Source organism: Campylobacter concisus ATCC 51562 (assembly GCF_000466745.1).
GTDB classification, from domain to species: Bacteria; Campylobacterota; Campylobacteria; order Campylobacterales; family Campylobacteraceae; genus Campylobacter_A; species Campylobacter_A concisus_B.
In genome coordinates this window covers 1-57,671 of the sequence record NZ_ANNI01000010.1, presented here as the reverse complement: position 1 = coordinate 57,671, position 57,671 = coordinate 1, and the positions used below count along the sequence as shown (strand labels likewise).

Annotated in this window: 56 protein-coding genes, 1 tRNA gene and 2 pseudogenes; 46 read left to right on the top strand and 13 right to left on the bottom strand. The window is 39.8% G+C overall.

The annotated features are described in order from the left end of the window. Positions 1-305: 305 nt before the first annotated feature. The 22 genes from ATCC51562_RS09100 to ATCC51562_RS09000 all read left to right on the top strand — a co-directional run bounded on the left by ATCC51562_RS09100 (position 306) and on the right by ATCC51562_RS09000 (position 18,574). Positions 306-620 carry a hypothetical protein gene (locus tag ATCC51562_RS09100; RefSeq protein WP_002952520.1) on the top strand — a complete coding sequence of 105 codons (315 nt, stop codon included), beginning with the start codon at positions 306-308 and terminating at the stop codon, positions 618-620. 13 nt (positions 621-633) lie between these two features. Beyond that, on the top strand, positions 634-876 hold the full coding sequence (locus ATCC51562_RS09095; RefSeq protein ID WP_002952523.1) for a hypothetical protein: 243 nt from the start codon (positions 634-636) through the stop codon (positions 874-876). A gap of 8 nt (positions 877-884) precedes the next feature. Beyond that, positions 885-3,389, top strand: coding sequence for a type IV secretion system DNA-binding domain-containing protein (locus tag ATCC51562_RS09090; protein ID WP_021091909.1), 2,505 nt, complete (start codon positions 885-887; stop codon positions 3,387-3,389). Between the two features lie 2 nt (positions 3,390-3,391). After that, positions 3,392-3,520, top strand: coding sequence for a hypothetical protein (locus ATCC51562_RS09925; RefSeq protein ID WP_009495754.1), 129 nt, complete (start codon positions 3,392-3,394; stop codon positions 3,518-3,520). Then, on the top strand, positions 3,521-4,171 hold the full coding sequence (locus ATCC51562_RS09085; protein WP_009495756.1) for a type IV secretion system protein: 651 nt from the start codon (positions 3,521-3,523) through the stop codon (positions 4,169-4,171). After that, positions 4,168-5,439 (top strand): TrbG/VirB9 family P-type conjugative transfer protein, encoded by a 1,272-nt coding sequence (locus ATCC51562_RS09080; RefSeq protein ID WP_021091927.1) that lies wholly within the window; start codon positions 4,168-4,170, stop codon positions 5,437-5,439. The genes ATCC51562_RS09085 and ATCC51562_RS09080 overlap by 4 nt, the downstream gene beginning before the upstream one ends. Before the next feature lies 1 nt (position 5,440). Next, positions 5,441-6,637: a DNA type IV secretion system protein ComB10 gene (locus ATCC51562_RS09075; RefSeq protein WP_021091934.1), complete on the top strand. Its 1,197-nt coding sequence runs from the start codon at positions 5,441-5,443 to the stop codon at positions 6,635-6,637. Positions 6,638-6,648: 11 nt separating this feature from the next. Continuing rightward, complete coding sequence (locus ATCC51562_RS09070) at positions 6,649-6,861, top strand: hypothetical protein (RefSeq protein ID WP_002952528.1); 213 nt, start codon at positions 6,649-6,651, stop codon at positions 6,859-6,861. A gap of 1 nt (position 6,862) precedes the next feature. Beyond that, positions 6,863-7,810 carry an ATPase, T2SS/T4P/T4SS family gene (locus ATCC51562_RS09065; RefSeq protein ID WP_002952532.1) on the top strand — a complete coding sequence of 316 codons (948 nt, stop codon included), beginning with the start codon at positions 6,863-6,865 and terminating at the stop codon, positions 7,808-7,810. Continuing rightward, positions 7,807-8,217 carry a plasmid mobilization relaxosome protein MobC gene (locus ATCC51562_RS09060; RefSeq protein WP_035167680.1) on the top strand — a complete coding sequence of 137 codons (411 nt, stop codon included), beginning with the start codon at positions 7,807-7,809 and terminating at the stop codon, positions 8,215-8,217. The genes ATCC51562_RS09065 and ATCC51562_RS09060 overlap by 4 nt, the downstream gene beginning before the upstream one ends. After that, a complete protein-coding gene (locus tag ATCC51562_RS09055; protein ID WP_021091933.1) occupies positions 8,210-10,132 on the top strand; it encodes a type IV secretory system conjugative DNA transfer family protein in 1,923 nt (640 codons plus the stop codon). Before ATCC51562_RS09060 ends, ATCC51562_RS09055 begins: the two co-directional genes overlap by 8 nt. A 190-nt stretch (positions 10,133-10,322) precedes the next feature. After that, positions 10,323-10,517 carry a hypothetical protein gene (locus ATCC51562_RS09050; protein ID WP_002952535.1) on the top strand — a complete coding sequence of 65 codons (195 nt, stop codon included), beginning with the start codon at positions 10,323-10,325 and terminating at the stop codon, positions 10,515-10,517. 40 nt (positions 10,518-10,557) lie between these two features. Next, positions 10,558-11,409, top strand: coding sequence for an ArdC-like ssDNA-binding domain-containing protein (locus ATCC51562_RS09045; RefSeq protein ID WP_021091913.1), 852 nt, complete (start codon positions 10,558-10,560; stop codon positions 11,407-11,409). A 55-nt stretch (positions 11,410-11,464) separates the two neighbouring features. Beyond that, positions 11,465-11,740, top strand: coding sequence for a hypothetical protein (locus tag ATCC51562_RS09040; protein WP_035167677.1), 276 nt, complete (start codon positions 11,465-11,467; stop codon positions 11,738-11,740). Position 11,741: 1 nt separating this feature from the next. Next, complete coding sequence (locus ATCC51562_RS09035; RefSeq protein ID WP_035167675.1) at positions 11,742-12,953, top strand: type IV secretion system protein; 1,212 nt, start codon at positions 11,742-11,744, stop codon at positions 12,951-12,953. A gap of 37 nt (positions 12,954-12,990) precedes the next feature. Then, complete coding sequence (gene ssb, locus ATCC51562_RS09030; RefSeq protein WP_021091920.1) at positions 12,991-13,413, top strand: single-stranded DNA-binding protein; 423 nt, start codon at positions 12,991-12,993, stop codon at positions 13,411-13,413. 19 nt (positions 13,414-13,432) lie between these two features. Continuing rightward, positions 13,433-15,385 (top strand): type IA DNA topoisomerase, encoded by a 1,953-nt coding sequence (locus tag ATCC51562_RS09025; RefSeq protein ID WP_021091905.1) that lies wholly within the window; start codon positions 13,433-13,435, stop codon positions 15,383-15,385. A gap of 1 nt (position 15,386) precedes the next feature. Then, a complete protein-coding gene (locus ATCC51562_RS09020) occupies positions 15,387-15,761 on the top strand; it encodes a hypothetical protein (RefSeq protein WP_021091890.1) in 375 nt (124 codons plus the stop codon). Next, the gene (locus tag ATCC51562_RS09015; protein ID WP_021091914.1) at positions 15,758-16,762 is read left to right on the top strand and encodes an adenine-specific methyltransferase EcoRI family protein; all 1,005 of its coding nucleotides are present in this window, start codon (positions 15,758-15,760) and stop codon (positions 16,760-16,762) included. Before ATCC51562_RS09020 ends, ATCC51562_RS09015 begins: the two co-directional genes overlap by 4 nt. 71 nt (positions 16,763-16,833) lie before the next feature. Then, positions 16,834-17,037 (top strand): hypothetical protein, encoded by a 204-nt coding sequence (locus ATCC51562_RS09010; RefSeq protein ID WP_021091930.1) that lies wholly within the window; start codon positions 16,834-16,836, stop codon positions 17,035-17,037. 162 nt (positions 17,038-17,199) lie between these two features. Further along, entirely contained in the window at positions 17,200-17,853 is a 654-nt protein-coding gene (locus ATCC51562_RS09005; protein WP_002950345.1) for an AAA family ATPase, read from the top strand. A 154-nt stretch (positions 17,854-18,007) separates the two neighbouring features. Next, positions 18,008-18,574 carry a hypothetical protein gene (locus tag ATCC51562_RS09000; protein ID WP_021091900.1) on the top strand — a complete coding sequence of 189 codons (567 nt, stop codon included), beginning with the start codon at positions 18,008-18,010 and terminating at the stop codon, positions 18,572-18,574. Between the two features lie 133 nt (positions 18,575-18,707). Here the strand turns inward: ATCC51562_RS09000 and ATCC51562_RS08995 are convergent, their stop codons facing one another. Further along, positions 18,708-19,526 (bottom strand): replication initiation protein, encoded by an 819-nt coding sequence (locus ATCC51562_RS08995; RefSeq protein WP_002950347.1) that lies wholly within the window; start codon positions 19,524-19,526, stop codon positions 18,708-18,710. 155 nt (positions 19,527-19,681) lie between these two features. On the opposite strand from ATCC51562_RS08995, the gene purB reads away from it, so the two are divergent. From purB to ATCC51562_RS08915, 16 genes and pseudogenes are all read left to right on the top strand, one after another. Then, a complete protein-coding gene (purB, locus tag ATCC51562_RS08990) occupies positions 19,682-21,013 on the top strand; it encodes an adenylosuccinate lyase (protein ID WP_021091911.1) in 1,332 nt (443 codons plus the stop codon). 217 nt (positions 21,014-21,230) lie between these two features. Then, positions 21,231-23,606 (top strand): ribonucleoside-diphosphate reductase subunit alpha, encoded by a 2,376-nt coding sequence (locus ATCC51562_RS08985; protein ID WP_021091904.1) that lies wholly within the window; start codon positions 21,231-21,233, stop codon positions 23,604-23,606. A 56-nt stretch (positions 23,607-23,662) separates the two neighbouring features. Then, positions 23,663-24,778, top strand: a complete 1,116-nt coding sequence (locus ATCC51562_RS08980) for a hypothetical protein (RefSeq protein WP_035167672.1) — start codon at positions 23,663-23,665, stop codon at positions 24,776-24,778. A 251-nt stretch (positions 24,779-25,029) separates the two neighbouring features. Then, a pseudogene (locus ATCC51562_RS08975) lies at positions 25,030-27,312 on the top strand (ribonucleoside triphosphate reductase). Between the two features lie 84 nt (positions 27,313-27,396). Further along, a complete protein-coding gene (locus tag ATCC51562_RS08965) occupies positions 27,397-28,071 on the top strand; it encodes an anaerobic ribonucleoside-triphosphate reductase activating protein (protein ID WP_021091916.1) in 675 nt (224 codons plus the stop codon). Positions 28,072-28,145: 74 nt separating this feature from the next. After that, positions 28,146-29,292: pseudogene (locus tag ATCC51562_RS08960) on the top strand (iron-containing alcohol dehydrogenase). A 29-nt stretch (positions 29,293-29,321) separates the two neighbouring features. Next, a complete protein-coding gene (locus ATCC51562_RS08955) occupies positions 29,322-29,963 on the top strand; it encodes an NAD(P)H-binding protein (RefSeq protein WP_021091896.1) in 642 nt (213 codons plus the stop codon). Next, complete coding sequence (locus ATCC51562_RS08950; protein WP_021091926.1) at positions 29,960-30,730, top strand: SDR family NAD(P)-dependent oxidoreductase; 771 nt, start codon at positions 29,960-29,962, stop codon at positions 30,728-30,730. The genes ATCC51562_RS08955 and ATCC51562_RS08950 overlap by 4 nt, the downstream gene beginning before the upstream one ends. A 70-nt stretch (positions 30,731-30,800) precedes the next feature. Further along, a complete protein-coding gene (locus ATCC51562_RS08945; RefSeq protein WP_021091923.1) occupies positions 30,801-32,237 on the top strand; it encodes a subtype B tannase in 1,437 nt (478 codons plus the stop codon). A gap of 15 nt (positions 32,238-32,252) precedes the next feature. After that, complete coding sequence (locus ATCC51562_RS08940) at positions 32,253-32,933, top strand: putative quinol monooxygenase (RefSeq protein WP_021091912.1); 681 nt, start codon at positions 32,253-32,255, stop codon at positions 32,931-32,933. A gap of 8 nt (positions 32,934-32,941) precedes the next feature. Then, positions 32,942-33,241 carry a hypothetical protein gene (locus ATCC51562_RS09870; RefSeq protein ID WP_235044204.1) on the top strand — a complete coding sequence of 100 codons (300 nt, stop codon included), beginning with the start codon at positions 32,942-32,944 and terminating at the stop codon, positions 33,239-33,241. 12 nt (positions 33,242-33,253) lie between these two features. Then, positions 33,254-34,513, top strand: a complete 1,260-nt coding sequence (locus ATCC51562_RS08935) for a tannase/feruloyl esterase family alpha/beta hydrolase (RefSeq protein WP_235044203.1) — start codon at positions 33,254-33,256, stop codon at positions 34,511-34,513. 29 nt (positions 34,514-34,542) lie between these two features. Then, entirely contained in the window at positions 34,543-35,103 is a 561-nt protein-coding gene (locus tag ATCC51562_RS08930) for an NAD(P)H-dependent oxidoreductase (protein WP_021091899.1), read from the top strand. Then, positions 35,100-35,324, top strand: a complete 225-nt coding sequence (locus tag ATCC51562_RS08925; protein WP_021091925.1) for a DUF2798 domain-containing protein — start codon at positions 35,100-35,102, stop codon at positions 35,322-35,324. The genes ATCC51562_RS08930 and ATCC51562_RS08925 overlap by 4 nt, the downstream gene beginning before the upstream one ends. A 93-nt stretch (positions 35,325-35,417) precedes the next feature. Continuing rightward, positions 35,418-36,062 (top strand): ferritin family protein, encoded by a 645-nt coding sequence (locus tag ATCC51562_RS08920; protein WP_021091887.1) that lies wholly within the window; start codon positions 35,418-35,420, stop codon positions 36,060-36,062. Between the two features lie 101 nt (positions 36,063-36,163). Beyond that, positions 36,164-36,454: a DUF5339 domain-containing protein gene (locus ATCC51562_RS08915; protein WP_021091917.1), complete on the top strand. Its 291-nt coding sequence runs from the start codon at positions 36,164-36,166 to the stop codon at positions 36,452-36,454. 29 nt (positions 36,455-36,483) lie between these two features. On the opposite strand, the gene rmuC is transcribed toward ATCC51562_RS08915, so the two are convergent. Together rmuC and ilvD are read right to left on the bottom strand one after the other, a co-directional pair. Further along, positions 36,484-38,052 (bottom strand): DNA recombination protein RmuC, encoded by a 1,569-nt coding sequence (gene rmuC, locus ATCC51562_RS08910; protein ID WP_021091889.1) that lies wholly within the window; start codon positions 38,050-38,052, stop codon positions 36,484-36,486. An 81-nt stretch (positions 38,053-38,133) separates the two neighbouring features. Beyond that, positions 38,134-39,807: a dihydroxy-acid dehydratase gene (gene ilvD / locus ATCC51562_RS08905; protein ID WP_021091910.1), complete on the bottom strand. Its 1,674-nt coding sequence runs from the start codon at positions 39,805-39,807 to the stop codon at positions 38,134-38,136. Positions 39,808-40,125: 318 nt separating this feature from the next. Between ilvD and ATCC51562_RS09920 the strand changes: the two genes are divergently transcribed. Both ATCC51562_RS09920 and ATCC51562_RS08900 read left to right on the top strand, forming a co-directional pair. Beyond that, entirely contained in the window at positions 40,126-40,254 is a 129-nt protein-coding gene (locus ATCC51562_RS09920; protein WP_021091897.1) for a hypothetical protein, read from the top strand. A 74-nt stretch (positions 40,255-40,328) separates the two neighbouring features. Next, on the top strand, positions 40,329-40,679 hold the full coding sequence (locus ATCC51562_RS08900; RefSeq protein ID WP_021091918.1) for a hypothetical protein: 351 nt from the start codon (positions 40,329-40,331) through the stop codon (positions 40,677-40,679). Between the two features lie 35 nt (positions 40,680-40,714). Here ATCC51562_RS08900 and ATCC51562_RS08895 read toward each other — a convergent pair whose 3' ends face one another. From ATCC51562_RS08895 to ATCC51562_RS08880, 4 genes are all read right to left on the bottom strand, one after another. Beyond that, on the bottom strand, positions 40,715-42,484 hold the full coding sequence (locus ATCC51562_RS08895; protein WP_021091893.1) for an aryl-sulfate sulfotransferase: 1,770 nt from the start codon (positions 42,482-42,484) through the stop codon (positions 40,715-40,717). Between the two features lie 265 nt (positions 42,485-42,749). Further along, entirely contained in the window at positions 42,750-43,874 is a 1,125-nt protein-coding gene (locus ATCC51562_RS08890) for a cytochrome d ubiquinol oxidase subunit II (RefSeq protein WP_021091895.1), read from the bottom strand. Beyond that, the gene (locus tag ATCC51562_RS08885; RefSeq protein WP_021091906.1) at positions 43,867-45,402 is read right to left on the bottom strand and encodes a cytochrome ubiquinol oxidase subunit I; all 1,536 of its coding nucleotides are present in this window, start codon (positions 45,400-45,402) and stop codon (positions 43,867-43,869) included. Before ATCC51562_RS08885 ends, ATCC51562_RS08890 begins: the two co-directional genes overlap by 8 nt. Before the next feature lies 1 nt (position 45,403). After that, entirely contained in the window at positions 45,404-45,619 is a 216-nt protein-coding gene (locus tag ATCC51562_RS08880) for a DUF4492 domain-containing protein (RefSeq protein ID WP_021091886.1), read from the bottom strand. Positions 45,620-45,744: 125 nt separating this feature from the next. On the opposite strand from ATCC51562_RS08880, the gene ATCC51562_RS08875 reads away from it, so the two are divergent. From ATCC51562_RS08875 to ATCC51562_RS08855, 6 genes are all read left to right on the top strand, one after another. After that, entirely contained in the window at positions 45,745-47,379 is a 1,635-nt protein-coding gene (locus ATCC51562_RS08875; RefSeq protein WP_021091928.1) for a CTP synthase, read from the top strand. Positions 47,380-47,485: 106 nt separating this feature from the next. Beyond that, on the top strand, positions 47,486-48,037 hold the full coding sequence (locus tag ATCC51562_RS08870) for an NAD(P)H-dependent oxidoreductase (protein ID WP_021091932.1): 552 nt from the start codon (positions 47,486-47,488) through the stop codon (positions 48,035-48,037). Between the two features lie 240 nt (positions 48,038-48,277). Continuing rightward, the gene (locus ATCC51562_RS09915) at positions 48,278-48,400 is read left to right on the top strand and encodes a hypothetical protein (protein ID WP_021091888.1); all 123 of its coding nucleotides are present in this window, start codon (positions 48,278-48,280) and stop codon (positions 48,398-48,400) included. Then, positions 48,390-49,964 (top strand): single-stranded-DNA-specific exonuclease RecJ, encoded by a 1,575-nt coding sequence (gene recJ / locus ATCC51562_RS08865; RefSeq protein ID WP_021091924.1) that lies wholly within the window; start codon positions 48,390-48,392, stop codon positions 49,962-49,964. Before ATCC51562_RS09915 ends, recJ begins: the two co-directional genes overlap by 11 nt. 226 nt (positions 49,965-50,190) lie before the next feature. After that, positions 50,191-52,188, top strand: coding sequence for a TonB-dependent receptor domain-containing protein (locus ATCC51562_RS08860; protein WP_021091894.1), 1,998 nt, complete (start codon positions 50,191-50,193; stop codon positions 52,186-52,188). Between the two features lie 222 nt (positions 52,189-52,410). After that, entirely contained in the window at positions 52,411-52,995 is a 585-nt protein-coding gene (locus ATCC51562_RS08855; protein WP_021091931.1) for an outer membrane protein, read from the top strand. A 37-nt stretch (positions 52,996-53,032) separates the two neighbouring features. Here the strand turns inward: ATCC51562_RS08855 and ATCC51562_RS08850 are convergent, their stop codons facing one another. The 6 genes from ATCC51562_RS08850 to ATCC51562_RS08825 form a co-directional block, all read right to left on the bottom strand. Further along, on the bottom strand, positions 53,033-53,665 hold the full coding sequence (locus ATCC51562_RS08850) for a protein-L-isoaspartate(D-aspartate) O-methyltransferase (protein WP_021091902.1): 633 nt from the start codon (positions 53,663-53,665) through the stop codon (positions 53,033-53,035). 60 nt (positions 53,666-53,725) lie between these two features. Continuing rightward, positions 53,726-54,493, bottom strand: coding sequence for a carbon-nitrogen hydrolase family protein (locus ATCC51562_RS08845; protein ID WP_021091929.1), 768 nt, complete (start codon positions 54,491-54,493; stop codon positions 53,726-53,728). After that, on the bottom strand, positions 54,494-54,985 hold the full coding sequence (locus tag ATCC51562_RS08840) for a hypothetical protein (protein ID WP_200862434.1): 492 nt from the start codon (positions 54,983-54,985) through the stop codon (positions 54,494-54,496). It lies immediately after the preceding gene. After that, positions 54,972-55,994, bottom strand: a complete 1,023-nt coding sequence (locus tag ATCC51562_RS08835; RefSeq protein ID WP_009494790.1) for a ribonucleotide-diphosphate reductase subunit beta — start codon at positions 55,992-55,994, stop codon at positions 54,972-54,974. Before ATCC51562_RS08835 ends, ATCC51562_RS08840 begins: the two co-directional genes overlap by 14 nt. Before the next feature lie 71 nt (positions 55,995-56,065). Next, entirely contained in the window at positions 56,066-57,190 is a 1,125-nt protein-coding gene (locus tag ATCC51562_RS08830; RefSeq protein WP_021091907.1) for a PepSY-associated TM helix domain-containing protein, read from the bottom strand. 230 nt (positions 57,191-57,420) lie between these two features. Then, a tRNA-Ala gene (locus ATCC51562_RS08825) sits at positions 57,421-57,496 on the bottom strand. Between the last annotated feature and the right edge of the window lie 175 nt (positions 57,497-57,671).

The following is a 57,671-nucleotide window of genomic DNA, read 5'->3' as shown; positions in this document are numbered from 1 at the left end:
ATCTAGCAAAAGTATTCAGAGATAAGCAAAACGAAACGGAAGAGAAAATTTTTAAAAGAATTTGTAAAATTTTTGAAAAGCGTAATTTTGTAAAAAGACTTTTTTAAAAAAATAATCGCAAAAAGCCTATAAAATAATCAATATGAAAAAGTAAAAAAGTAAATAAATACTTATAAAATCTTTAAAAGAATTGCTTGTATATCCTTTAAATCGCTATTCACAAAATCACTTTTACAAAATCTCGCTTTTCGAAAAATAGTATAGTGCTAGAAATCGAAAATATTCTAATCAAAAAGGAGCAAACAATGAGAGAAGTCTCAAAAAAGGCGAAAAGTATTTTTTACTTTTTAATGTTCTTGCCGTTTCATTTATTCGGAGCGGGCGGCCAAAACGTTTTAAAAACTTTGGAAACAAAGGCAAACGAACAAATCACTGAAGCCGGCAGTAGTGCCGCAAGCGTTATCAATACGGTAATCACCGTATTCGGTATTATTTGGGTCGTAGTATTCTTAACGATAATGTTCGTAAATATCGAGGCTTTAAAAAATAATATAAAATTGCTACTTGGTATCGCGATTATTCTTGGTATTGCATACGGCTTATCTGCCGCAGCAATGTAAAAGGTAAAAGCGAATGATAGTGACCGACTGCTATATGGACTTAACCAAAAGAACGAAAATCATAGGTCTAACAACCACGAGTCTATTCACGATTATAATCGCTGGATTTATCTCGTGGTTTATCTTGATTTTATATTCGCTAGCAGTCGTTGCTATTTTATACTGCTTCTTCTTTATTTTAGAATTTTTTGATGAAGACATATACGATATCATCGGTTCTAAAATGAAAATATCGCAAAACAAATTTTATGCATAGGTTAGAAAATGGCTCGCGGAATAATAGGCGTAATCAAAGAGTGGAATCAAAACAAAAAGAAAGAAAAACTAAAAAGAGAGCTTGGCATTGACGTAAGCCAAGAAAAACCAAGCATTAAAAATAAAACGGAAAACGACGTTTTATCAAAAATCAATAAGATCAATAAAAAAGCGGATGAAATTTTAATGATAGCAGAACCGCAGATTTATACACTGGCAAAGGAAAACAACATCGCCTGCAAATACGGCGAGAATATAATAATCACCAAAGACGGCAACGCAAGTATAGCAGTAGAGCTAAAAGGGGTAAGCTACGCCGGAATCAGCCTAGACGACGAGACGGACTACCTTTTAAACCGCGTTATGTTTTTTACGACTTTGAAAGATGACGTAGAAATAAATTTAATCATCAAAAAAACAAAGCAAGACGACAAAGAATATACAGACAAAAATATAAATCCGTATGCGAATGAGATCATAAAAAAATGGGAAACCGATCAAGATATATACGCTATAAGATACTTTTTAATAATTTCTACGATGACGAAAAATATCACAGGACTACTGGAAAGCTTTAAAACCAAAATGACTAGCGAAGAGGGTGACGAAAGCAACGAAAGCGCAAAATTAAAGCAGAAAATCGAGCTTTTAAGCGATACGTTCTCGAACATCAAAAACTACTTCTCGATTTATCAGCCAAGACAACTAAGCGGCGATGAGATCATAAATTTTTATGCCACGTATTCAAACGCGAAAGAGACGAACCTTGCATATACGAATGAGCTGATCACAGATAGTTACATAAGCTCATACGTCGAATTTAAAAAAGACTACATAGAGTTTTACCGCAACGACGGCACGACCAAATATGCTAGATTTATCAGTGTAAAAGCCTACGAAACTGAGCAAATCAAGTCGATCATCACCTCAAATTTAATCAAAAGCAATAACGAATTTATGGCTATGATTTATCTAAAAGCCTACGAAAAGCGCAAGGCGATCAAGAAGATAAAGGACACCAAAGCGTTTGCGGTAGAGCTAGTCCGCCAAGAGCTAGATCAGTTAATGGAGCTAATCCAAGCCGACAGAGAAAATTTAGTGGAAACGAGCTTTTCGGTATATTGCCTAGCCGATAGCCTCAAAGAGCTGGAAAACCGCTCGAATGAGCTAAAAAATATCCTAGAAAATCAAGGATTAAATGTTGTCCGAGAAACGCTAAATCAAAAAGCCCTTTATTTTAGTTTCTTTCCTAGTCGCGGAAATTTAAACGCTAGAAAGAAAACGCTAAATATCAGCAACTTAGCCACGATCGCAAATTTTGAAAACGAAGTAACCGGATTTAACCAAAACGACTGGGGTGGCGAAGCGATAACGACATTTAAGCACCTAAACGGCACGCCGTATTTATTCAATTTTCACTGGCAGCCAGACGGCGATCGCCCAGCCGGGCATACGATGATAGTGGGCGGAACCGGAAGCGGAAAGACGACGCTGGCGCAATTTTTAATGACAAATTTATTTAAATACCCGATAGATATATTTGCAATGGATAAGCTACGCGGTATGTATAACTTCACGAACTACGTAGACGGCGAATACCACGATAGTGAGAGCGATGGCTTTAAATTAAATCCGTTCAGTCTAGCCGACACGAACGAAAATAGAGACTTTTTAAAATCATGGCTACGCTTTATGGCCGAAGTTAAAAACGACGAGCATGAAGCCATAAACGATATTAACAATACGATAGACCGTATATACGACATGAAGCAAGATGGTCAAACGCTAACGCTAAGCGATTTTATTATATCGCTTCCAAGCGACAATAACGAGAAATCAAGACTAAAAATCAGATTTGATAATTATAAGGGTTCGATATTCGACAACAAAGAAGACGCCCTAAATTTTACCAAGCAGCTATCAGTGTTAAATATGGATGGCATACTGCAAAACAAAAAAACCGCCGGACTTACGGCTATATATATTTTTCATAAACTAAAAAATAAAGCCAAAAATAGCGCGGATAAGCGCGGCTTCTTTTGCTTTATAGACGAGTTAAAGGATTATTTGCAGGATGAGACGATGCAAGAAAAAATCCTAGAAGCAATCCTGGAAGTTAGAAAAATCGGCGGAGTAATGTGTATGGGCTTTCAAAATATGAGCTTATTTAACAACATTGAGCGCGGCTCGTCTTTTTTGGACAATATCGCAAATTTTGTCATATTTCCGACCAATAGCGAAGAGACGCTGGCGGAGTTAAACGCGATGATAGGATTAACGCCGACGGAAGCCAAATTTTTAAAAGAGACAAACTCGAATGCGAGGCAAATATTGCTAAATATGAAATTAAGAAACGAGAGCGCAAAGCTGGATATAGATTTATCGAGGCTCGGAAGCTACTTGCGAGTATTCTCGTCAAGCTCGGACAACGTAATGCTTTTAAAGCAGCTTAAAAACGATAGCCCGATTCACTGGCGAAAACATTACATAGAATTTAAAGGGAAGAGGAGTTAAAGATGAAAAAGATTGCAATCATCATGGCGGCGTCGATACTAGCGGCGCTTTTAAGCGGATGCGCGGATAAACCTAGCAAAATAGAAAGAATAAGCCCCTGCGCTTGTTACGATTTTATAAAGGTGGGTTAAATGGCGTTTGAAGAGAGAAAGATCGACCCAAATTTTATTTTTAGAGCCGAAAGAAACATTAAAGCGTATATGTTTTATACGATCATAGCCCTCGCGGTCGTAAGCGTAAGTCTGGCGGTAGCAATAGCGCTTTTAACGCCGTTAAAGGAAACAAAGCCGGTTTTACTTAAATTTTCAGACGGCGACTCCCGCTTCGTGACTATAGACGATACGAGCCTAAATGTCCGCAGCAACGAAGAGCTGCTAAAAAGCATTTTAGCTGGATACGTTAAAAACAGAGAGATGATAAATCGCATAGACGATGTCGAGCGCTACAACGAGATACGCACGCAAAGCAGCAGGCAGGTATGGGAAGCGTTTCAAAGTTTAGTAAGCGATCCCAACTCGATTTATACGACTAAAAATTACTTCCGCAACATTCAAATTTTAAACGTAGCCGTTTTAAGTCAAAACGTAGCGACGGTCGACTTCCAGGCCGAGATCACGAATCCTACGCGCACCGAAGTAAGCTATAAAAAATACAGAAGCGCGATAGAGTACGACTTTCGCAACCAAAGCGGCACATACGCCGATACGATGAAAAATCCTACCGGTTTTATCGTAAGTAAATATCAAATAACGCAAATTTTGGACGAAAAGGGCTCAAAATGAGAAATTTAATAAAACTTTCGATCGTCTCGGCACTTGCTTTAAATTTAAGCGCGGCCGAGCCTCAAGAGGGACTAAGCGAAGAACAGATGAATCAAATCCGCGCCATTATGCGCCAAACTCAAGAGCTGGTAAACGAGCAGCAGCAAAACGGCTCTATGGGCGAAGATATATTTAACGATAAAAACAAAGACGTAAACAACAATATACAATCGAATTTTAAAATAAATCCGCTCGGACTATACAAACAAAGGCAGCAGCCGCAAGGGGCAAAATTTAACGACCCTAACGGCGGGCAAATTCCCGAACAAGACGTAATAGACTTCGGCGGTGAGCCCGATGGTTCGGATAGGCAGATAGGCAAAGACGAGCTGGAGCTTATGAAAAACGCCATCCGCAATCAAGATTTAAAGGCATTGCAGCAAAAATTTCACTCAAAGAAATACAGTGGATACGAAAATACGCAAGTAGTCAAATATCAGCCCGATAAAACCATCAAAATTCGCACGCGCCACGCAATGGCCACTACGCTGATATTTGATAGCGAGATAGATAATTTCGTGCTAGGCGACCAGACCGGCTTTAAAATAGAGCAAATCCCAAGCCAACCTAATGCTATCGCAATAATCCCGCAACTAATCGGCATCGATACTAGCCTAACGATTTTTACGGGTGATGGAAAAATCCATACCTTTTATATTTTTTCGACGGATTATAAAAATTCAAGCGACCCAAGCTTCATAGTTCGTATAAAAGACGGCGAAACGCAAAAAGCTAAGCTTGCTAAGCTTGAAGAGGATGGCAAGGAGTATTTAACAATAAAAGACGGCATAGCCGAGCTGAAAGTCAAAAAGAGCGATATTTACAGCGGATATACGCAAAAAGCCAAAAAAGAAAACGAGTGGCTGCTATCGGCTGAAATTTTTAGCGATAAGAAATTTACGTATTTTAAGTATTCCAAAGACGAAATGCCGCAAATCCCTACTATTTACGCAGTCATTGATAAACAAGATAGCCCGGTAGAAACGAGGGTAATAGGCGATTACATAATCGCAGAGACTATAAATCCGAAATTTACGATTAAAAGCGGCGATAGCTACGTATGCGTAGAACGCAAAGAAACGCAGGCCGAAAAACTAAGAAAAGAGATAAGAAAAAATTTAAACACAGATGAAGAGGCCGTAAAACAAAGACAAAAAGAGAATAGCAAAACAATAACGAAAAACCAAGAAAAATATAACGAATCCACAAAGAAAGCAAGAGGATTTTAGAATGAAAAAGGGGAAGAAAACGCTGCTTTTAAGCCTTGCGACGCTTAGTATAATTTCCTCTCCCCTTTTGGCGGAGGAAATTTTTAACGAGGCGGCCGGGCAAGAGCAGCAAGACGAGCAAATAAGAAATTTACAAAACCAAAAGAATCTGAATCATCTTTTTGAAAATTCAAAATTTCCGGTCGACGATTACATTTATAAAGCCGGAAAGAAAATGCCGAGCGAGGACGGGCAAAATTTAGGCGAAATTTTAAAGAAATTAGAAGAACTCGAAGCTAATAAAAAGCAATCCGGGCAGATCGCGCCAGGAGTGCCGGCCGCTACGCCCGAAGATATGACGAAAGAGCAAGAGCAGATGGCGCAGCGCGCTAGAGATAAACAAGAAGAGCTAAAAGCCAAGCAAGAGAGTCTAAAACAAGAAATAAGAAGAGACAACCAGGCCGCCTACGAAAACAAAATGCGCGAGCTAATAAGAGCTCAAATTTTAGCCAATCGCAACAACGAGATAAAAAACGTAAATCAAAACTCATTAAAATACGGCGCCGATGGCTTCTCAAATCAAAAAAGCCTAGATGTCAGCACGAATGAACACAGACTATACCGCACTATTAGAGCCGGGCGGCTGATCCCGGCAATTCTAACGAGCGCGATAAGTTCGGATTTGAGCGGAATAGTAACGGCTCAAATAGAGCAAGACATATATGCTGCTATGGGGCGAGCGGTGCTGATCCCTCGCGGAAGTAAAGTGATAGGCTTTTACACCAACGACACCAAAATCGGGCATGAAAGGCTGGAAATCAGGTGGCGCGAGATAATCACGCCGCAAGGCATTAATATAATGCTAACAGATGCAATGGCCGCCGATAATATGGGAATGAATGGAGTCGTAGGAGCGATAAATAATAAATATTGGGAACGCTACGGCATAGCCTACTCAATTTCAACGATTACGAACGCTTTGCTTTTAGGTATAGCCTCAAAAATGGGAAATTCAAACAACTCTTACGCCACCGAAATTTACTCAAATGCTAGAAGCGACGTAAGCAGTGTAGTGCAAGACATAATCCAGCAGCAAAGCCAAATCAAGCCAACCATAGAAATCAAAAGCGGAAGCCGTATATTTTTAGTGCCTACAAATCATATGTGGTTTGCAAAACCAAAAAACGGCGAAGTGATGATGCAATATTTTAACGATTAAAGGGAAAGCCGATGCAATACGAGCAAATCAAAAGCCAAGTTAAGACTGAGCTACAAAATAAAAAAGCAAACGATAGACTACTAAAACGCATAGCAAATCAGCTAAAAATTACCGAAAAGGCTGAGGCAAACGCTGCAAAAGAAAGGCAGAAGCTAGAAAAGCTAGTGCAAGAAAAAAACGATTTGGTAAGCACGAGCACAACAGAAGCAAGCCAAGAAGAGTAAAATGAGTGAAAGCATAATTTTAAATAATATTTTAGGCGTTTTAAAGCCGTATTTGACCCTGCGGGCAAACGAACTAATATTTAATCGGCCGTGCGAAATAAACATAGACTACGGCGACCACTGGGAAATAGTGCAAGACCCAAAGCTAGATATAAAATTTCTAAATAATTTTTTGATCGAGCTGGCCACTAGAAGAAATCAGCGCTTCGATGAAACGCATTGCCACCTTTCATGCGAACTGCCCGATCCGTTTTTACGTTACCGAGTCCAAGCGCAGCATAAATCAAGTCTGTTTAATAGCGATATCGCAATTTGTATAAGGATACCCAGCAAAGAGGCCTTTAAATTAGAAAGTTTTACCTTAAGTCAAAACGTGATAAACGAGGGCTGGACTTATGAAAAAATCAAAGAGCTGATCCGGGATAAGAAAAACGTACTTTTAAGCGGCGGAACGGGAAGCGGGAAGACCAGCTTTTTAAACTCGTTAATGGGAGAAATAGACCCGGGCGAGCGAGTAGTCACCATAGAGGACAGCCAAGAGCTTAGGGTAGAAAACGTAAATAAAACGCAGCTGGCCGTACCCAAAATCGCCACCGAAATTTACAGCTATCAGGTAGCGATCGATAATGCGATGCGCTTACGACCCGATAGGCTATTTTTAGGCGAGATAGACATCCGCAATACCTTTTCGTTTTTAAGGGTAAACAATACCGGGCATGCCGGAAATTTAAGTACCTTGCACGCAAATAATCCCAAAGACGCCATAAAGGCCATTAAAACCAATATTATTTTAGGAGGTGGCCTATCAAGCGTGGATGATCGCATGCTAGATAGCCTTATCGTTACGGCGATCGATTACATTATCCAAATAGCCAGGGTTAAAAATCAAAGAGTCGTGACGGATATCTTAAATTTAAAAGAACTGGATATTGCAAAGATCGTAGCATGAGAAAAGTAGCCGCACATTTTATATATTTTACCGAAGCCGACGCAAGGGTACTAAAACGCATATCTCAAAGACGCAATGAAAGTAAATCGGCAGTAGTTCGAAAGTTGATACATGTAGAAAAATACGCTGATGTGCTAGAACAGATAGAAACGAACAACGAAATAATAAGCGAATTCTTACGAGAATTCGGTCGCTTGGGTGTAAATTTAAATCAGATTGCCTATCATCTAAATGCAAACATTACCGGCCCAGAAGAAGCCAAAAACGACCTAGAAAAAAATATGCGGGGCTTCGCAATAGTCATAAAAGAATTAAGCGCAAAAATGGAAGATTTAAAAATAAAAATAGATGTCAAACATACTAAAACGCCGAGCAATGAGGAGGCAAAAGGGGAGGAAAATGGATAGTTCAAAAGAATTTACCGCTAAAAGATGGGCTTGGGCTTTCTTCGTTTCGCTCATAATGGGCGTAGTGCTATATTTGGCGGTAGTCAAGGTTATTTTTAATCCGGATTTGATAAAAGTACCCGCAGTGGCGTATAAAATTTTAATAAATATAGGCGCGCCGACGCTAAAATTAAAGGCTTACGTTGCATTATTTACGCTGATCGCCCCGTTTTTGGTAGTCTTTACGTGGTGGCTATTGCCGTATTTTAGAGACGGCGAAGATTATGGCTCAGCAAGGTTTGCGACGCCCGAAGACTTCCCTAAAATGAATATAAACTATAAAAACGGCTTGGTGCTAGGATGTCACAATATAGATAGCGATAATCCGCAGTTTTTAAGGGCTACGCAGCCGCTCTCAACGCTAGTGGTAGCGCCTCCTGGAAGCGGTAAAACGGCGGGTATGATCATTCCAAATTTACTAAGCGTACCGGCTTCTTGCGTAACGCTAGATATCAAAGGCGAACTATATAAAAAAACAGCCGGGTATAGGCAAAAATATTTTAACAACGAAATTCAGCTATTCTCCCCTTTTAGCTGGGATAATACGCTATTTTTTAACCCGTTCGATCGTTCAATCGTTAAAGACATGGAGTATATACATATCAAAAAATTGGCCGAGCAGATAGCTTCTACCATTTTCGTAGGCGAAAAAGGCAGTGAAAACGATCACTGGATAAAATCGGCAAGAACGATGTTTGTATTTTTCGCCGAATACTTTATGCAAAAAGACAAACACGCTACGTTAGCCCAACTTGCACAAGCTCCAAAAGCCGATTATTTCGAGTATTTGGACGAAAAATTCGGCGAAGAGGCAATGAAAGAGATAGACGAGGACGACCCGGACAAAGAAAGAGAGAGAGACTATGACGTAGATACTTTTAAAATTTGGCTAAAACAGACAAGCTTTGACGAAGGTATCGACGAAAGCACGAGAAATCAGGCTAGAGCGTATGCAAGAGCCGCAGATAATGAATTTGCAAGCATAAAATCGACATACGATACGTTTATGACGGTTTTTAGCAATCCGCAAGTAGCCAACGCAACCAGCAAGATGAGCTTTACGTTTGAGGATTTAAGAGCGAAAAGAATATCAATGTACGTAGTCGTTCAAACCGAAGATATCGAAATTTTAGCTCCTTTAATTCGTATTTTTATAGAAACATTATTTAAGAAATTAATGAGCGGAGAAGAGTGCAGCGATCCCGAGAGATTTATATACTTTTTCGGGGATGAGTTCGTGCGCTTCGGCAAGATGCCGTTTTTATTAGAAGCCCCCGCACTTTGCAGAAGCTATGGACTTTTACCGGTTTTCGTTACGCAAAGCTACGAGCAGATCAAAAAATACTACGGTGAAGACGATATGAATATCGTAAAAAATAACAGCGGATATCACGTAATTTTTAACATGAATAGCGACAAAGACGCAGAGGATACGAGCAAGTTAATCGGCGACTACACAAATATCAAAATCAGCAAATCGCAAGGTAATATGGAGCTGTTTAAAAGCAATATCTCAAAGAGCAAAGAAGCCAAAAAGCTAGTAACTGCCCAAGATTTGAAAAACCAAGATAGTAGCGATATTTTAATTCTCGTTAAAGGCTTTTACAAGATGCCCATCAAGGCAAAAGTGCCTTATTGGTTCAAGATGGCACAGTGGAAAGGGGCGGATAAGCTAGAAGTTGAGGCAAAGGACGACCAAAGCGAAGCTGCCGTCAAGCAAGACGCCTATACGGCCAAAAAAGGGAGCGAAAAAGAGGCAAAAGGCGAAGTAAATACGGCACAAAACGACTCAAGCGAGATCAAGCCTGCGGATGATAAAAGACAACAAAGAGACGAGCTGCTAAAAGCTCTAAAAATTAAAGTGGATAGGGAGTAAAATTTTATAAATTTTTATAATAAATTTAGCAAAAAATTTAAAAATATAATATTTTTATTTTTGCTAAATTTAAATTATATGTAATTTTATTTTTAGATGTTTTATTATTTTTTAAGAGCTCTAATCTAAATTTTTATCAAAGATTTAAATTAGAGCTCAAAGCTCTAAAATCTACCCTAAGGAGTAAGCAATGACCTATGCAGAAAAGCAAGAGCAAGAAAAAGCATACAAAGAGTATGAGAAAAATCTTGCCGAGCGATTTGCGACAAGCGAAGACGGTGAGTTTGAAATCAGCGATGGCGAGAGCAAGGAATGGGAATATTTAAATAAGTCCCACCAAAGCATGGAGGTCGCCGATCAAGACGAGCCCAATACCGACTCATAGCCCAAAAGCTATGAGTAAACGACAGACGTAAGGATAAAAAATGGCAACGGAACAAGAGAAAAAGAGTTGGGAGCAGATGAGTAATGCCGAGAAAAAAGAGAGCTTCGATAAATATATGAAGTATAAACTTTTTGAAGCTCATAAGACCGCAAAAGCGGATTGGCAAAGGGATATGAGCAAGGAAGAGGTGGATAACACCATGCCTTACAACGCCTTAACCGGCAAAACGTATTCAAGAGAGACCAGCATGCTTTTAAGGGCGGAGATGGCCATAAAAGGCTACGACAAGGCTCAATTCGTAACGATGGAGCAAGGCAACGCGATGGGCGGGGTGCTAAAGCTCAAACACGACGAGCAAACCGGCGAAATTTTAAAAACCAAAAACGGCCTACAAGCGAGAGTGGATGGCGTTAAAATGCTTTATATCGCAGATCACGAGCTAAGGCCAAAACTGGACAAAGACGGCAAAGAGGTTATAGCAGCAGTCAAAGACAAAGACGGCAACGTTAGACTCGATGAAAATACCGGCAAGGCGATCACGTACGTAGTCAAGGAAAAAATCCCGATAAAGCCGCGATTGGAGACGAAAACGCTCTATCACGTAAGTCAATTCGACGGGCTAAACGAAGAAAAAATCAAGGAGCGGGATCTAACTGCCATCCAAAACTACCGAGAGGCGGCCAAGAACCAAGCATACGAAGTCAGAATAGACTACAGTAAGACATTGGGGATAGGCGGAAATTTAGCAAAGCAGCTAGACAACCTAACTATGGCTCAAATCAAAGGCGTAGACTACTATAACCCGGCACAAAGGCTTGATATGTCCAAAGAAGCTGAGAAAGCTAAAAAGCTGACTAGGCAAAAAGATAAGGGCATGGAACAAGGCAGGTAAGCTAAACCAAGCTTAGGGTAGACGGGGCGAAAGCCCCGAATTTAAAGGAATTAAAATGTTATTTGAATTTTTGAATTTTTTAGGAGTCGGCGACGGAATGACCGCCAAAAAGCAACCGATAAGCGCGGATGATGTAAGTATAAAAGAGGGAGCTGAAGAGTTTATCATCGAGATGCAAAGCCCGTATTTTCAAGAGGAGATCACGACAGAGACGATAATGAAAGACGGCAAAAAAATAGAAATCAAAAAGATAAAAGTCTCAGAGCCGCTAGATAACAATAAAGCACTAATATCGATAAAAACCTATAAAAAAGATATAACGAGAGCATAAAATGGCACAGCAGCAAGTAGCAAAAACGCTTTTAACAGATAGCAATTGGATAAACAAGACTCAAGCAGTTATGCAAGAAAACGTGATGAGTTTATTTGAAAAATTTTATCAAGGAGCTCACGATTTAGTTTATTCGACCGCCACGACGACGATCGTAATCTTAATAGTCGTATTTTGGCTGTTGGATAAGCTAAAAAACGGCTATCCGACGCGAGAGGAGACGTTTAACGCTATAAAATATATAATCAAGCTTTGCTTTATTTTTGCCGTTCTTAGCTCATTTGGCGCATATACCGGCGCCCTATACATCCTAACCATACCTGAAAATATGATAACCGCGACTGTAAGCTCGATTTTTCAGAGTCAAGATTTCGGAACAATCGTGACGGAATCGGCCAATAGAGTGGATAATTTAAGGGCTTTAATGTGGGAATATGGAACCAAGACCTATTTAAAATCGCAAGAATGGTCTATGTTGGGATTAAGTTTTAATGGCCCGACGGATTACATAATGGCAAGCGTCGTAACGGCATTTTTAATGATCCCGTTTTGGATATTTTACTTAGTATTTTTCATTCTATTAATCGGCATTACGATCGTTATATTTTTTAGTAAATTCGTAGCGTTTTTGATATTAAGCACGCTGCCATTGGTGCTGCCGTTTTTGATTACGCCGCGCTTTTTGCCGTATTTATGGAGCTGGTACAAGCTATACCTATCATACGCCATCATCGCTCCTTTGGCATTTATAGCCCTAAATTTAGCAATGAATCCGATCATAGAGCTTGAGAAATATCAAAACGTCATAGGCGAATTATTTATAAAGCAGTTTGAATATTTGATTACTGGAGCAATTACTTGCATAACTGCGCTTTTCATAATCAGAAAAATACCAAATTGGATAAATGCGGTACTAGGAACACAGATGGAAAGCGGAGCAGGCGGAGTAGTGGCAGGCGCAGTAGCAGGCGGCATAGCCGGAAAGACTTTGCTGGGTGGACTAGCTAGAAAAGCGACAGGCGGCAGCTTTATCGGCGGAGCGTTGCAAAGCTTCGGCAAGGCTACCGGCGGAAATGCGGTAGGACAAATCACGAAAGCCGGAATAGACGCGAGCGTAAATCTTGGAAAAGATATAGGCAAAGGCACGAAAATGCTAGGAAAAGGCGTATATGATGCTTATAAAGTATTTCGCGGCGGATACGCGGTGCCGTAAGGCTAAAATTTAGAAAATTCTTTTAAAAGGGGTAAAAATGTTCGCACAAGCTACAATCATAGGAAATTTAACCAAAGATATAGAGCTCAGATACACGGCAAGTGGTATGGCCATAGGCAATACCGCAATAGCCTCGACATACAAATTTAATGCAGCAAACGGCGAGAAGCGGGAAGAGACGTGCTTTATAGACGTAACTTTTATGGGTAAAAGCGCGGAAATAGCCAATCAGTACCTGGCTAAGGGTTCAAGGATATTTATCGAGGGACGGTTGAAATTTGACCGATGGACGGATAATAACGGACAAAACAGAAGCAAGCATAGCGTAGTCGTCGATAAGATGATAATGCTCGATACCAAAGATAGGCAAGAAATCGGGCAAAACGAGCAAACCCATTCTGCGTCGCAGATAGACAATGAATATATCGATAACGCGCAAGATGCGCCGTTTGAGCAATAAATTTAACTAAGGAGCGAAAATGAGCAATGCCGTAATCATCATTGAAAGCCCAAACAAGTGCGATAAGATAGAGCATATAACCGGCGCAAAGGTTTATGCTACCAAAGGACATTTTAAAGAGCTTGCAAAGGAGATAGTGGCCGATTATACCAGCTATGAGCCGATATTTGAGATGAAAGAGCAAAGCAAGCATAGAATGAACGAAATTTTTAACTATTGCAAAGACAAGGACGTCATCATAGCTACCGACCCGGACAGGGAGGGATACGGCATAGGCTACATGGTTTACGAGACGATTAAAAATATCGCTAAAAGCGTAAAGCGCGCCGAGTTTCACGAAATAACCGAAAGCGGCATCAAAAAAGGGCTAGATAAAGCCGTGCCGTTTGCAAGTTCAAATTTAAAGGAATTCGATAGCTTTAAGGCGCGAGCGGTAGGCGATAAGCTGGTGGGCTTTATCATGTCGCCAGCTTACATCAACAAGCTCAACGATAAAAATTTATCCGTCGGCAGGGTTCAAACGCCTGCGCTCGCCCTGATCGTAAAAAGAGAGCTTGAAATAAAAGAGTTTTTAGCGAGCCCGGCATCAAAACAGATCGACTACAAAATCAAAGCAAAGCTAAAAACGAGGAGCGGCGTAGAATTTACGGCCGTAAACGATAATATTTTTAGCTCAAAGGACGAAGCGAACGCAAAAATCGCCGAACTTGGCGGTAGCAGGGCGAAAGTATATCAAATAGATACGAAACAAAGCCAAATAAAGCCGCAAGCTCCGTTTAGAACCAGCCAAATGCAAGAGGCGGCAAATAGAAGACTAGGCTTTAGCTCTGATAAGACAATGAGCCTAGCTCAAAAGCTATTCGAAAAAGGCCTCATTACGTATCATAGAACCGACAGCAACACTATATCGGACGAGTTTATAAACGAAGTAGAAGCTAAATTTAAAGGGGAGGAGTGGTACGAGAAAAAAATATATAAAGCCGGCAGCCAAAGTCAAGCCGAAGCCCACGAAGCGATCCGCATAAGCCACGTACATGGTTACGGCGAGATAGATGAGATTGCCGGGCGCGAAAGCCTAAGCGACGACGAAAAATCGCTTTATGAGCTCATTTTTCTAAATTCAGTCCTAAGCCAAGCCAAAAATGCCGTAAACGAGAACAAAACATACGACATAGACGTCAAGGCTCTAAGCTTTAAGTCCAAGACCGGCAAATGCATTTATAAAGGCTTTAAGGGGGCTTTAAAAGAGCAAGCGGACGATGAAGACGAGCAAGATAAAGACGTAGCCCAAATAGAGCTAAATTTAAATCAAGGCGACGAAGTCGAGGTGCTAGGTTTCGAGCTACAAGAAGTTAAAAAGCAAGCTCCGCAGCACTACAAGGAAAGCAATTTTATCTCCCTTTTAGAAAAAGAGGGCATCGGTAGGCCAAGCACGTATGCTACGTTTCTGCCTACGCTTTTAAAGCGGGAATTCGTAGTTATCGAAACCAAAGGCAAAAATCAAAACATAGTGGCCACCGGTAAAGGGATAAGTTTCATCGAAAGTGTTAAGGCAGATGACGAGTGGATCACGCAAAGCGAATTTACAAAGCAAATGGAAGGCGTGCTAGACGAGATAAGCGACGGCAAAGTAAATTATCTCGATTTTATAAAGCCGCTGCACGAGAAAATGGGCTTTAAAGAGCTAAATAGCGGTGAGACCAAACCTCCGAGCGAAGCCCAGCTAAATTTTGCGAAAAGTATAGCTTCGGATTTAAAAATAGCATTGCCGAACGGCATAGAAGCAGACTGGAAAATTTGCTCGGATTTTATAAATAAAAATAAAGATAAAGCCATCCGCCCGCCGAGCGACAAACAAATCAAACTAGCGCAAGATCTAGCAAAAGACAAAAAGCTGGAGCTACCCAAAGGTTACGACACCGATCTGAAAATTTGTAAGGCGTTTATAGAAAAGGCATTGAAGAGGAAATAACATGGTTGTGGACAACACCGAAATCTTTTTTCGTGTTTGCCGTAAAACGACAATCGATAAAGAGCAAGATATAGCCGGGATTTATTTCGGTAAAAAATATAAGGATACGTTAAACCCTGTATTTTTTGACATTTTTAAAAAATACAAGAAAAACTTAGAAAGTCGTTATGAGTGTATTATCGGCAAAGATGATTTTATATGCTTTGCAACGCAAAATAAGAAAAAATTTATTAAAGAGTTTGGCAGCGTACGTTCAGAACTCATTTCATTTTTAGAGCCTTATTTAAATGATCCAGAAGCTGATTGTTTTGAAATTTGCTTTTTAAAATCGTATTTCGATACAAAAAGCAAAACGGAACAAAAAGGGAAAGAATGAGCCAAATTTCAACCCAAAACGAGCTGGTCGGGCAAGGCTGGATGGCGGATAAAGAAAAGAGAGCCAATGTATATTTTATGAAAGCCAAATACGAGATCGACGACGAGTTTTATACTAGCTTTGACGAGATCAGAGAAGAGCTGCAAGATTACAAAGCGCACTTTAAAGACAAAATCGTGGTCTGCCCGTGCAATGACGGCAAAAATAGCAACTTTTATAGGTATTTCGCCTTAAATTTTAAAACTTTGGAGCTAAAAAAGCTGATTACGACGACGTTTAACATCAACGAGCTAAACTCGAAAGGCACGAAAATAGAGATCACGAGTGACGGCATGAGCGAAACACAGTTGCGCGGTCGGGGCGACTTTCGCAGCGACGAAGTAAAGGAGATAATCGCGCAGGCCGACATCGTCGTAACCAATCCGCCCTTCTCCCTTTTTAGAGAGCTTATAGATATAGCCCAAAGCGGTCAAAAGAAATTTTTAATCGTAGGCGGAACGTATTCGATTACCTATAAAAAGATATTTGAGCTATACAAAAATAACCAAATTTGGCTAGGAAATCACCAAGTAAATATTTTTACTCGCCCGGACGGCAGCAAAAAGCGATTTAGCAACGTATCGTGGTTTACGAATTTAAAAAGCACAAAGCATCAAACCGGCGTAAGACTGATGAAAAAATACAAAGGCAATGAGCACGAATACCCGGAATACGATAACTACAAAATCATAGAAGTGACCAATTATAAAAACATACCGATCGACTATGATGGCGTAATCGGCGTACCCCTTACGTTCTTTTTACGGCACAACCCTGCGCAGTTTCATATATTGGGCTGCGATTTTGAGATCAAGGAAAAATACCCCGAGCTAGTAAAACAAGACTATGCTCAAAGCAACACGAAATCGGCCGTCCTAAACGGACAAGAACTATTTACCAGGATAATAATTCAGCGAATCAACGGCCTTAAACCGAGAACTAGGCTAATAAATCAAATTTAGGGAGCAAATTTATTAAAATCATGAAGAAGTCAAAGAAAACAGAACTATTTAACAGCCCCGCCAAGCGATTTATGTGGGTATTTTTAGCCATAAATTTGCTAGGCTTTGGCACGAATGCAGTTTTATATTTTTTAAAGCTACCTAATAAGGTGGAAACAATCCTAAATGCGGACGCGTTCTTTATAACGCTGGCCGCGATCTGCTATATCGCATTTAACGCAATGCTTTATTTTATCATAAAAATGCACTTCTTACTATCAACTAGAAAAGAGTAGAAATTTATAAAATCTTATTGCTATTTTTATGTAATTTTATTTAAAATATACTTTTTATTTTTGATTTTATTTTATAAAATAGTATTTTAACAATATATATTTTATTATTTATTAAGTTTAAGGCGATATAATCATTTTAAATTTTTATGCAAAGGAGAGATGATGATAGTATCGATCTGCAACGAAAAAGGCGGTAGCGGAAAAAGTACGCTTGCCACGAACATAGCCATAAATCAAGGCATGGTAAAAGGCGAGTCGCTTTTGCTGCTGGATACCGACCCGCAAAAGTCGATCGCCACGTTTTTAAATATACGAAACGAAGAGGGGCATCCAAAGGCATTTGATTTTGCTTACAAATACGGCGAAAATTTAAAGGAATTTCTGCAAAACGTAGATCGCGGCAAAGACATAGTCGTAGACACGGGCGGCCGAGATAGCAGAGAGATGCGAATAGCCATCGCTCTAAGCGACATCGTGATAATCCCGACCATTCCAAGCCAGTTTGACGTAAGCGTCCTAGACAAAATGGTCAATATCGTAAAAATGGCCAAAGAGCAAAACGAAAAGCTGCAAGCCTATATTGTAATAAACCGAGCCTCGACCAACCCGTTTTTATACAAGAAAATAGACAGCCTGAAAGCATTTATCGAGGAGCTTCAAGAGGATTACATAAGGCTAGCGGGCACGATCATATTTGAGCGCGAGCGCTACAAAATAGCCACACAACTAGGCTACGGCGTAGTCGAGATGAATGATGGCAACAAGGCGGAGCAAGAAATCAAAAACTTATGCGAAGAGATATTTTTAAAAGGGTAAAAAATAAGCATTTTATCGTTTTTTTAGTATAAATTTAGGAAATTTATTATTTTTAGTTTTGCGAAAAATTAAAAATAATGCTATCTTAATTTTTAATATTTTATTTTTTATTAAGATTAAGAGATTAGAATTTTAAAAAATAAAAGGGAAGAAAATGGACTTTAAAAGAGCAAGCAACTCTACGGACAAGCTAGAGGAATTTATAGCTGGGGCGGACACACAAAAAGAAGCGCCGGCAAAAAAGAGCAAAGTGGCGATAGGGACGAAATTCTCAAAGGAACTGGCCGTAAAAATACGAAAAAAATATCCGACGTATACGCTGGCCAAATTTATAGAGCTTGCCCTAACGACGCCGATACCGCATATAAAAGACGATGTGCTGATAACAATTTATGATCAGGCCAAATGGTTCAACACCAGCATGAGCGAGTTTGTGCGGTTTAAAATGGGGCTTATCGAGGTGCCGCAGCCAAACGATCCAAAGGACGTGCAGCATATAAAAAATTATATCGTATTCGTAAGTGATTCCAAGAAAGAGAAAATAAGGCAGATCGCAGAGAGTCTAGAAGTAAGCATCCTGACGTATTCAGACGTTAAAATTTTAGCCACATACGAGCTAAAGGATATTTTTACCTTTGACGAACTGATGCAGTTTAAAGCCGAAGCGAACAACTACGACCTAGATACGGACGAATACATCGCTATGAGAATAAGAGGATAGCGCAGAACCCGGCAATTTATTTGTACCGGGAATGCATTGTTTTAAAATAATTTTAAGTCCCTAGAAGCCCTGTAAGCGACGATAAGGATCAAAGCAATAGGGTTATGCGCCTAAAGCGACAAGAGGCGCAGTTTTAAGCCCCTATTCTTTCTGATTTTTCATTCAAAATAAATTTGAACGAGTAGCCGACCACCGCTTTTTTATTGCCGTCAGCTATTCTTTTCTCAAAAAGAAGTTTTTTGAAATAGCTTTCATTTAATTCGTTTATAGACGGATTAATTACAAAGCGATCCAAATCGGAAGCGTTATATTTAGCCGGTGCACTCATAAATCTTTCAAAGTCGTCTCTATTAAAATTTACACACTTAAAGCCGTCTTTATCGGCTTTTACGTTTTCGTATTGATGCAGGAGTCGATATAAAGTCTTGGCAAATTTGCCCTTAATCGCAACAAAGTCGTTTAAATCTATTTTCATAAATTTAAGGGTACTGAATAAAATCTCAAGAGCAACCGGGTTTAATCTAAAACTTAATGATTGCTTATTTCTAAAAATCCGAATATCCGTAAAAAATACGCCTACGGTAGTTATTTCATCATCTTCGGTAATTTCGACACTCCTATAGATGGCAGCGCCGTCTTGCCCTAGAACTTTGGCTCTAAAATTCTTTACTTCATCGTTAAATCTGGTTTTATTCAGGCCGGACGGCATAAATCTACAAATTTCAGAGTAAGGCATTTCAATAAATTTGGCATTTTCAACATAGCCCATCTGCTTTGCATACCAGCAGATCGTAAAGAAAATATCATAATCCCTAGCCGTGAAATTAACCGGGAATAACACAGAGTTCATTTTGTTTCGAAAGACAAGCGTGCCGCTCTTTTCGGCTTTAACAACTCTACTGGCTTTTAACACGAAATCACCTTCCTCAAAATAGAAAGAAATTTCACTCATGTCTATACCTCGCAGTTTAAAGATTTAACTGCTATAATAGAGTAAATTTAATGTGTTGCGACTTAAATTTTATAAAATTATACTATGTGATTTTTAGCTTTCAAGGCTAAAATTTACTTTTATGATAAGAAAAACTAATACAAAAAGGTTCAACAATGGTCGAAAGATACTCGCGTAAAGAGATGGCTGAAAAGTGGAGTATACAAGCAAAGTATGACGCTTGGCTCAAGGTAGAAAAAGCTGCCGTTAAAGCTTGGAATAAGCTTGGCTTCATAAGCGACAGCGACTGCGAGAAAATTTGCAAAAACGCTAATTTTGAAGTGGCTCGCATCGACGAGATAGAAAAGACAACAAAACACGACGTGATCGCATTTTTAACAAGCGTCAGCGAGAGCCTTGGCGATGAGAGTAGATTCGTGCATTATGGCATGACCTCAAGCGACTGCATTGACACAGCCGTCGCACTTCAGATGAAAGAGAGCCTAGAGCTCATCATCAGCGACGTAGAGGAATTTATGCAGGCGGTCAAAAACAGAGCGATCGAGCACAAGCACACGCTTATGGTCGGTAGAAGTCACGGCATCCACGGCGAGCCGATAACTTTTGGCCTTGTGCTTGCTATCTGGTACGACGAGATTGCAAGGGCGCTAAAGCTCATCAAAGATGCAAAAGATACAATCAGCTACGGTAAGCTCTCAGGTGCTATGGGAAATTTAGCCCACGCTCCGATGGAATTTGAAGAGCTAACATGCGAGGAGCTAGGTCTTAAAGCTGCCCCAGCATCAAACCAAGTGATCCAGCGCGACCGCTACGCCCATGTGGTAAGCGCCATCGCAGTTCTAGCCTCTACTTGTGAGAAGATCGCAGTTGCCATTAGGCACTACCAAAGGACTGAGGTTTATGAGGCAGAGGAGTATTTTAGCCCAGGACAAAAGGGCTCAAGTGCGATGCCACACAAACGCAATCCAGTCCTTAGCGAAAACATCACTGGTCTTTGCAGAGTACTTCGCTCATACGTCACGCCTGCACTTGAAAACGTCGCCCTTTGGCACGAGCGTGACATCAGCCACAGCTCGGTTGAGAGATTTATCCTGCCAGATATGTTTATCACGGCTGATTTTATGCTGGTTCGCATCAAAAATTTGATAGCAAATTTAGTCGTCTATCCAGAAAATATGATGAAAAATTTAAATTTAACAGGCGGACTAGTCTTTTCACAGCGCGTACTTTTGCAGCTACCGCAACGTGGAATTTCTAGAGAGGACGCCTACAAGATCGTTCAGCGCAATGCTATGAAGGTCTGGGCAGACTTGCAAGAGGGTAAAAAAGCGATCGACGAGCAAGGTCACAGCCTATTTTTACAAAATTTACTAAACGACGAGGATCTAACCAAGAGCCTTAGCAAAGATGAGATCAAAGAGTGCTTTGACTACAACTACTACACTAAAAATGTAGATAGAATTTTTGCCAGAGTTTTTGGTAAGTAATTTAAATGCAAGAAGCAAATTTATGCTTCTTGCTTCAAGACATCGCTTCAAAAATTTTTACAATCATTTTAAAATAAGATCAAATTTTTTAATTTTTTAAAAATAAAATATTATTTCTTGAGTTAAATTTTATATTTAAAAGCACTTTTTAACAAAGAGAGTTTTTATCTCCTTTTGGATAAAATCCCAAATTAAAATTTAGCATGGAGAGATATTTTTGAAAGTTATAAAACGTAATGGCAGAACAGAAGAGCTTGATATAAGTAAGATCAAAAAATATACAAATGAAGCAGTTCTTGGACTGAGCAATGTAAGCCTTAGCGAGCTTGAGGTAGATGCGAAAATCCAGTTTAGGGACATGATCACGACTGAGGAAATTCAGCAGACTCTTATAAAAACAGCAGTTGATAAGATCGATATCGACCGCCCAAACTGGACATTTGTCGCTGCGAGACTATTTTTATACGACCTTTATCACAAAGTATCTGGCTTCAACGGCTACAATCACCTAAAAGACTATCTAGTAAAAGGCGAAAAGGTAGGCCGCATCATCCCTGGACTAAAAGAGAAGTACGATCTTGAGGATCTAAACGCTTACATTAGGCCTGAGCGCGACCTTCAGTTTGCATACCTTGGTATCAAAACGCTTTATGACCGCTATCTCATCAAAGACAAAAATGGCATGCCAATCGAGCTGCCACAGCATATGTTTATGGCGATCGCGATGTTTCTAGCGCAAAACGAGCTAGACAGTCAAGGCTGGGCTAAGAAATTTTACGACCTTATCTCTAAATTTGAAGTGATGCTAGCCACTCCGACGCTCTCAAATGCCCGTACGACGCGTCACCAGCTAAGCAGCTGTTACGTAGGCAGTACGCCTGATAATATCGAGGGAATTTTTGATAGCTACAAAGAGATGGCGCTACTTTCAAAATTTGGCGGCGGTATCGGCTGGGACTGGAGCAAGGTGCGTGCGATGGGCGGCAGTATCGACGGACACAAAAACGCAGCTGGCGGTATCATCCCATTTTTAAAAGTGACAAACGACATCGCAGTAGCGGTCGATCAGCTAGGCACTAGAAAGGGTGCGATCGCTGTTTATATCGAGCCTTGGCACATGGACGTGAGTGATTTTCTTGATCTTCGTAAAAATTCAGGCGAAGAGAGACGCCGTGCACATGAGCTTTTCCCTGCGCTTTGGATAAACGATCTATTTATGAAGCGTGTTAAAGAAAATGGCCGATGGAGCCTCTTTGACCCAGCTCAAGTAAGCGACCTTTGCGACCTTTATGGCGAGGAATTTGAGAAGAGATATTTAGAGTATGAAAACGACGAAAATATCCAGAAAAACACCATCCTTGCAAAAGAGCTTTGGAAGAAAATTTTAACTAGCTATTTTGAAACTGGCATGCCATTTTTGTGCTTTAAAGACAATGCTAACAAAACAAATCCAAACGACCATGAAGGTATCATAAGAAGCTCAAATTTATGCACTGAAATTTTCCAAAACACAGCACCAAACTACTATAAGATCAAGATCACTTATGAAGACGGTAGCGAGGAGCTATTTGACGAAGAAGAAGACGTCACTGTCGATAGCGGCATAACTAAAAAAGCCAAAAAGCTTAGCGCGCTTGATAGCCTAAAAGGCAAGCAAATTTTTATCGTAGAAAAAGAGAGCATCGAGGGCAAAACGGCAGTTTGCAACCTTGCAAGTATAAATTTGAGTAAGATAAACAGTAAAGAGGACATCGAGCGTGTCGTGCCGATAGCTATCAGGATGCTTGATAACGTGATAGATCTAAATTTCTACCCACACAAAAAGGTAAAACACACAAACTTAGCTTCTCGCTCGATCGGCCTTGGCGTCATGGGTGAGGCGCAAATGCTAGCCGAGAAAAACGTAAAATGGGGCAGCTACGAGCACTTGGCGCTGATTGATAGCATAATGGAAAACATAAGCTACAACGCGATCTACGCTAGCTCAAATTTAGCCGTAGAAAAGGGTGTCTATCCAAAATTTGAGGGCTCAAAATGGAGTAAAGGCATCATGCCGATAGACACCGCAAACGAGAACGCAAAAGCGCTTTTAAACGACAAAGGTGGGCTATTTGACGAAAATGTCTGCGACTGGGATAAGCTAAGAGAAAAAGTTAAGCGTGACGGCATGAGAAACGGCTACCTAATGGCGATCGCTCCAACTAGCTCGATCTCGATCCTCGTTGGCACTACTCAGACCATCGAGCCGGTCTATAAACGCAAGTGGTTTGAGCACAACCTAAGTGGCATGATCCCAAATGTCGTGCCAAATTTAAGCCCTGATACTTGGCAGTTTTACACGCCAGCTTACGAGCTTGATCAAAGAATTCTTATAAAAGCAGGCGCTATCCGCCAAAAATGGATCGATCAAGGTCAAAGTCTAAATATTTTCATGAGCTTAGACAAAGCAAGCGGCGGATATCTAAGTGAAATTTACACGCTTGCATGGGAGCTCGGACTAAAATCAACCTACTATCTACGCTCAGAGTCACCAGACAGCGAAAAACTAAACGACGTGGCTGACCGCTCGATCGAATGCGAAGGGTGTCAGTAAAGAACTTTTTACAATAAGATGTTTGATTTGTTTTCTTATTTTGGAGTAATAAGGCTATGAAAGTATGGTTGTTGTATTTTATAAAATATGTTTATAGAATTTTAAAAAATAAAGATACTTATTCTATTCTTGGCAATATTGCAACTATTATTGTTGCAATAACTGCCATATACGGATATATTTATACAATCAAACCAACATTCGAAATTAAAATGCTAGAAAAACAAGTAGCTATATTAAACGAAAAAGAACAAAATATTACCATCGAAAATCAAAAAATTAGCAAAGAATTATTAAAGAAATCAAATGAACTTAATACGACTAATATTAGAATAGCTGAACTTAATAAGAAAGAAAACGATCTTAAAAACACCAATAATGCCTTAATTAAACAAATGGAAGAATATGAAAAAAATATACAAGATTTAAGAAGTAAAGAAGTGGTTTATAAACAAAATTTAATAGACTTAAAAAAATTATATACCAACACAACAATTGAATATATCTCCTATAAAAGCATGTTAACCGATTTATTTGATGATAGAAATGTATCTAATATTTTTAAAATAAAAAATATTAACAATATTGATCAAGATTTAAAAAAATCTCTGATATTGCCTATTGATAGAATAAAACAACAACTTAATAAATTATATGAATATTTAGGCAATGCTAAAAGTAGCTCAGAAAAAGATATTTATGAGGATATAATCAAAAGATATTTATCTAATATGAAAAAATATCAAGAAATCTTGTTTATTCAAGAACCTGATTATAAACTATGGAAAGATAGTTTTTTAAAAGCAGTAGAGACAAAGCAAAAATTTGTAAATATATGTAAAAAAGATTATGAAAAAGAATTTATAGAAATTAACATAAAAAATAGTAATTGGAATGGTAATGATTTAAAATATATGCGAGAAAGTGGTGAGATAACAAAAGCAGTAGAAAAACATAGCGATTGTGAAAGGAATATTAACTTTCATATAGAATATTTATTTTTTGAAAAATGGTTAGAAAATCAAAATATTATTTCAGACATAGGATTTGATATGTTGAATCTTGTATATGGAAAAATAGATATAAAACAGTTAAAATCTCGCGAATTATTATCTCCACCAAGCGAAGCAGATATAGAAAAGTATATTCTGGATATCTATAAAATTAAATAGCCATAATGCTATATAATCTAATTAATATACTAATTTAAAAACTTAAATTAAAATAATTATTTAAGTAAAATAATCAAAATTTAACTTAAAATACTTATATAACGTAAATTTATGCTTTAAGAAAACTTCATAAAATTTTATATTTTTTGATAAATATTATTAAACAAAATAAAATAGTTGTCTATTGTTTAAGCTATCTTGTCCTATACTTTAAAACTCCATATTAAAAAAACAATCGGAAAGAGTGAGTGATGCGTGAGATTTTAAAACGAGACGGCACAAGACAAGAATTTGTAGCATACAAGATAGTAGATGCGATAAAAAAAGCATTTGCTAGCGAAAATTTAGCTTATGATGAGAAAGTTTTTACAAATGTTGTCCAAGATATCTTTCAAAAATCAAGCGCGATAACAGTCGAAGACATCCAAGATGCGATCGAAAAAGAGCTATTTAATAGTGGATATTTCGACGTTTTAAAGAGCTTTATGCTCTACCGCCACACGCATAAGCTTCAGCGTGAGCAAATTTTAGGCCTAAATGACGATACAACTTACATAAATTCAACTCAAACGATAAATGAGTATATAAACGGCACCGACTGGAGAATTTCTGCAAACTCAAATACAAGCTACTCAAACGCAGGTCTCATCAACAACACCGCTGGCAAAGTCATAGCAAACTACTGGCTAGACGCTGTTTATAGCAAAGAAGAAGGTCTTGCTCACAGAAATGGCGACTACCACATCCACGACCTTGACTGCCTTACAGGATATTGTGCTGGCTGGAGCTTGCGAGCTTTGTTAAACGAGGGCTTTAACGGCGTTCGTGGCAGAGTTGAGAGTAAAGCGCCAAAGCACTTTAGAGAAGCGCTTTATCAAATGGCAAATTTCTTAGGAATTTTGCAAAGCGAGTGGGCGGGTGCTCAGGCGTTTTCTAGCTTTGACACTTACCTTGCGCCTTATGTTTTTAAAGATGATCTAAGTGACGCTGAGATCAAAAAGGCTATCACTAGCTTTATTTTTAACTTAAATGTGCCTGCACGCTGGGGACAAAGTCCATTTACAAATGTAACTATTGATATCACTTGTCCAAGCGACCTAAGAGATCAGATCCCAACGAGTGATGATATACACCTCTTTACAAATGTAAAAGACGAGAAAATTTTGAAAAAAGCAAACGAGCGTGGTAGAAAAAATTTGATCGATATGACCTACAAGGACTTCGAGCCTGAAATGGCACGCATAGATAAGGCATTTTACGAGGTCTTAACAGCTGGCGATAAGTGCTCGCAGCCTTTCACATTTCCGATACCAACGGTAAATATTACAGAGGATTTTGACTGGGATAGCGAAGTGGCGGATGTACTCTTTGAAAATACCGCCAAAATGGGTTCAAGCTACTTTCAAAATTTCATTGGCTCACAATATACTTATGACGAAAATGGCAATAAGATAGAAAACGAAAAAGCCTACAAACCAGGACATGTTCGCTCTATGTGCTGCCGTTTGCAGCTTGATCTAAGAGAGCTTTTAAAACGAGGTGGTGGTCTTTTTGGTAGTGCAGAGATGACAGGCTCTATCGGCGTTGTTACTATAAATTTAGCTCGCCTAGGATACAACTTCAAAGGCGATAAAGTCGCACTTTATAACAGGCTAAGCTATCTTTTAGAGCTTGCTAAATCAACACTTGAAAAAAAGCGCAAATTTATCCAAGAGATGTATGACAGAGGGCTTTATCCTTATACAGCTAGATATCTAAAGCACTTTAATAACCACTTTAGCACGATTGGCATAAATGGTATGAACGAACTTCTTAGAAATTTCACAAATGATAAAGAGAATATCTCAACAAAATTTGGACGTGATTTTGCTATTGAGATGGTCGAGTTTTTACGTGATAAGATAAGGACATTTCAAGAAGAGACTGGAAATTTATACAACCTTGAGGCGACTCCAGCTGAGGGCACGACATACCGCTTTGCCAAAGAGGATAAAAAGCGCTATCCAGACATCATCCAAGCAGGTGGCGGGGAGAATATTTACTACACAAACTCAACCCAGCTTCCAGTAAATTTTACAGATGATGCTTACGAGGCACTTGATTTGCAAGATGATCTTCAGACTTCATACACCGGTGGCACAGTATTTCACCTTTATATGAAAGAAAGGATTAGCTCACCTAAAGCTTGCAAGGAGCTTGTAAAGAGCATAATCTCAAATTATAAGCTTCCATATATCACGATAACGCCTGTATTTAGCGTTTGTTCAAAACATGGCTATATTGCTGGAGAGCATGAATTTTGTCCGCTTTGTGATGCAGAATTAATAGAAAAAGAGAAAAACAATTCCAAATAAGGAGAGGAAATGACAGAAAAAGAAATTTTAGAAAAAGTACAAGACAAACGCACAAAATGCGTAGTCTATACTCGTGTTATGGGTTATCATCGCCCAGTTGAGAGCTTTAACCTTGGTAAAAAAGGTGAGCATAAAGAGCGTATTAAATTTGATGAATACGCAAGTTGCTGCAAAAGATAATCACCGCAGCCAATAAAAATATAAAAACTCAAATAAAAAAGGCACAATCTTCTGTGCCTTTTAAATCTCAAAAGGTCCATAAATTTGCATAAAGTCTTTAGTATAACACCATTTACTACGCTTGATTATCCAGACAAAGTCGCTGCGGTAGTTTGGTTTGCAGGCTGTAATATGCGATGCGTGTATTGCTACAATATAGAAGTTGTAAATTCAAATGGCAATATAGAAATGGATGAGGTTTGTAACTTCTTAGATCGCCGCATAGGCAAGCTAAATGGCATCGTCTTTAGCGGTGGCGAATGCACGGCAAATCCTTTGTTTTTAAAACTTGCAAGAGAGGTTAAGTCAAGAAATTTTTGTCTAAAGGTCGATACAAATGGCTCTCATATTGAGATTTTAAAAGAGGTGATAGGTGAAGGGTTGATTGACTATATTGCACTTGATTTTAAAGCGCCAAAAGAGAAATTTACGGGCGTAACTGGCTCAAATTTATATGAAAAATTTATTAGCACACTAAAGTATCTGCTTGAGATAAATTTTGATTTTGAAGTAAGAACAACCGTGCATGCAGATTTTTTAGATGAAACAGATATTTCTTTGATGTCTGAAATTCTTTATGACCTTGGATATAGAGGCAATTATTATTTGCAAAAATTCCTTAGCACAGGTGAAAATTTTGGAAATTTAGTTGATGCTAAAAGTAGCTTTGATCCGAAAAAAATCATCTCAAAACTTCCTATTAAACTAAGAAATTTTTAAATTTCTACTCATTATTTTTAACAAAAATTTTTGCTTTACAAAACTATAATCATTAAAACTAATAAGGAGAAACTATGCAAAATTTTAGCTTTTTAAACCCTACAAAAATAGAATTTGGCAAAGACAAAGAGCAAAATATCGGCAGATACATGAAAGAATTTGGCGTTAAAAAGACGCTTATCATCTATGGCAGCGACAGGATCATGAAAAACGGACTTTTTGATGTCGCAGCAAAGAGCCTAAGTGCAAATGGTATCGAGTTTTGCAAGATCGGTGGCGTGAAATCAAATCCTGTGCTAAGCAAGGTAAATGAGGCTATAAATTTAGCTAAAAAGCAAGGTGTCGATAGCGTGCTAGCCATAGGCGGCGGCTCGGTGCTTGATAGCGCCAAGGCGGTGGCTGCAGGCGTGAAGTATAACGGCGACGTTTGGGACTTTTTTACCGGCAAAGATCCAAGTGAAGCGCTTATGATCTTTGACATCATAACACTTGCTGCAACTGGCTCAGAGATGAACGGTGGCGCAGTCGTCACAAATGAAGCCACAAAAGAGAAATTTGCTATGCATGGGGCATGTCTTTACCCAAAAGTTTCAGTGATAAATCCACTGCTTCAAGCAAGTGTTAGCAAGGAGTATTTGGTCTATTCAGCTTCTGACATCATCGCTCACAGCATCGAGGGATACTTTACGGCTAGCATTCAGCCTGAGATCATAAATTTATACATTGAAGCAAACATAAAAACCGTTATGAAAACGACTGAAATTTTGCTAAAAGAGCCAAAAAACTATGACGCTAGAGGCGAGTTTGCTTGGGCTGCGACGATGGCGCTAAATGGCTTAACTTACGTTGGCACAGCTGGCTACTCTTATCCAAATCACATGATCGAAGCACGCCATAGGTGCGGTGGTTGATTGCGCGCATGGAGCTGGGCTAAGTGTGGTGATGCCAGCTTGGATGAAGTGGTATAAGAGTAGAAATTTAGAGGCATTTAAGCGCTTTGGCAAAGAAATTTTTGGCGTGGATGACGCAGACGCAGGCATTGAAAAGCTAAAAGAGTGGTTTAGTAAGATTGGCACACCTACAAGCCTTATTGAAATCGGCGTTGATGAGACAAATTTAGATGAGATAATGGCTTTAGTTTATGACTACGCCAAGGGTAGGGGCTTGGAGCAAATTTATACAAAAGAGGCCATAAGTGAAATTTTTGCCTTAGCGAGATAGAATTTATCTAAATTTTACAAAGGAAAGATATGAAAAAGATCGCCCTTATAGCTGGAGCTAGCGGTGCTTTGGGAAGTGAGATTTTAAAAAATTTATGTACGAGCGAGCATTACAACAAGGTTATCGCCCTTGCTAGGCATGAGCTAGAATTTACTCACGAAAAGCTTGAAGTAAAAGTAATAAATTTTGACGAGCTAAAAGATGAGGTGCCATTTATCGCTGATGATGTCTTTTGCGCGCTTGGCACGACGATGAAAGTGGCAAAGCACAAAGAACAGTTTTATAAAGTCGATGTGACCTATCCGCTAAATTTTGCCAAATTTGGCTTGGAGTGCGGGGCAAAACGCTTTGTTTTACTTTCAGCCGCAGGTGCTAGCAGAAAGTCAGGCTCGTTTTACCTAAAGGCAAAAGGCCAGGCAGAAGCAAAGATAAAAGAGCTTGGATATAGCTCATTTCACGTCGTTAGGCTACCACTTATCGAAGCTGAAAGGAAAGAATTTAGACTTGGCGAGTACCTGGCGATAAAGGCGTTTAAATTTATCCCAAAAGGCTTTTTTGACGAGTATCGTCCGATGAAGGCGGTTGGTATCGCTAAAGTGATCGTGCAAGTAGCGCAAGATGACCATAGCGAGGGCGTGAAAATTTATAGCCCGATGGAGTATGCGAAGTGAAAAGATACATTGCCATCACCGGAGCAAGCTCGGGCATAGGAGCGGCCGCGGCAAAGGTATTTGCAAGGCGCGGGGAGAATTTGATCCTTGTTGCAAGACGGGGCGAGCTTTTAGAAGAGCTAAAAAGCGAGATAGCTAAATTTGCAAATGTCAATGTGGTCATAGAGCTTTGCGACCTTTCAAAACAAGAAAATGTCCTCTCTCTTTGGCGAAATTTAGAAAAATTTGAGTTAAAAGCGCTTATAAACAATGCTGGCTTTGGCGACTATAACAAGGTCGGCGAGCAAAATTTAGACAAAATCACGCAGATGATAAATTTAAACATCATCTCTCTTGTCACGCTCTCAACGCTCTTTACGAAAAAGTATAAAGACAAAGATACGCAGCTTATAAACATCTCTTCGATAGGCGGCTACAAGATCGTGCCAAACGCCGTCACATACTGCGCTAGCAAATTTTTCGTAAGTGCCTTTAGCGAGGGACTTTACCACGAGCTAGCACAGGATAAGCAGGCGAAAATGCAGGCAAAAGTGCTAGCTCCAGCTGCTACAAAGACAGAATTTGGCATGGTGGCAACTAGCAAAAAGAGCTACGACTACGATAAGGCGTTTAAAAAGTATCACACGAGTGAAGAGATGGCAGAGTTTTTGTTGCGACTTTATGATAGCCATTACTGCGTTGGCTCGGTGGATAGAGATAGCTTTGAGTTTAGCTTAAGCAAGCCAAAATTTGACTACGCGATCAAATACGAGCCAAAAGATAACTAGGCGTTAAAGCCCTGGTAGCCTACGCCAAGGCTAGTAAAGCAAAAAGTAGGACAAAATAAAAAGGCAGATCATGAAAGGCTTTAGAGTTGCTATTTTAGGGGTTTGTTTGGCAGGTGCTTGCTTTGGCGGCGAGCTTAAATTTGATGAAAATAAATTTGAGCTAAAAAGCGTGCAAGTTGGCGAGAGGACGCTTAAATTTAGAGCCTACGAGGGAATAGTCTATGTGGCAAAGCCAGTTAGTGGCTACGAGGCGCTAAATTTCTACGTGCCAGAGGATAAATTTGGTGACCAAAAAGGGGCTATTTTCATGCCAAACGCGATCGGTGGCTACATGAGCGCCAAACCACAAAAGCCAGAAATCCAAAATGAAAAACCAAATGCCACTCTTGAAGCGCTTCTTAGAGGCTACGTCGTGGCAAGTGTTGGTGCTAGGGGCAGAACGCTAAAAGATGGCGAGAAATTTATCGGCAAAGCACCAGCTGCGATAGTCGATCTAAAAGCGGCCGTTAGATATCTTAAATTTAACGACAAATTTATGCCAGGCGACGCAAATAAGATCATCTCAAACGGCACGAGTGCAGGCGGCGCGATGTCGGCACTTCTAGGCACAAGCGCAAATGCAAAAGAGTATGAGCCATATCTTAAAGAGCTAGGCGCTGCAAAGGCGGACGATCAAATTTATGCCGTCTCAGCCTACTGCCCTGTGACAAATTTAGAGCATGAGGATGAGGCGTATGAGTGGATGTTTGGGTATTTGGATAAATTTGAAAGTATTGATTTTGCAAGCCTTGATGCGGCCAGCTTTAACGACAGGAGCAAAAAGCCAAAGACTATCACAGGCGAGCTAAACGCCACGCAAAAAGAGCTCTCACGTGAGCTAAAGAGTAAATTCCCAGCCTATCTAAACTCGCTAAATTTAAAAGATGCCAAAGGTCACGCACTAAGCCTTGACGAAAATGGCGAGGGCAACTTCAAAGAGTATATAAACGCGCTCATCTCAAGGGCATTTACCGCTACAAAAAGCAGCGACAAAAACACGCTAACGCCTAAATTTATAACTCTTGACACGCAGGGATGCTCGCTTGGATATACGTTTAAGCTAGAAGACTTCATCGCCTCACTAAAACGTGCCAAAGAGGTGGTTGCCTTTGACGGATTTGGGCTAGAAAATCCTGAAAACGATCTCTTTGGCGATAGCAAAACGCCTGCAAAGCACTTTACTAAATTTGCAAAAGAGCGAAGCTGGGGCGAGATGGCGGATGCTGGCGTCATAAAGATGATGAATGCGATGAACTACACTAAAAACAAAGAAGCGGCGAAATTTTACCGCATAAGGCAGGGCACAAACGATACCGATCTAGCGCTTGCCGTGCCTGCTATGCTAGCACTCTCGCTTAAAAATGCTGGCAAAGAGGTTGATTTCGAAGCGGTCTGGGGGCAAGGACATGGTGGTGACTACGATCTAGACGAGCTTTTTGCTTGGATTAAAAGAGTGGTTGAGAAATAAATTTAAGGAAATTTGATGATAAAAAAGCTATTTTTACTAGCAGTTTTGGCGGCGTTTGCCTTTGGGGCGGAGGCGAAGGTGAGCTTATATGAGCTGATTTCAACGCCAAATAATAAGAGCTTGCTAAAGCGTCTTGGCATGGAAAAAATACTAAGCTCAAAGAGCGAGCCAGGCACGCAGGCGATCTTTTTTGCGAGCGCAAAGAGCAAGCCAGAGCTGTTTTACGTGCTTGAGTTTTACAAGGACGAGGCGGCTTATAAAAAGCATATAAGCTCGGCGCATTTTAAGAAATTTGCAAGCGCAAGCGCTGAAATTTTAGCTAGCAAAAAGGCTATAAGCGTGAAAAAAAGGGCTTCGTTTTCAAAAAATTTAACGCCAGAGCGCTTAAAAGATGCCTACTTTCACATCACAAATTTAAGCCTTTTAGCAAAGAGCGATGCGAAATTTGAAAAGATCATCAAAAAATATATGCAAAAAAGCGTAGATGATGGTGCTTATGCGCAGTTTGCCTTTAGTCAAAAGGATGCGCCAAACAAATGGGTGCTGGTTGAAATCTACAAAGACGAAGCTAGCTTTGAGAGCTACCGCCACAGCGAAAACTACAAGGCTTATGCCAAAGAGCGAGCTGGGCTAATAGATGAATTTGACGGCTTTGGTCTTAATAATGAGACCTCATTTAGCAAGGTAAAATTTTAGGAGATGTTATGAAGAAAATTTCACTTTTTTGCGCACTTGCACTCATTGGTAGCACGGCTTTTGCCCTTGATAAGGCAGGATGCGAGAGTTTAAAAGATGTGAAAATTTTAAATAACGAGATGATAGATGCGGTGTGGAATGAGAGTGGCGAAGTATCAGCCGATAAGATGTCCGCGCTAACTAGTGGTAGTAAAAATAATATCAAAGCAAAGCCTCACTGCGTGGTGCATGGCAAACTCTATAAGCGCACCGGCTCAGATGGCAAAGAGTATGCGATTGATTACGAGCTAAGGCTGCCAGAGCAGTAGAATGAGAAGTTTTTGTTTCAAGGTGGAGGTGGCATGGACGGCTTTGTAGCGCCTGCTCTTGGTGCAGTACCGATACGAACAAGCACAGCCACGCCAGCGCTTCTTAGAGGCTATGCGGTCGTCACTACAAACTCAGGACACCCAGAGCCAACGGCTGAGTTTGGGCTAGATCAGCAAGCAAGGCTAGACTACGCCTATCAGGCGATCGGCAAGGTCACAGACACAGCTAAGCAAATTTTAGTCTCCGCATACGATAAAAAGCCAAAACATAGCTACTTTATGGGCTGCTCAAATGGCGGCAGGGCAGCGCTCATAGCAGCCCAGCGTTATCCGCTAGAATTTGATGGTGTCATCGCTGCAAACCCTGGCTTTAGGCTATCTCGCGCGGCGATCGCTCAGCAGTGGGACAATCAAGCCCTTATGAAGATAGCTCCGAAAAATGAAAAAGGCGAGAAAATTTTCGCAAATGCCCTAACTAAGGACGATCTTGACAAGCTAAGTCACGCCGTACTAGGAAAATGTGATGCCTTAGACGGACTAAAAGATGGGATCATAAATGCGTGGGAAGCGTGCAAATTTGATCCAAAAAGTCTAAATTTAGATAAGCAAAAGATAGTAGCGATAGAGAAAATCTTTAACGGAGCCAAAAACAGCAAGGGCGAGCAAATTTATAGTGGCTGGTTTTACGACTCAGGCGTGAGCGCTGAGGGCTGGAGGCAATGGAAACTAGGCGACTCGCAAAGTGCCAAGCCAAACGCTAGAAATATCACGCTTTCTAGCGGCTCGGTGAATTACTACTTTTTGACACCAGCGCAGCCAAATTTTGACACGATAAATTTCGACTTTGACAAAGACACGCCTAAGACTTTCGAGACCGCGGCGATAAATGACGCCATCTCAACAGACCTTAGCACATTTAGCGCAAATGGCGGCAAGCTAATCATCGTAACTGGCGTCTCAGACCCAGTTTTTTCAGCTAAAGATCAAAGGGATTGGTTTAAAAAGCTAGAGGCTGATAATGAAAATAGCCAAAATTTCGCGGCATTTTTCGCACTACCTGGGATGAACCACTGCGGTGGCGGCAACGGCATAGATGACGTGGATCCTTTAGGCGCGCTTGAAGCGTGGCATGAAAAGGGCGAAGCGCCAAAGAGCATGCTAGCAAAAAGCAAGACCTACGCTGGCAAGGAATTTTTGGTGTGTGCGCATCCAAAAGTGGCTACATACGTGGGTGCAGATGCGAGTAAGGCAAGTAGCTTTGTTTGCAAATAAATTTAAAGAAGTAAATTTAAGGAGAGAAAATGAGTGAAATTTTAGTTGTATCAGGTCACACTGACCTTGAAAATTCCTTTGCAAATAAAATCATCTTGGGCGAGCTAAAAAAGCAGGTGCCAGAGGCTAAATTTGACATATTAAGCGAGCTTTATAAAAACTACGTGATCGATGTAAAAGCCGAGCAAGAAAAGCTAGTAAAGGCTGATGTGATCGTGCTTGTTTATCCGTTTTTTTGGTACGGCGTACCATCGCTTTTACAAAAGTGGTTTGAAGATGTGCTAGTTCATGGCTTCTCTCACGGCAGCAAGGGAGATAAGCTACATGGCAAAAAGCTGGTGCTTTCATTTACCTCGGGCGCGCCTGAGGAGCTTTATAAAAAAGAGGCGCTTCAGCGCTACGAGATAGAGGAGTTTTTGCCGCCACTTAAGGCGTTAGCAAATATGTGTGGTATGGAGTTTGCAGGCTATGTTTATAGCGGAGGGCTATCATATCAGAGTAGGCACGATGAGGCAAAGCTTGCTTTGATGAAGCAAAAGGCACTTGATCATGCAAAAAGACTAGGCGAGCTGATAGGTAAAATTTCATGATACCAGCAAAATTTTATAAATATGTTTTTGCGTTTATAATGTCAGCATTTATGGCATTTTTTATGTCATTTGTGCTGACATATTTAAACCTTGGCTTTGTTGATGGCTTTGTAAAAATTTGGCTAATCGCTTATGTAAAAGCCTTTGTAGTGGCGTATCCTGTGCTTTTGCTAGTTTCTCCATTTGTAACAAAACTCACACAAATTTTATGTAAAAAATAAAATAATAATATACGTTATCAATAAAAATTATTATTTACTTATTTTAATTATTTGGTTATAATCCGCTTAAATTTTATCAAAATAGGAGTCAAAATGAGACAGTACGAAACATACAAATGCGAAAAATGCGGCAACGAGATCGAGGTTCAAAAAGTTGGCGGCGGCACACTAACCTGTTGCGGCGAAGAGATGAAATGCGTGACTGAAAATTTAACAGCGGTAAATTTGATGAAGGCATTTGCTGGCGAGTCACAAGCTAGAAACAAGTACGAGCTTTACGGCGACCTAGCCAAAGAAGCAGGCTATCACGCGATAGCTAGACACTTTTACGAAGCAGCTGAAAATGAAAAATGGCATGCAAGAGCTGAGTTTAAAAAATATCACGAGCTAATGAACGATCCGATCGATAAGATGGATAAAAATTTACTTGATGCGGCAGCTGGTGAAAACTACGAGCATACGACGATGTATCCAGACTTTGCAAAGATCGCAAAAGAAGAAGAGTTAAGAGATGTTGAAAGGCTATTTAACGCGATCGGCAAGGTTGAGGTTGAGCATGAGAGAGAGTATTTGGAGCTTAAAAAGATGCTTGATGAAGAGGGCTTTTTTGAGAGCGATGAGGAAGATATCTGGGTTTGTGAAGTGTGCGGACACGTTCACAGAGGCAAAAAAGCTCCAGGTGCTTGCCCACTTTGCAAAGCTCCAAAAGAGTATTTTAAACGCGAATTTCTAGGCTAAAAAGCCAAAAATAGCCAAGACGCTTGTCTTGGCTATTAATTTAAGTCATAAAATATTATAAAAATGATACAATCCTTTCAAATTTTCACAAGGAGAAAGAGATGAAAAAATCACTTTTAGTTTTAGCTACTCTTGGCTTTGCACTAAGCCTAAACGCTGCAGATCTTACAGATACTTGCAAGTCTTACTTCTCAGACATCGATAAGATGGTTGAAGCTTACAAAAAAGCTGGTCAAGATCAACAAGTAAAAATTTATGAAGATCAAAAGAAACAATCAATGGATCAACTTGCTGCACTTCCAAAAGAGCAACAAGACGCTACTTGCAAACAAGCTAAAGAGATGTTTGCTCAAGTAATGGAACAAATGAAAAAACAAGGTCTTTTAAAATAAATTTTATGGCTAGTTTTTCTAGCCATATCCTAATCCTCTTTTTCTAATTCGTTATTTACGCCGATCTCTTTTACTTCTATATCTTTTTGCTCATCTGGAGACAAGCGTTTAAAATTTTCAAGTCTACTAACAAGACCATCTCTACCACTAAAACTTGATGCAAGGGCGTTAAAATGTTTATTTGCAGTATTTAGTGTATTGCTAAGTCTATTCATGTGCTCGGCCACATTGCGGACTTTATCATAAATTTTAATCGCACTCTTTACGATATTTTTAGCCTCTTCATTGCCACGCTCTATGCGCCATAAATTTGCCACTGTGCGAAGAATAGGCATAAGCGTAGTATGAGATACTAGTATTACGCGCTTTTGAAACGCATAGTCAAAAAGGGAACTATCAAATTTCATAGCCTCTATATATGCTGGCTCAATTGGTATAAACATCAATACAAAATCAGGGCTATCAGGTACGATCTCTCCGTAATTTTTACTATTTAAGCTATCTATGTGATTTTTCATAGAAGCAATATGCTCTTTCAATGCTAAATTTAGCTCCTCTTCGTTGCTAGCTATGATAGCCTTTTCGTAAGCTATAAGTGAGACTTTGGAATCAACTATTAGGTGTTTGCCATCTGGTATCTTTACTATAAAATCAGGAATAAGACGTTTGCCTTCTTCGTTTTTGAAATTTTGTTGTGTCAAGTAATGCTCATCTTTTACAAGTCCAGAAGCCTCAAATGTGCGCTCAAGCTGTATTTCACCCCAGTTTCCAAGTGTTTTATTGTTACCTTTTAGTGCAGTAGCTAGTGAGTTTGCTTCTTTTGACATCGAGATACCAATTTCACCTATGTGCTTAATCTGCGTTCCTAGCGCGCTCATACCTTTAACTGACTCGTCATGGACTGCATTTACGCGCTCTTGAAAGGTTGAAATTTGCTCCTTTAGTGGCTTTAGTAAAAGATCTAAAGAATTTTGGCTATTTTGTGTGAAATTCGCACTTTTTTCTTCAAATATTTTATTTGCAAGATTAGAAAATTCCAAATTTAACTCATTTTTTACTTTTAATAAATTTGCCTCTTGCTCTTTTAGGCTATTTTCTTTTGCTTCTATTTCATTTCTAAGCACAGCCATATCACGTTTTAATCTATTTTCTCTCTCATTTGCTTCAGCTAAAGCATTTTTATTTTGATTTAGCTCAGCTAGAGTTGCAGTAAAATTTGTCTCGTTATTCTTGGCCCTTTCATTTGCTGTACCGATACTCTCTTTAAGCTCATTTATCACGCGCTCCATCTCATCTTCAGCTTCGTCTTTTTGGGCTATTTTGGTTTTTAGCGCATCGATCTCACTGATAAGCTCGTCTATTCGCTCGTGATTTGACATAAGTCTTGCTTTTTGCTCGCTGATAAGCTGTAAATTTTCACTATTTTTAGATACTAAATTTGTTAGATTTGATGAAATTTCAAAATTTTCTTGCTCTTTTTGTGTCAAATTTCTTTTTAGCTCGAGTTTGTCTCTATTAAATGAATAGATGACAAATATCGCAATCAAAAATAGTACTCCTAAAAATATAGCAGCATAAAAATAAAAATCTTGTTGCATTTAGTATCCTTAAAAAAATGGAGAAATTTTTATATTTTTACAAAAGCAAAGAGACTACTCCTTACTTTTGTAATAAATTTTTTATGCTTCTAGCACTGCTCCGTTGCTTGCGTTTGTGACTAGTTTGCGGTATTGCCTTAGCCAGCGAGAGGTTAGCACTTTGTCAACTGGCTTAAATTCTGCTCTTCTCTTTGCGATCTCGGCTTCGCTTAGGCGAACATTGATCTCGTATTTATCGACGTCTATATCGATTATGTCGCCATCTTTTAGCAGGCCTATCATGCCGCCTTCAGCTGCTTCTGGGCTCACGTGACCGATGCTTAGACCTCTTGTCGCCCCGCTAAAGCGGCCGTCCGTGATGAGCGCTACATCTGCACCAAGGCCTCGTCCCATGATGAGTGAAGTAGGGCTTAGCATCTCTTGCATGCCAGGGCCTCCGCGTGGACCTTCGTAGCGGATGACGACGACATCGCCTTTATCTACTTTACCACTTGAGATGCCAGCTATTGCTTCATCTTGTGAGTTAAAGCAGACAGCTTTGCCGCTAAATTTACGCTCGCCAACGATACCAGCTGTCTTGATGACACAGCCTTGCTCAGCTAAATTTCCAAACAAAATGGCAAGTCCGCCAACTTGTGAATAGGCGTTTTCTACTTTGTGAATGATACTCTCATCTTTGATGTCACTTACCTTTACACGCTCTCCCAGAGTTTCACCACTAACTGTGAGATTATCCAAATTTAGCATGCCATTATCTCTGCGTGAAATTTCTTTTATCACCGCATTCATACCACCAGCTCTGCCGATATCCTCCATATGCACATTTGGCAAGCTTGGACTGATCTTGGCGATGTGAGCGATGTTTTGGCTGATCTTGTTTAGCTCTTTGATGTCTAAATTTACGCCAGCCTCTCTTGAGATGGCTAGCATGTGAAGAACGGTGTTGCTGCTACCACCCATTGCCATATCAACGACAAGCGCGTTGCGGATCGCTTTTTCATTTAGTATGTTTCTGATTTTAAATTTCTCATCAAGTGCGATTTCACAGATCCTGCGAGCAGCCTGTCTAATAAGTTCCTCACGCTCTGGAGTTAGCGCTAGGATAGTGCCGTTGCCAGGGAGCGCTATGCCCATCGCCTCGCAAAGCGTGTTCATAGAATTTGCCGTAAACATACCGCTACAGCTGCCGCCACTTGGACATGCGTTGCACTCGATATCTCTTAGCTCGGCCTCGTCTATCTCTTTGGTCTCAAATTTACCAACTGCCTCAAACGCAGTCGCAAGATCAATTGGCTTGCCATCTTTTGTGTAGCCCTTTTTCATTGGGCCACCGCTTACAAACACGGTTGGTACATTTACTCTTAAAGCGCCCATAACCATGCCAGGGACGATCTTGTCGCAGTTTGGCATACAAACAAGTGCGTCAAGTGCATGAGCGTTCATCACGGTTTCTATCGAGTTTGCGATGATTTCGCGGCTAGGCAAGCTATATAGCATGCCGCCATGCCCCATCGCTATGCCGTCATCCACACCGATGCAGTTAAACTCAAATGGAATACAGCCATTTTTGCGAATTTCATCTTTTAAAATTTGTGCGTATTTGTTTAAGAAAAAGTGGCCTGGAATGATCTCTATAAAGCTGTTTGCAACGCCGATAAAGGGTTTAGCAAAGTCATCGTCTTTTAGTCCAGTCGCACGTAAAAGTGAGCGGTGTGGGGCTCTTGTGTAGCCTTTTTTGATTATGTCGCTTCTCAAATTTGATCCTTTTTTAAAATTTGAGAGGATTTTATCACATATAAAGTATCAAAGATTTTAAAAAATTTTTGCAAATTTAAAAATTTTTTTATTACATAAATAACACATTAAATTTGTAAAATTTATCCAAAAAGGATGAGCTAAATAGCTATGAAATTTCGGTAATTTTAATCAAAGCAGTATGCAAAATAATAACGTAAAAATATTATCAATGTGTTATAAATATTGATTTATAGGGCTTTATTGTACTCTGGTACAATTTACAAGACTTATGAAAATTTATACAATGCGATAAATTTTTTTAACAAGGATGAGAAAATGATCGCAAAAACAGAGGGCATAAAAGTGATGCCAATGCAAACTAAAATTTTAAATTATGGCGCAAACTTTTATGAAAATAACTTCACAAATACAACTTTAATTTTTCCTTTTTACGCGAAGAAGTAAAACAACTTCTAATCTCCAAAACAAGAGCGATTAGCTTTTATTTTAAATTTAATTTATAGTTAAGAGAGTTTTATATGCAAAGTGAAAAAACAGAAATTTTACTTGATGAAGTGAATGAAACAATAGATTCGATATTTAGAACCTGTAATAAAAATGGCGGAACAAAGAAAGCTTTGGAAAATAGAAAGCTAAATAAAGAAATTTTAAAAGATAAATTTGTATCGATCTTTTTAAAATTTGACCAGATAGATGATAATAATTTTAAAAGTACAGTTCTTGCAAGTGATGAAACAAAAGAGCTAAGCGATATTGTAAAAGCATTTGAAGCGGATAAAGATATAGACTTGCCAGAGCTAGAGCGAGCGATAAATTTTAACCTTACTAGAATCAAAGAAGCAATCTATAAATTTCAAAACAACAACTAAAAGCAGGTGCGAGAAAAATCTCACACCAGATACTGCTAATAACTAAATACCTCCGGATCAATAACCATCGCCCTATAAGCAACATCATCTCTTGAAGCAGAGTCCACATCCATCTCAAATTTGATCTCATTTGTCTTTGGATCGATCTCAACTAAGACCATTTTGATAGTCTTGTCAGGACGGAGCAAATTTACATTTGAGCTTGAGATGAAGTAGGTATTTTTATCTTTTTGCCACTCGACGTTGCTAGTAACTGCGCTATAAAAGTCAAAGCCACGCTCCTTGCCAAACTGCCAAGTTTGTTCAACCGTGCCCTTTTTCTCATCTATCTTGTACTCAACCGCACGAGAGTATTTATCCTCTTTAAAGGCTGGCTGCTCCATGCCCCTTGCGTCACCATTGTCAAAGACACTTAGGTGTTTTATGCTGCCTTTGTTGTCGTATCTTGGCGTTAGCCATGCGGTGTGCTGAGTCCATGACCAGTCAAATTCGCCCTCGCATTTTGAGTTTTCGCATTTTATCTTATTGCCTTTGCTATCGACTGGAGTTAGCACTTTGGCTTTAAATTCTTCACTCCAGCCCTCAGGCGAAGCTAGTATCCATTTTACTTTCTTGTCACGTCCGATTTTAACGATGCCTTGGTGGCGAAGTGAGAGGATGATGCTATCGTCGCTCTCATCATATGAGATAGAGTTTACGTGAGCCCAGTTTCTACCTGTACCAGTAGAGGTGATGTCGCCAAATGGCTGATCGTCGCTTATCTTTATCTCTTTTGCATCCATGTCGATATTTAGGCAAACAGCTCTTGCATCAAGCGCTTTTATGAGGTTGCTGCGGTAGACGTTGTTACCAAAAATTTCATTTAGATCCCACTCTTCGACCACCTTACCGGTGCTATCGACCTCGATGATGTGGTCTCTTATAGTGTGAGAAATTTTGCCATCTTTGTGGTGGTAGTTGTATTTGCCAACCCTAAGAAGTGCGTGATCATCCTTTAATGGCATAACTTCATGGCTTAGATCAATGTAGCCTCTTGGAAGTGGGCGGTTGTAAATTTCTTTTCCCATAAGGTCATATCTTAGATATCTTTGAGCCATACCAAAGCTGATATCGCCATTTTTTAGCTGATGAAAGCCCATCATCATGCCTCCATCCATCACTCTGCGCTCGCTGCGGTCGTAAAATTTCTGATAGTCAAGATACCATCTAACCTCACCTTTGGTATCTACGATGTAGTTTTCGGTAAAGTCGTTCCAGCTAGCAGCTCCACCATTTTTCCAATCAAGCGGTTTATAGACGCTTGTAATTGTATTATTTATGAGATAGAGCCTGTTTTTAAAGGCAGGATCGACCTTTTTGACGCGAGTCTTTTGCATGTGAGAAAATCTAAAATCACGGCTATATGTGACGATAGGCTGGGCGTAAATTTTATATGTTTCTACCTTTTTAGCTCCATTAAATGTGTAGCTAAGCACGACCTCGTTTAGATAGTCAGGATAAAGGCCCCAAATAGGCACGCCATCATGCGTAAGCAGGGCATGCTCTGAGACGTTGTAGTCGATGTCGATGCCGCCATCTGGCTTGCCTTTTACTTTGACATGGATATCTTTGATGTCTTTGCCAGCTCTATCGATGATAGCAGTTAGAGGCGATACGTCGTAAGGATTTATAAAGACTGATCCAAGCTCACCTTGAACCTTTACGTGATGAGCCAGGACTCCAGCCTCTAGTGGCGTGATGCCTATACTAAGACCACTAACCAAAACAGTCGCAAGGGCAACAGAACCTAAGAAATTCTTGCTCATTTTCGCTCCTTTAATAAAATTTAATGATATCTTACTACCCAAATTTCACACAGAACTAACGCTTATATGAAAAGTGGCTTAAATAAATTTATAAAAGAGTTGTTTTAAAGGGTAAAAATAAAAAGAAGAATTTAGGAGCAAATGCCCCTAAATTTTAGTTATTTGCATCAAATTTCTTAAGAGAAAAAAGAACAAATTTATAGCTAGCAAATAGTGTCACTGGCCAAAGTATCAAAAAAATTCCTGCTTCTAACATCTTTTATCCTTAGTATGCGTGATGATCGTTTTTGATCTCATCTTGTGTGATCTTCTTGCTATCTATCGCTCGCCAAACGACGATGATATAAGCAAGCACTACTGGTACTAGCAAGCTAACATAGGCCATAACGCCAAGTGTATAGTGGCTAGAGCTTGCGTTTTTGATAGTTAGCGAGCTAGCAAGGTCGCTAAATGACGGATAAAATGCAGTGCCATTTAGTCCTGTTATCAAAAATAGCGCGGTTACAGCTAGCGTTACGCCAACGCCATAAGCAAAAATTCCACGAATGCTTTTTGTAAATGCCCCTTGGAAAATTCCAACAAGTACCAAAACAACGCCAACAAGAAGCAATATACCGACGATAGGCATCTCGATCAAATTTATAGCGTATTTGTAAGGCATAAGGCTAACTACGCCATTTGCGTCGTATGCAAAGCCGTCTTTTGTAAGCACCCAAGCAAGAAATCCTAGAAAAAATGGCAAGAATAGCACGGTGTTGATAAGTAGCTGTTTTCTAGCGTTTTGTATAAATTCGCCATCAGCGATGTTATTCATAAGATATAAGCAGCCACCTATGCGAGACAGGAAAAACATCGCTATGCCAAGCAAGTATAAGTAAGGATTTGCCAAAGCTTCAAGGCCGCGAAATGGAGTCTTCCACTCGACAAAATTATGCTCATTTAGCACAAAGTCGCTTCCGCTAAAAAATGTACTAACAGCCATACCAATAAGAATAACGCCAAGTGAGCCATTTATGAAAAGGAAAATTTCATAAGTTCTAGCGCCTAAGAAGTTATCGGGCTTTTTGCGGTACTCGTAGCTTACAGCTTGGATGATAAAGCAAAATAAAATAGCCAGCCAAACCCAGTAGGCACCACCAAAGCTAGTAGCGTAAAATAGTGGGAACGCCGCAAAGCACGCGCCTCCAAACATAACAAGCGTCGTAAATGTAAGCTCCCATTTTCTACCGATAGAATTTATGAGCATATCTTTTTTAAGCTCGTCCTTGCCAAGGCTAAAGATGAGCGACTGGCCGCCTTGAACAAACATCATAAAGACTAAAAGTCCGCCAAGAAGGCTAACTATAAACCACCAATAAATTTGTAAATTTTCTAAACCTAAACTATGCATGGTCGTTAAATCCTATCTTTATTTGCTTAAGCATGATCTTGATCTCGGCTATCAGCAAGACCGTAAATAAAACAGCAAATAATATAAATGAAATTTTGATATTTGAGTCTGCTAAATTCGTAGCTCCAACGCCAACGGTCATGAGATCTTGTATCACCCATGGCTGACGACCGACCTCTGCTACTATCCAGCCAGCTTCAGCTGCGATGTAGCCAAGCGGTATAGTAAAGAGGCAGATCCACAAAAATGCTCTTATGTTTTCAAATTTATATTTTCTTGAGAGATTTAGATAAAGAGTGATAGCAAAAAGAGCTATGAAGTAAGTGCCAAGAGCGACCATGATATGGAAGCTATAAAATGTAAGTGCAACTGGTGGCACAGCTTCTTTTGCGTCTTTAAGATAGCCATATCCTAAGAAATTTAGGTTGCTCTCTAAATTTAAAAGTGAGCTTTTCATCAAGCTCTCGTCATTTGCTTTTTTAGCCTCTTTGTAGTTTTTAAGAGCTTCGATAGCTACTTTACCCTTTGCCATCTTTTCTTCAACGCTAATGAGATTATGTTCGCTATTGCCATAAAGTAGGTCATTTATACCTGGTGTAAATGAGTCAAGCTCTCTGTTTGCCATGATGCCAAGTGCGTAAGGCACCTTTATCTCAAGCAAAAATGGCTCGCTCTCGTCGCCAAGCTTTTTAGCTAGGTTTAAAATACCAGCGGCAACTAAACCAGCGTTTTTCTCGCCCTTATAAAGTCCCTCCATGGCTGCTAGCTTCATAGGCTGCTTTTGAGCTACAAAATATGCGCTCTCATCACCACTAAGTAACAAAAATGCCGAAGTGATAAGGCCAAATGCGCTAGCAACGACGATGCTTTTTTTAGCTAGCAAGATGTGGCGTTTTTTGATTAAAAACCAAGCAGAAATTCCTATCACAAAAATGGCCGAGATAGTGTAGCCGCTAGTTACTGTGTGTAAAAATTTGCTAATGCCAAGAGGATTTAGCGCAACTTCAAAGAAATTCTCCATCTCCATTCTGGCGGTATCTGGGTTAAATTTCATGCCTATTGGATACTGCATCCAGCCATTTGCGATTAAGATCCAAAGCGCGCTTAAATTTGAACCGATCGCGACAAGCCAAGTTGAAAGCAGGTGAAATTTCTTACTAACCTTTTCCCAGCCAAAAAACATAATGGCAAAAAATGTACTTTCCATAAAAAATGCGAGCAAGCCCTCAATCGCAAGAGGAGCGCCAAAGATGTCGCCTACAAACCAGCTGTAATTCGCCCAGTTTGTACCAAACTCAAACTCCATGATGATGCCAGTAGCCACACCGATAGCGAAATTTATACCAAAGAGCTTTAGCCAAAATTTCGTTATCTCAAGCCATGCTTTATCGCCAGTTTTGACATATATCGTCTCCATAATGGCGATGATAAAACTTAGCCCCAAAGTAAGTGGGACAAACAAAAAGTGGTAAATGGCAGTCAGCGCAAACTGAGCCCTAGACCAATCAACAAAATCCATCTCAGACATTTTATTCCTTTATTAAATTACGAATTACAAATTCGCTTTTTTCTTCGTCGGTTTGAAATTTGGTATTTAGAGTCTCGTTAAAGATAAAGGCTTTTAAAATTCCAAACATGATGATAAGCTTTATTATTATGAGAAGCCATAATTTTTTGCCTATTTTCATGTTTTTAAAGCCCTCTATATATAAAGAGGCAATGATGTTTAGGTAGTTTTTTATCATAGTTCTTGAAGTCTATAACAAAAAGACTTAAAGAATAATTTTTAAAATTTATACGATTAATGCCTTACTAAATATTTAAGGGGTATAATCCGCAATTAAAAAATAAATAAATTTAAGGAAATTTAATGGCAAAAGAGACGAAGTATATTTTTATCACAGGTGGCGTTTTAAGCTCACTTGGAAAAGGCATCGCAGCTGCGTCTATCGCGACTCTTTTAAAAAATTCCGGACTAAAAGTAAGTGTTTTAAAAGCTGATCCATATATCAACGTAGATCCTGGCACGATGAGCCCGCTAGAGCATGGCGAAGTTTTTGTTACAGATGATGGTGCAGAGACAGATTTGGATTTGGGACATTATGAGAGATTTTTAGATGAGAGCCTAAGTCAAGATAATAACTTCACAACGGGTAGAGTTTATAGCTCTGTTATAGAAAAAGAGCGAAGAGGCGATTACCTTGGAAAGACTATTCAAGTGATCCCTCACATCGTTGGTGAGATCGTTGATCGCATCAAAAAAGCAGGCGAGGGCAAAGATGTGCTCATCGTTGAGATCGGTGGAACCGTTGGCGACATCGAGGGACTACCATTTTTAGAGGCGATAAGAGCGCTAAGAGTAGAAGTTGGTAAAAAAAGAGCACTAAATATTCACCTAACGCTTGTACCATTTATCAAAGTAGCTGGCGAGCTAAAGACAAAGCCAACCCAGCATAGCGTAGGCGAGCTAAGACGTATAGGTATAACACCAGACATCATCATCTGCAGATCTGAAATGCCACTAAACCGCGAGCTAAAAGATAAGATCGCAGCAAGCTGTGGTGTTGAGAAAAATTGTGTCATAGAGAGCTTAGACAGCGCAAGTATCTATCAAATCCCACTTTCATTTTTAAAGCAAGACATACTAACTCCAATCGCTGAAAATTTAGGCTTTAATGAGCTAAAGCCAGACATGGCAAAGTGGGATAGCCTAGTAAAAAGGATAATCGCTCCAACAAATGAAACTACAATAGCATTTGTGGGTAAATATATCGACCTAAAAGAGAGCTACAAGAGCCTAACTGAGGGCATCATTCACGCTGGAGCAAATTTAGACGCTAGGGTAAATTTACGCTGGATAGATAGCGAAAAGATAGAAGAGAACAATGTAAATGAGCTTTTAAAAGACGTTGATGGTATCTTAGTCGCTGGTGGCTTTGGTGAAAGGGGCGTTTTAGGCAAGATGCAAGCTATAAAATTTGCTCGTGAAAATAAGATCCCTTATCTTGGAATTTGCCTTGGTATGCAGCTAGCACTCATTGAGTTTGCAAGGGATGTTTTGGGCTTAGAAGATGCAAATTCTATGGAATTTAACAAAGAGTGTAAAAACCCTATCATTTATCTAATAGATAGCTTTATCGACGCTCACGGCAAAAAACAGATAAGAACGCACACAAGCCCACTTGGCGGCACGATGAGGCTTGGAGCATACAACTGTGAGATAAAACCAAAGACACTTCTAGCTGAAATTTATGGCAATGCAAAGAGCGTAAAAGAGCGTCACCGCCACCGCTACGAGGCAAATCCAAAATATAAAGAAATTTTTGAGAAAAATGGTCTTTTGGTAAGTGGTGAGAGCGATGGACTGATAGAGGCTATCGAGCTAAAAGGCCATCCATGGTTTGTGGGCGTGCAGTGTCACCCTGAATTTACTAGCCGTCTAACTAAACCAAATCCTGTGATATTAGGCTTTATAAAGGCAAGTTTAGAAAACGTCAAATCTTAAATTTAGAGCCATCTGGCTCTAAAAATTATTTTAAAAATTTTGCTGTTTTTATTAAATTATTTATCAAATAAATCCCACTTCTTTCTATAAATTTTTAAGGAGAAAAATGAAAACCCTAATCATCTTAGCCCACCCTGATATCCAAAACTCAGTCATAAACAAACGCCTTCTGCAAGAGGCTCTCAAAGAGCCGCAGCGCTTTAGTGTTCATGATTTGATACAGGTTTACAGGGGCAAAAGTATCGACGCCGCGCACGAGCAAGAGCTCATCAGAGTCCACGACGCCCTCGTTTTGCAGTTTCCGCTTCACAACTTCTCCTGCCCTCCGATTTTAAAATCATGGATCGACGCGGTGATGACGCATAGTTTTGCCTACGGACGCGGCTCGGACGGCATAGCGGGGCGCAAGGTGGCGCTAGCCGTGACCGCAGGCATCAAAAAGAGCGACTACCGCCCGCAAGGACGCTATCATTTTAGCTTGCGCGAGGTTCTTACGCCGTTTGAGCTTGCGTTTAAATACTATTTTCACGCCAATTACCGCGACTTTTTCGCATTTTATGGCGCCGAGGAGACTCCGGGCGTAGACTACGTATCAAGCGACAGCGAAATAGAACGCGGCGCTAGAGAATACGCGGAGTTTTTGCGAAATTTAGAATAAATTTTTACAAAAATGGTTTAAACTTTATGACATAAAGCATTTAAAAATTTATAAATTTAATTGTATAAATTTTTGCTAATACTTACTATTTTTGGCGGGTTAAATTTGTAAAGACTATCAATTTAACAAAGCTTTTAAGCTTGCTATGAGCCCTAAAATCTTACTTTCATTTAAAATTATAAGAAATTAAATTTCAAAAAGATATAATCCAAGCATTCAAAATAAAGACGAAAGATTGCGATGAAAAAGAAGTATTTTTATAGCCAAATTTTTGGCAATATGGGTGTAAATTTAAGTGAACAAGTGGCATTAAATAAAGTTGGTAAGTTCTTCAAAAATTCTTACCAAAACCATGCTAAATAAAGAGGATATAAGGAATTTACTAGCGCATAGATTTTGTAACGACATACATAAAAAAATTAGTGAAATTCCGACACCAAGTGCTTTAAAAGATATATACAAAGGCGCTAATCGCATAAAAGAAGCGATCGAAAAAAACGAGCGCATAGCCATTGTGGGCGATTATGATGTTGATGGTGTTGTTTCGAGCGTAATTTTGGCCGAGTTTTTTGATGATCTTGGCGTGAAAGACTACCTAGTAAAAATTCCAAATAGATTTAAAGATGGATATGGGCTAAATCCTGAGATAATAGACGAACTCTCAGCCGATGTAAGCTTGATTATCACCGTTGATAACGGTATCTCTGCAAACGATGCGGCCATTATCTGTAAAGAAAAAGGCATCGATCTTATCATTACTGATCATCACATGCCTCCAGCTGTTCTTCCAGAAGCTTATGCGATTATTAATCCAAAGCAAGAAGACTGCAACTTCCCAAATATCGAAATTTGTGGCGCTGAGGTCGCTTGGTATTTGGTTGGAGCGTTAAAGGATGTTTGCAAGCTAAACTACGATATGAGCAAATTTCTAGAGCTTTTAGCTATCGCGATAATCGCTGATATGATGGAGCTAAGAGATATGAATAGAATGCTTGTTCGCCTTGGTATTTGCAAGTTAAATGCGTCTAAGCGTTCCGCATTTCATGCTATAAAAGAGTTTTATGGTAAGGAAAAATTTGAGTGCGATGATATTAGCTTTCTTATAGCTCCTCTTATAAATTCAGCCGGACGTATGGACGATGCGATGAATTCATTTAACTTTTTACGTGCTAAAAGTATCGAGGAGGCTTACAACTACCTTGATACCATTATCGAATTTAACAACTCCAGAAAAGAGGAGGAGCGCCAACTCTTTGAGTGCTCGCTAAAGGACGTAAAAGAAGACGATGAAGTCATCATCACTTGGGGTGAGCAGTGGCACGAGGGCGTGATAGGCATCGTAGCTAGCCGCCTAGCAAAGCACTTTGCAAAGCCAGCTATCGTCTTTAGTATAGATAAAGGCCGTGCAAAAGGCAGCGCTAGAAGCATTGGTAAGCTTGATATCTTATCTCTTATAGCAAGCCACGAAAATTTACTAACAAGTTACGGCGGTCATAAAGGAGCGGCTGGACTTACACTTGCGCCTGAAAATTTGGTGAAATTTAAAGAAGCGGTAAATAAAAGTTGCTCATGCCTAAATATGCAAGAGTGCAAAAGCTCGGACGAGCTACTTGGCGATATAATGCCAAGCGAGATAGACTTTGAACTGCTTGAAATTTTAGAATTTTATGAGCCGTACGGACAGAAAAATCCACGTCCAGTCTTTAAAATAAAAAATGCTCTTGTTAAAAACGAAAGACTTATAGGAAGAGATCAAAATCACCTAAAGCTCATCTTGCAAAAGGATAATAAAACACTTGAGGCTCTATTTTTTAACTTTACAAGACACGCTAGAGTGGGCGAGATGATAGATATTATCTTTTGTATATCAAAAAATTCATTCCGCGGACTTGTTACCCCGCAGCTACTCATAAAAGAGATTTTATAAATTTTATCTCGGTTTTATAATGCTAAAATTTTAATAAAACCGAGATTGCTTCGGTTTTAATTCGCCAAAATCGTTTCTTTATATATTTAATGCAGCCCAACTAAAATAATACTATTTGACTCAAATTTCTGTATTGTAAAATTAATGTTATATAAATATTTATACTTTATTTAAGTTCATTTTTGCTTTAATTTTAATTTTAAATATTAATTTCATAGGACTAAACATGAAAATTTCTTACGTTTTAGCATTTGCTTTAGTACCAAATTTAATGCTTGGTGCTGAAGAAACGATAGACCTGGCTCCGGTTACCGTTTCCGCAAAGATACAAAAGTCCATTCTTGACGAACCGACAAAGGCTCAAATAGTAGGCAAAGGCGCGATACTAGAAAACGGCGACATTGCTAAATCGCTTTTAAATTTGAGCGGCTTTACGATGGAGCGCAAGGGCGGAGGCGGCAGCGAGGTTTATTACCGCTCGCAGACGGCGGCCAGACTGCCGGTGCTAATCGACGGTAGCACGCTAAACGGCGGCTGCGGCATGCGAATGGATACGCCCATCACTTACATCTCGGCGCAAAATTATAGTTCGGTTCGTATCGTAAAAGGCCCGCAAGACGTCAGATACGGCGCGCTCATTAGCGGTGGTATATTTTTCGATAGAGAGATAGCAAGGCTGTCAAAACCGAGCTTCGGAGGAAACGTAAGCGTGCTGGGCGGCAGTTTTAGAAGATTTGAAACTGCTGCAGACGTAGCGGCGGGCAACGAGCTGGGCAGCTTAGAAATTTCCGGCGGACACTACCAGAGCGGCGATTATAAAAGCGGCGACGGACAGAAAATGCATACGCACTATAAACGCAACAGCGTTTCGCTCGTGGGTACGCTAACGCCCACGGAGACTACTGCATTGCAGCTAAGCGCGGACCTGGGTAATGGAGAAGCGGCGTATGCCGATAGGATGAGAGACGGCGTGCAGTTTGACCGCAAGTCTTTCGGACTAAAATTTGAACAAGACGTCGGCGAGCACAGGATTAGACTAAGCTCGTACTATCATCAAATCGATCACATAATGGACAACTTCACCATGCGTCCGGTGGTACCGGGCGTTGGACGCGGTAAGGGATATAGCATCAGTCACCCGATACGCGATATGTACGGCTTTAAGCTAGAAGGCGAGTTAAATTTCGATAATCTAACCAGCTTCATCGGCGCGGGATACTCTCAAGATACGTTTAAATGGCGAGGCGCCGGAAGCGGTATGGCCGGCGTATCTAAAGCCGAAATGGATGCCGCCCTATCAAAGCCGCACGTAAAAGAGCGTAAGGTAACGTATAAAACGATATACACTCAAAACGAATACGTCCTTGAAAACGACTACGGGCTTTTTGGCGGACTTAGGCTGGACGCGGGCGAGAGAAAACTGTTAAAAACGCATAAGAGTAGGAAAGAAAATTTATTCTCAGGCTTTTTTAGATACGAAAAATATCTGCAAAATTTAACGCTCTACGCAGGACTAGGCCACGCGCAAAGGTTACCGGATCACTGGGAAACGAATAAAGACGATAATCTTAAGCTAAATAAAGAAAGAAACACTCAGCTTGACTTCGGTACCGTGCTAAAAGATAGAAACTACGAGCTAAACGCGAATTTCTTCGTCTCGAAGATGGATGATTACATAATGATAAAGTATAACCCTATGGGTATGTCTTCAAACGTATTTAATACCGATGCTTTACTATACGGCGGCGAGATCGAGGGCGATACGCTACTAGCCGATATGTTTAGGCTGGGGGCGGGCGTATCCTACGTCTACGGCAAAGTGACTAAAAATGCGGGCGGCCTAAAAGACGGCGACGCACTGCCTAAGGTTTCGCCTCTAACGTTTAAACTAAGTGCCGGCCTAGAAAAGCCAGACTGGTTCGTCAAAGCCGATTTCTACGCTAACGCATCGCAAAAACGCGCGCAAAAAGGCTACGGCGACGTGGGCGGTATGGATCTTGGCAAGAGTGATAGCTTCTGGACGCTAGGACTAAGCGCGGGCTATAAATATAAAAATTATCAATTTTTGCTAGCGGCCGAAAATTTAAACGACGCTAAATACTCCTATCATAACTCAAAAGGCGGCTACGGCGGCGGTATCGCAGGATATGAAACTATCCCAAACGGCACGAGGCTTTATGAGCCTGGCAGAAGCTTTTGGGCGAAATTTAAGGTACATTTTTAGGGCGTAACTTAATAAATTTGGCATGGCTGCGGGCTTAGGATTTGCCCTAAAGCCGTGCTAAATTTAAGTATTTTTGCTCTTATCTTCTTAATAATACTTATACTTACTACATTTACTATTAGTAATAAATCGGCACTTGGTATAAAATTTCTTATTAAATTTAAATTTTATATAGATTAAAAGCTTAGATGTAAAATCTCAGAAATTTTTTAAAGGAGAGGTATGAAAAATTTACTTGTAAAATCAAGCTTGATTCTAGCTTTGGTAAGCTCAGCTGCACTAGCTCAAGGTGCATTTGTTGGTGGTGAGGGTGATTATTCGTTTAACTCAAAAATCAAAACAAAAAACATAGCAAGTAGTGAGAAAAATAACTTCAAAAAAGGTCACTATGGTCTTGGCTTTTATGGCGGTTATGATTTTGACAGCTATAGAGCTTATGGCGGTTATTATTATGACTTTAAAGCTAGGAAAAATGCTGGTGAGTCAGATGCAAAATGGAGTAAGCATAAATTTCTAGGCGGTGTTGATTATACGCCAAATATCACTGAGAATTTTAAAGCCGTTCTTGGTGGATACACAGGTCTTGGCTACTTGAGCGTTAGAGAGAGATTTAATAACGAAACAAGTAAGAAAAATTTCAAAGGCTTACTAGTTGGCGCAAAAGCGGGCGGTATCTACTCATTTGATGAACATAACGCGATCGAGTTTGGCTTAAAAGCTGATAAGACCTTTTATAAGAAAAATAGCGGAGCTCAGCTAAGAGATACAACTATAGGAATTTATACAGGCTATACTTATAAATTCTAACCTTTAGGGCAAGGCTTAGGCTTTGCCTTATTTTGGGCTACTCTCTACCTTCAAGAAGTGGCACAAAAAGGCACTCATCCAAGTACTCTTTTTCTAAATTTCCATCTTTATCTTTTTTAAATTTAGCGATAAATTGCTTGCCATCTTTTTTCATTGGAGCTACTAAAATTCCACCATTTTTAAGCTGCTTAAATAAATTTGGCGAGATCTCATCAGCAGCTGCCGAGAGCAAGATACGATCAAATGGCGCATAGCTTCGCCAGCCGTTGTTGCCATCATCATACCTTACGTGCACGTTTTTTATTTTTAGTGCCTCGAAGCGTCTTTTTGCCTCCATGGCTAGCTTCTCTATTCGCTCGACACTAAAAATTCTATGTGCAAGTTTGCTTAAAATAGCTGCTTGATAGCCACTGCCGCAGCCTATCTCTAGGATGTTATCCATATTTTCGCATTCTAGTGCCATTGTCATCTTTGCCACAGTTAGTGGCGAGCTGATCCACTGATTGCCCAGTATCGGCTGAGCGTCAAGTTTATAAGCATGTGCAGTGATTGGTACAAAAATTTCGCGCTCAGTGGTAGCTATCGCATCGAACAAAAGTGGGCTTAACGTGATCTCATCGGCTATATCGCTAGCCAAATTTTGGCATTTTATCGCTTCTAGTTGAGTCAAAATTTATATCCTAAATAAAAATTAAATAGTTATTATACGATTTAAAACTTATCTTAAAATTTATAAAATTCCTAAATTTGTTTTGATCTCTTTTATTAAATTTGCATCGAATATCGTCTCTTTAACAAGTGTGCCATTTGGTAAAAATACCCCAGCAACTTCTAATGCAAGAGAGCTTGAGATCATGACATAGCAGTTGTTTGCGATCGCAAGTGCCTTGCAAAGGCTAAGGTAGGCTTCCTCTCTTGCCTTGCCCCACATGGCTGGTACCATGATGATATCACATCCTTTTAGCTTTGCCCAAAGTGTGCTATCACGTAGTTCAAAGCATATTAGCACCCCAAGCTTTAGCCCTCTAAAATCAAAGGCATTTATCTCGCTCACATCGCCAGCGGCAAAAATTTCATGCTCTAAATTTGGCCTAAAAAGTTCGGCTTTAAATTGTGAATGAAAGACATTATTTGAGTTAAGAAGCAAAAATTCGTTATAAATTTTTGGCTGGTGCGGATTTAGATTTGAAATTTGAGCTAGGCCTGCGCTTTTGTTTAGGCTGCTAAGGTGCGTAAAACCTAGAAATTTATCAGGGCTAAGTGCCTCTTGCAAGCGCTCAAGCAGCATCGCATCAAAGCTGCCTATCATGCCACCAAGCATCGCCTTGTTTGCCCCAGCAAAAAAGCCGTCAAAGTCATATCCGCTGATGCAAAGCTCGCTTGCAAGCAAGAGTGAATTTTCAGGCGCAGCCTCAACTAAATTTGCAAGCTCTTCTAGCCGCTCAGTAGCACTTTTTGTCTTTAAAGTTAGGCTTATTAGGTTTAAATTTTCGCTCATTTATTTTCCAAATACAAATGTCATAGGTTTTTCATCATGGCAGTCTTTTGGAATTTTGCAGTTTATATCCGTGCCACCGATGTTTGGTGTAGCTTTTAAAATAACGCTTATAGCTGTGATTTTGTCATCGCGCTGCGAGAGTGGATCGTTAAAAACCCAAACCTCGAAGCCAAGACCTCTAGCCTCATCATGTGAAACTACTCTTACCTCTTTTAGGTCTTTTGCTTCAAAGCCACACTGCTTGTTTATGCCAAGCATCACGTCATTTCCTAGAACGGATCCTAGTGGCGCGAAACTTGGTGCAAGTTCGCCATTTGGCATCTCTTGATAGATTTCCGCTTGGCTTGTCTCTTTTATCTTGACAAGCTTGTAGGCGTAGAAATTTTCGAGATTATTTTTATTTGCTTGATCAATTATTCTTTGATTGCTACTCGCACACCCAACAAAAAGTACGCAGAAAAGGGCTAAGATGCCATTTTTAAAAGTCATCAAAGCTGATACTTCCCTTGCTGTAGTTTGTCACCTTTGCTTCAAAGAAATTTGACTTTTGGTCGTTAAATTTCGCAAAGTCATCGACCCATTTGATCGGGTGAGCGACGTTGTATTTGCGTTTTAGGCCGATCGCAACTAGACGTTGGTCGATGAGGTAGTGGATGTATTGCTCGATTATGTCGTCTGTAAAGCCCATGATCTGGTTTTGAGTGATGTATTTGCCCCATTTGATCTCTAAATTTCCAGCTTTTTCAAACATATCATAAATTTTTGCCTCAGTCTCAGGCGTAAAGAGGTCAGGTCTCTCTTTGCGGACCGAATTTATCATGTTTTGAAACAAAAGTAGGTGCGTGATCTCGTCGCGTTGGATGAAGCGGATCATTTGCGCTGAGCCTAGCATCTTGCCAGCGCGAGCTAGAGCATAGATCGCTGTAAAGCCACTGTAAAAGTAGATACCCTCTAAAATTTGGTTTGCCACCATCGCAAGAAGTAGCTTCTCATCAGTCACTTCGCCTGCAAGCTCCTCGTAGACGCTTGAGATGTAGTCATTTTTCTCACGCAATACATCGTCGTGCTTCTCCATCTCGTAGATGAGGTCGGTATTGTCACAGATCGCCTCGACCATGACGGCGTAAGACTTACTATGGTTTGCCTCTTCGTAGGCTTGGCGGCTTAGCACGGCGTTGATCTCTGGCGCGGTGATGTAAGGGTTGATGTTATCTGCTAGGTTGTTTGTCTGAAAGCTATCCATCGAGATGAGCTGGCTCCAGACGAGGTCATACATGCGCTTTTCAGCCTCTGTGAGGTTGTAGGCGTAGTCGCGCACGTCGTCTGTGGTGTCGACCTCTTTTGGAAACCAAGTGTTTGCCTCCATCAGGTCCCAAAGCTTTAACGCCCACTCGTATTTTGCCTTGGTGAAATTTAAAATGCCGTGTGGGTTGCCGTTAAAGACTCTTCTGTCGGTCAAATTTTCATTTGAACTTGGGTTGTATATGCGTTTTCTGTTCATAAATTTCTCTCTTGTTTGTGGTAAAAATTTCTTAAAATCTTACCCAAAGCAAGGTAAAAATTTACTTTTATTTAGAGCGTCTTAGTCCTTTTTATGGTCATCAAAAAGCCAGTTATTATTAGTAAAACTGCGATCACACATGATACAGCAAAGACGACCTGGCCAATCTCGCCAAACATCTCTCCAGTGTGCAAGCTAAGCACCTTTCGACCCGCCTTTTTAGCCTCTGGGATGCTTTCACTCTTGCTAACAAGTTTATTCTCTTTGATCTTGCCAGCGCTTGCGTCAAGCTTTAGTTTGCCCACTTGGCTCTCGCTAGTTTCGTAGTTTATAGTATAGGTGCTTTGGTTGTTTTCAGGAACGTTTATCGTGAGGGATTTTAGATCTAGCGTGACATTTTCTTTAAAAATTTGCTCCGCAGTCTCTATCTCTTTAAATTTCCCATCGCTTATTGGGATCAAATTTCTTTGAGGCATAGACTTTTTCATCTCGCTTGGCTTTAGGTCAAAAAATATGCTATTTACACTGCTTCTGACCCAGTCATAAGACCAGTAAAGACCAGTTAGCGACATCACTACAAGCAAGATCGCCACGTAGGTGCCAAGGCTCGTGTGGAGGTTGTAAAAGCAGGCGTAGCCTTTTGCGTTTGGCTTGATTTTTAGCGAATTTAAGAAATTTCGCTTGATCGCTGGGGCGTAGAGGATGAGGCCACTGATAGCAAGCAGAGCCATGATGATAGAGCTAATAGCAACTATTTGTTTGCCGATATTGGCTGGTACTTTGCTATCAAGTAAAGCAAGGCCTAAATTTCTGTGAAGACTTAATATAATGATACGAAATTTCTCACCCCAGTCCTCACTAATAACTTCGCCACTTCTTGGATCTATGAAGAAATTTAATTGTTTTTTATCCTTTGTAATGCTTATACGATAAGCTTCATTTGCTCCACCTATTTGTAAGCTTTCAAGCGTATCAAATTGAATCTCACTTTTTGCTTTAGCTAGGAGTTCATTTAAACTTAAATTTGTTTTTTCGCTAGGAACTAGGTTTATAAAATTTTTATTTATCGCACTTTTGATCTCTTCTCTATAAGACGCAAATGGTGCTGAAAGAGTCATAAATATTAGCGGAATAGCCGCAATTAGTCCGATTATTAGGTGGATGTTGAAGATGATTTTTCCTCGTTTTAAAAACATTTTTTTCCTTTGAATTTTAATAGCGAATATTATTTTATTTTTTGTTAAAGCAAGATAAAAATTTATAAAATTATTTTTTAGTTATTAACTTTTACTAATGTTGATAAGGGTCTTAATATCAATTATTTATTAAATTTTTACATATTGGTATCTTATTTTTTTGGTAAAAAGTTATTTTTGCAGTAAGGTATAAATTAAGGTATAAATAATGATAGATGTATTTAGATTTATGGTGGAGTTAAGCGGGATCGAACCGCCGACCTCTTGAATGCCATTCAAGCGCTCTCCCAGCTGAGCTATAACCCCAAAGTGGATTTTAACATTTTATCTTTTTATGGCTTACAATATTTTGAAATTCGTTTTAGTAAAATAAAATTTTAAGCAATTTTTGGATAATATTGCAAACTTTAATGCGGGAATAGCTCAGGGGTAGAGCACAACCTTGCCAAGGTTGGGGTCGCGAGTTCGAATCTCGTTTCCC

Excerpts from the sequence above, each read along its gene's own strand:
- ATCC51562_RS09100 (WP_002952520.1), top strand. The coding sequence starts at position 306 with ATGAGAGAAGTCTCAAAAAAGGCGAAAAGTATTTTTTACTTTTTAATG.
- ATCC51562_RS09095 (WP_002952523.1), top strand. The coding sequence starts at position 634 with ATGATAGTGACCGACTGCTATATGGACTTAACCAAAAGAACGAAAATC.
- ATCC51562_RS09090 (WP_021091909.1), top strand. The coding sequence starts at position 885 with ATGGCTCGCGGAATAATAGGCGTAATCAAAGAGTGGAATCAAAACAAA.
- ATCC51562_RS09925 (WP_009495754.1), top strand. The coding sequence starts at position 3,392 with ATGAAAAAGATTGCAATCATCATGGCGGCGTCGATACTAGCGGCGCTT.
- ATCC51562_RS09085 (WP_009495756.1), top strand. The coding sequence starts at position 3,521 with ATGGCGTTTGAAGAGAGAAAGATCGACCCAAATTTTATTTTTAGAGCC.
- ATCC51562_RS09080 (WP_021091927.1), top strand. The coding sequence starts at position 4,168 with ATGAGAAATTTAATAAAACTTTCGATCGTCTCGGCACTTGCTTTAAAT.
- ATCC51562_RS09075 (WP_021091934.1), top strand. The coding sequence starts at position 5,441 with ATGAAAAAGGGGAAGAAAACGCTGCTTTTAAGCCTTGCGACGCTTAGT.
- ATCC51562_RS09070 (WP_002952528.1), top strand. The coding sequence starts at position 6,649 with ATGCAATACGAGCAAATCAAAAGCCAAGTTAAGACTGAGCTACAAAAT.
- ATCC51562_RS09065 (WP_002952532.1), top strand. The coding sequence starts at position 6,863 with ATGAGTGAAAGCATAATTTTAAATAATATTTTAGGCGTTTTAAAGCCG.
- ATCC51562_RS09060 (WP_035167680.1), top strand. The coding sequence starts at position 7,807 with ATGAGAAAAGTAGCCGCACATTTTATATATTTTACCGAAGCCGACGCA.
- ATCC51562_RS09055 (WP_021091933.1), top strand. The coding sequence starts at position 8,210 with ATGGATAGTTCAAAAGAATTTACCGCTAAAAGATGGGCTTGGGCTTTC.
- ATCC51562_RS09050 (WP_002952535.1), top strand. The coding sequence starts at position 10,323 with ATGACCTATGCAGAAAAGCAAGAGCAAGAAAAAGCATACAAAGAGTAT.
- ATCC51562_RS09045 (WP_021091913.1), top strand. The coding sequence starts at position 10,558 with ATGGCAACGGAACAAGAGAAAAAGAGTTGGGAGCAGATGAGTAATGCC.
- ATCC51562_RS09040 (WP_035167677.1), top strand. The coding sequence starts at position 11,465 with ATGTTATTTGAATTTTTGAATTTTTTAGGAGTCGGCGACGGAATGACC.
- ATCC51562_RS09035 (WP_035167675.1), top strand. The coding sequence starts at position 11,742 with ATGGCACAGCAGCAAGTAGCAAAAACGCTTTTAACAGATAGCAATTGG.
- ssb (WP_021091920.1), top strand. The coding sequence starts at position 12,991 with ATGTTCGCACAAGCTACAATCATAGGAAATTTAACCAAAGATATAGAG.
- ATCC51562_RS09025 (WP_021091905.1), top strand. The coding sequence starts at position 13,433 with ATGAGCAATGCCGTAATCATCATTGAAAGCCCAAACAAGTGCGATAAG.
- ATCC51562_RS09020 (WP_021091890.1), top strand. The coding sequence starts at position 15,387 with ATGGTTGTGGACAACACCGAAATCTTTTTTCGTGTTTGCCGTAAAACG.
- ATCC51562_RS09015 (WP_021091914.1), top strand. The coding sequence starts at position 15,758 with ATGAGCCAAATTTCAACCCAAAACGAGCTGGTCGGGCAAGGCTGGATG.
- ATCC51562_RS09010 (WP_021091930.1), top strand. The coding sequence starts at position 16,834 with ATGTGGGTATTTTTAGCCATAAATTTGCTAGGCTTTGGCACGAATGCA.
- ATCC51562_RS09005 (WP_002950345.1), top strand. The coding sequence starts at position 17,200 with ATGATAGTATCGATCTGCAACGAAAAAGGCGGTAGCGGAAAAAGTACG.
- ATCC51562_RS09000 (WP_021091900.1), top strand. The coding sequence starts at position 18,008 with ATGGACTTTAAAAGAGCAAGCAACTCTACGGACAAGCTAGAGGAATTT.
- ATCC51562_RS08995 (WP_002950347.1), bottom strand. The coding sequence starts at position 19,526 with ATGAGTGAAATTTCTTTCTATTTTGAGGAAGGTGATTTCGTGTTAAAA.
- purB (WP_021091911.1), top strand. The coding sequence starts at position 19,682 with ATGGTCGAAAGATACTCGCGTAAAGAGATGGCTGAAAAGTGGAGTATA.
- ATCC51562_RS08980 (WP_035167672.1), top strand. The coding sequence starts at position 23,663 with ATGAAAGTATGGTTGTTGTATTTTATAAAATATGTTTATAGAATTTTA.
- ATCC51562_RS08955 (WP_021091896.1), top strand. The coding sequence starts at position 29,322 with ATGAAAAAGATCGCCCTTATAGCTGGAGCTAGCGGTGCTTTGGGAAGT.
- ATCC51562_RS08945 (WP_021091923.1), top strand. The coding sequence starts at position 30,801 with ATGAAAGGCTTTAGAGTTGCTATTTTAGGGGTTTGTTTGGCAGGTGCT.
- ATCC51562_RS08940 (WP_021091912.1), top strand. The coding sequence starts at position 32,253 with ATGATAAAAAAGCTATTTTTACTAGCAGTTTTGGCGGCGTTTGCCTTT.
- ATCC51562_RS09870 (WP_235044204.1), top strand. The coding sequence starts at position 32,942 with ATGAAGAAAATTTCACTTTTTTGCGCACTTGCACTCATTGGTAGCACG.
- ATCC51562_RS08930 (WP_021091899.1), top strand. The coding sequence starts at position 34,543 with ATGAGTGAAATTTTAGTTGTATCAGGTCACACTGACCTTGAAAATTCC.
- ATCC51562_RS08925 (WP_021091925.1), top strand. The coding sequence starts at position 35,100 with ATGATACCAGCAAAATTTTATAAATATGTTTTTGCGTTTATAATGTCA.
- ATCC51562_RS08920 (WP_021091887.1), top strand. The coding sequence starts at position 35,418 with ATGAGACAGTACGAAACATACAAATGCGAAAAATGCGGCAACGAGATC.
- ATCC51562_RS08915 (WP_021091917.1), top strand. The coding sequence starts at position 36,164 with ATGAAAAAATCACTTTTAGTTTTAGCTACTCTTGGCTTTGCACTAAGC.
- rmuC (WP_021091889.1), bottom strand. The coding sequence starts at position 38,052 with ATGCAACAAGATTTTTATTTTTATGCTGCTATATTTTTAGGAGTACTA.
- ATCC51562_RS09920 (WP_021091897.1), top strand. The coding sequence starts at position 40,126 with ATGATCGCAAAAACAGAGGGCATAAAAGTGATGCCAATGCAAACTAAA.
- ATCC51562_RS08900 (WP_021091918.1), top strand. The coding sequence starts at position 40,329 with ATGCAAAGTGAAAAAACAGAAATTTTACTTGATGAAGTGAATGAAACA.
- ATCC51562_RS08895 (WP_021091893.1), bottom strand. The coding sequence starts at position 42,484 with ATGAGCAAGAATTTCTTAGGTTCTGTTGCCCTTGCGACTGTTTTGGTT.
- ATCC51562_RS08890 (WP_021091895.1), bottom strand. The coding sequence starts at position 43,874 with ATGCATAGTTTAGGTTTAGAAAATTTACAAATTTATTGGTGGTTTATA.
- ATCC51562_RS08885 (WP_021091906.1), bottom strand. The coding sequence starts at position 45,402 with ATGTCTGAGATGGATTTTGTTGATTGGTCTAGGGCTCAGTTTGCGCTG.
- ATCC51562_RS08880 (WP_021091886.1), bottom strand. The coding sequence starts at position 45,619 with ATGATAAAAAACTACCTAAACATCATTGCCTCTTTATATATAGAGGGC.
- ATCC51562_RS08875 (WP_021091928.1), top strand. The coding sequence starts at position 45,745 with ATGGCAAAAGAGACGAAGTATATTTTTATCACAGGTGGCGTTTTAAGC.
- ATCC51562_RS08870 (WP_021091932.1), top strand. The coding sequence starts at position 47,486 with ATGAAAACCCTAATCATCTTAGCCCACCCTGATATCCAAAACTCAGTC.
- ATCC51562_RS09915 (WP_021091888.1), top strand. The coding sequence starts at position 48,278 with ATGAAAAAGAAGTATTTTTATAGCCAAATTTTTGGCAATATGGGTGTA.
- recJ (WP_021091924.1), top strand. The coding sequence starts at position 48,390 with ATGCTAAATAAAGAGGATATAAGGAATTTACTAGCGCATAGATTTTGT.
- ATCC51562_RS08860 (WP_021091894.1), top strand. The coding sequence starts at position 50,191 with ATGAAAATTTCTTACGTTTTAGCATTTGCTTTAGTACCAAATTTAATG.
- ATCC51562_RS08855 (WP_021091931.1), top strand. The coding sequence starts at position 52,411 with ATGAAAAATTTACTTGTAAAATCAAGCTTGATTCTAGCTTTGGTAAGC.
- ATCC51562_RS08845 (WP_021091929.1), bottom strand. The coding sequence starts at position 54,493 with ATGAGCGAAAATTTAAACCTAATAAGCCTAACTTTAAAGACAAAAAGT.
- ATCC51562_RS08835 (WP_009494790.1), bottom strand. The coding sequence starts at position 55,994 with ATGAACAGAAAACGCATATACAACCCAAGTTCAAATGAAAATTTGACC.
- ATCC51562_RS08830 (WP_021091907.1), bottom strand. The coding sequence starts at position 57,190 with ATGTTTTTAAAACGAGGAAAAATCATCTTCAACATCCACCTAATAATC.